This is a genomic window from Paenibacillus taichungensis (genome assembly GCF_013359905.1).
GTDB classification, from domain to species: Bacteria; Bacillota; Bacilli; order Paenibacillales; family Paenibacillaceae; genus Paenibacillus; species Paenibacillus taichungensis.
In genome coordinates this window covers 346,029-400,372 of sequence record NZ_JABMCC010000111.1, presented here as the reverse complement: position 1 = coordinate 400,372, position 54,344 = coordinate 346,029, and the positions used below count along the sequence as shown (strand labels likewise).

The following is a 54,344-nucleotide window of genomic DNA, read 5'->3' as shown; positions in this document are numbered from 1 at the left end:
CCTCAGCAACTTTTATATCTTATCACATCCGAACCAACTTTGCAAGCTCTTTTTTTAAGTTTCTTTCGAAGCTTATTTGTTTCGCTTGCCGCACCGTGTTTCTCGTGTTTTCTTGGCCGGAATTAGAATATACCATGTACAGATTTCGATTGCAAGCTTTATTTTTAAATTATTAATGATTGCTTTACTTCTTCCTCACTACTCCCATTATACTTTACAAGATACTCATTCCGCAGCAGCAACTACCTTCCCAAACTCGGGAGAATAGCAACTCTCTCACATTACAATAGTTTCTATTATATATAGTAGAATATCTTTCAAACCGGTTATATCCAGCTTGCTGTTAACTCACCTCAATCCGCTCAGATATGCCTATTTGTCCAATTCATAATCATTTATAGAACTAAAAAACAGGATCGGTTATTTCCGCTCCCGTTTTCATAAAATGTAGATGTTGCTACGTAATCCTCATAGTGCATCTTTTCAAGTTTGCTATTTAAGTATACACATCAGGGTCTGATGATCTCACCATCCGAGCCGCTTACATCAAAGAAACCAACGTTATGCTTCCTTGCCAACTCACGCATCATTATATAGGCGTCCTCCGCAACAGACCACGCGAATGCAGCATAAATCACTTCTTTTCCTGGCGAGTATTCTGTTAATCGATTATCTGTTCCCGCTTCTTCCATCGCTTCAAACACATCGTCGTCTACATTCATAGAAGGAAATGTCAGAATAAGCTCTTCGTAAAAGCGTTGCAACTGCTCTGAGCTCACCTTAATGTCTGAATAGGAATGATCCTCCGACCATTTTGTCTGCTCACCATACCATCTCATAAACGACGTTTTATCAACTGGAGCTTTGGCTGGATCAAAAACCATTAAATCGTAACTCATGTATGTTCCTCCTTGTTATATAGAAGAAAGTCAATTTCGATCTCCCATAGATCAAGAATATCCCCTACGTAGAACATTTCAAAGAGACTCCTGTCCCTTCTTTTAATTTTCATGCTACATATATAAGAAACAAAAAAGCGAAAGCCCCGTTAAAGTACCAAGGCTTCCGCTTCTTTCATTTGTATAAATAAGAAATACATTATAAGTCTCTGACCCAATTCATTCAGTCAAACTTTTATTCTCCACCGATAAATACATACCGGCATATAACAATGATAGCTAATATCCACATAAGCCAGTGGACCTTTACTTTGCGCTCCGTAACCAGATTACCGAACACGGCCAAGATTACATAGGATACAATCCCTGCGGAAATCCCGTTTGCAATTCCTCCAGTGAAAGGCATCAATACAATTGTAAGGAACGCCGGGAAAGCTTGCAGGAAGTCATCCCATTCAATGCTGCGAACCTGACTCATCATCAAGACACCCACGATAATCAATGCCGGAGCTGTTGCAGCTGACGGAACAACCAGTGCCAGCGGAGCAATAAACAAGGCCAGAATGAACAGGATACCTGTCGTTACAGAGGTCAGACCTGTACGTCCACCAGCTTCAACGCCAGAGGCACTTTCAACAAAAGCGGTAATTGTACTTGTACCCAGTGCAGCCCCTGCACTTACACCCACTGCATCGACGAGCATTGCTTTACCAACTGTTTTTTCGCCTTTTTTCTTATCCTTCATAATCCCCATTCGTGTTGCTGTGCCCACCATTGTTCCGAATGTGTCAAACAGCTCTACAAAGGTGAAGATGAAGATGATCTCAAACAGTCCAAGGCTAATTGCACCCTTCAAGTCCAGTTGTCCGACCGCCAGATCGCTGAAGTTAGGCAACCAGCTTGCACCGGACAAACCGCTGAGATTCGTAACTCCCATCGGGATACCAATCAACGTTGTGGCAATGATACCGATTAGCAGTGCACCTTTGACGCGCATAACCATCAGTATAGCGATAATGAACAGTCCAATCAGAGCCAGTAATGCATCATGATGCGAGATGAAATTACCCAAAGACAGATTAAAACTGCTGCCCGGAATCGGTTGGCTCAGATCTGCATCAGGTGCAACATTAACTGTTACAGCGACCAGATTAGCCAGTTTGAAACCTACAATGGTAATAAAGAGACCAATACCAACTGTGATTGCCATTTTTAATGAGTCCGGAACTGCAACGAGCAGCATTTGACGAATTTTGGTCACTGTCAAAATAATGAACACGATACCTGAGAGGAACACAGCTCCCAGAGCTGCCTGCCAAGAAATCGCACCGTTGGAGCTCAGAACTACAGTCATGAAGTAAGCATTCAAACCCATACCTGGTGCAAGGGCGATCGGAATGTTAACGAACAATCCCATAATGATGGTCATCAAACCAGCACCTACGGCTGTTGCAAAAAATACTGCATTGTCCGACATTCCGGCTCCGGCCGATCCCAAGAACAACGTGTTTACGAAAAGAATGTACGCCATTGTCATAAAGGTAGTAAGACCCGCAACAATCTCCGTTCTAACGTTCGTTCCATTTTCTTTTAGTTTAAAGAAACGATCCATAATTCACTAACTCCCCCTTAGAGATGTTGAAGCCACATGAAAACCGACAAAACGACAAATACCCCTGAAGATGAAATATATCACCCAGGGTTTTAGCTAACGAGGAGTGGCACTGTGCCAATTACGGAGAACAAAAAAAATTCTAATGTGCGAGATGTCATGCCCGACGCAATCATGTAGAATTCATGTGCTCAGCCTTATCCTCTTCGTAGCCAGATCATTAGGGTGATCTCGTAGAGACTCCCAGGCCAATCCCCGGGATTATACGAAGTAGTATGCGTTTTTTGTGTGTTTCCCATCACTATTTTAGGAGGGATGCCTCTAGTTTGTCAATGATAAAAACGAATATTATCCTCGTTCAACTTATAAATCGTTCGTATTATTTAACAAAATGAACCAGTTCAGCGGTTTATAACCCAAATTAAAATTGGTTTTACACTACGTTTTCATGTGTATATGTCGATCTTGCCACAAGTTTTCTCTTCATCTACAACATTAAAAAAGCTACCATAATCAAAGCACATGCCCTTTGATTATGGTAGCTTGATCGGTCTTCTAGAAGACCGGTTATGTGGTGAGAATAACGTTGCTTAATATCCATTAGCTTAGGTATACGGAGCAAGCTGCGACGATCACCAGATCATTTTTTACACAATAAGTCCTACGTCCTTACATTTCTGTCTGAAGTCCATCCCTTACCTGCTGTTGTTCCTGATCGGTATTAGCCGTTGACCCTTCAGACAAATCCTGATTCTGGGCTTGATCGGAAGACGAATCTGCTGCCTCTAAATTCACAAATGAAGAATCCCCCGCACCAAGAGCCAAGTCCTGCATACCCGAGCCGCATCCTGCCAGCATCACCATCAGAAACGCACTTCCAATGCCCATCTTCCATTTGCTCATATTGTCGGTTTTACGCATACATTCAATTCTCCTTTCAGTTGCCATATAGCCGTATTCTGTACTCAGTGTACAAGCCCCACATGAAAACAATCTGAAATGAACCTAAAAAAGGAATTAAATATTCAGAGATTTATCGTTATACCACCATCCACTCTCATCCCACATGCCTGCTGCCATTATCGCCTGCTTCGCCACTTTTTGCTGTTTGGCACTTTTCAAATGAACGATCATTCTTTCCACGGATTTATGATGAATCAGGGATTCGATATCCTCGGCGGTAATATGTTTCATTTGCAGAAGAGCGAGCTCTTTCAGGCTTTTGGAAGTCTTTGCCCAATCGATACTCTCTACATTCACATTGTTCAGGAAAACACGCTGTAATTCAGTCAGATTTTCAAGAGAAGGCAGACTCGTTAGATGCGGCTGGTCCTCTATCCCTAATAAGCGCAATCCCTTCAGTTCAGGCAATACGGATAGATCTGATAATCCTTTCACCCTTAGGAGCTTCAACAATTGCAAGGATTTCACTTCCGCAAGGCTATCCAGATTCTCTGCTCCACCAAAACTGAGATGAAGTTCACTCAAATCCGTGACATCTTTTAAGTATCCCAATTCCTTTAATGGCATTCCCGAAATATAGAGGGACCGGAGTGATGACAACGTTCCGATCGTTTCGATGTTAGTTGTATGACCATTCACACTCAGCGTTTCAAGCTCAGTAAAGCGGTTAAGTACGGACAAATCCGTTTTCTTCGTTTTGGTTTTACCGATGCGGAGCTGCTGTAAAGTGGTAGGTACAAGCGCCAATACATCAAGAGACTCCGCTTCAAACACGTCAAAAGCATACTCTTTCAGCCCTGGTAATGCACCTAAGGCCTCAATCCCGTGAACTCGTCTATTGCAGTCAATTACAAGCTTTTCTACATGGTTCATATATTTTAAAACAGACAAGTCGCCAGATTGCGAATGAAAGCCATATATACGAAAAGTAACATCTGGTCTGTTTGCAAACAGCTCCTCATTCAATGTCTGCATCAGGTTTACATCCGGGATATTGTGCTCGCTGTATTGAACAATCTTTAGTTCAGGATGAGCCGTAAGTGCAGCAACCTCTCCATGAGTCCATCCTGGGTTGAGTTCGATTCTTTCCTTCATCCGCTATAGTTCCTCCTTACAGAGTGTTCTTCCTCGTTAATCTATTGGATGGTCCATCATTATCATAAATCAAAGTATAAATAACGTCTGGTGCAAACACAAAATTAAAAAAAAGAGACCGAAGCTCCTTGACGGAAACTCCGATCTCTTGTTAATAAATCTGTATAGATAACTTCTATTCCCACTCAATCGTTGCTGGTGGTTTGGAAGTTACGTCATACACGATACGGTTTACGTTATCCACTTCGTTAACGATCCGCACGGAGATTTTCTCCAATACGTCCCAAGGGATACGCGCCCAGTCAGCTGTCATACCGTCAATGGACGTTACGGCACGAATACCTACAGTGTAGGAATACGTACGCGCGTCACCCATAACCCCAACACTCTTCATGTTAGGCAGGGCTGTAAAGTATTGCCAAATTTCGCGATCAAGACCGGCTTTGGCAATCTCCTCGCGCAGGATGTAGTCCGAATCACGAACGATTTTGAGCTTGTCCTCCGTTACTTCGCCAAGTACACGGATAGCAAGACCCGGACCTGGGAACGGCTGACGCCATACGATTGCTTCTGGCAGACCGCACTCTTCGCCGACTTTACGCACTTCGTCTTTGAACAAGGCACTCAGTGGTTCGATCAGCTTGAAGTTCATGTCCTCAGGCAATCCGCCCACATTGTGGTGGGATTTGATGGTTTGAGCTGTCGCTGTGCCACTTTCCACGATATCCGTGTACAGTGTACCTTGCGCTAGGAATTCAAAATCATCAAACTGCTTGGACTCTTCGTCAAAAACGTAAATAAACTCGTTACCGATGATTTTACGTTTTTGTTCCGGATCATCCACGCCTGCCAGTTTGGACAGGAAACGCTCTTGTGCATCAATTTTGACAACTTTCATATCGAATTTGCCGACGAACGTCTCCATTACGCTCTCCGCTTCGCCTTTGCGCAGCAGACCATGGTCGATAAACATACATGTCAGTTGGTCACCGATGGCTTTGTGAAGCAATGCAGCCACAACGGAAGAATCTACACCGCCGCTAAGTGCGCACAATACTTTACCGTCGCCCACTTTTTCACGAATATCTTTGATCGTATCTTCGATGAACGTCTCCATGCTCCAGTTGCCTTCACAACCACAGATTTCGTACAGGAAGTTTTTGATCATTTCATTACCGCGAACAGAGTGGCGTACTTCTGGATGGAACTGAACAGCATACAATTTGCGCTCATCGTTACTCATTGCTGCGATTGGCGCACTTTCCGTGCCTGCATCCAGTTTGAATCCAGCAGGAAGAGCAACCACGTGGTCACCATGACTCATCCATACCGTATGTTCACCTTCGATACCTTGTGCAAGAGCAGCACCTGGTGCAAACTCAATATCCGCTTTACCGTACTCACGCTTCTCAGAACGCTCCACTTTACCATCAAGCTGTTGCGCCATAAGCTGCATTCCATAACAAATTCCGAAGATTGGCAATCCCAGATCATAAACGGCCGGATCTACGTGTGGTGCATTTTCTGCGTAAACACTAGATGGTCCACCCGAGAACACGATTCCCTTTGGTGATAATTCTGCGATCTTCTCAGCCGGTGTGTTATACGGCAAAAGCTCGCTGTATACGCCCAGATCCCGGATTCTTCTGGCGATTAACTGGTTGTATTGGCCCCCAAAGTCAAGGACAACCACTATTTCATTTTGCTTATTCATTACCGAGCCTCCCTCAATTAATGAAACTAATTATACGCAACGACAAAACATACCGTCAAGGAAAGGCGAAACTCCTTTTTTCGACATCTCAAAACATGGCATTTTCAACGCCTGAGATTACGGTATTCGGTCGAATGTTCTCGCCTCTATTCTATATATTTTCCGATCGGAAATATAAGAAAAGGGTTAATACATTATTTTCAGCATAAAAGAGATCTTCTGCATGGAAGCTCATAGTATATGATCGTGGAAAGACGCCTCGTTCGCTTTAGGGGCGAGAAAGGCGTCCTATGTTTAGCGCTGCGCTGTACTTCGTGTTACAGCGCCTGCATGCGCCGGGCCAGATGAAGTGCCCGGCGCAGGAAGTCCAGACTGTCCGCGCGCAGCGGACGGTCCGGCCCGTACAGCAGCCGTTCCCAGTCGGCTGCGAACCGCGCGATGTCCGCGCCGTCCGTGCCTGCGGCCACGGCGGGAGACGCTGCATATTCACGCAGCGTCATTCCCGGCGGCCGCGGGCCGTAGCGGCGCGCGAGCGCGGCCCAGACCGGAGCGGCGGCGCTGAGCAGCCGCTCTCGGTCCGGAAAGCTGCTGCGCGGCCACGCCAGCAGCAGCCTTAGCCGCAGCGCGGGGCGAAGCCGCCGCATGCGGATGGCCCCGGCGGCGCACAGCAGCGCCGCTGCCGCAAGGGCTGCCGCGAGCCATGGGTGCGCGGCAATGGCCCGAGCGCGGGCGAGCAGCCATGCGCCCGCGTGAGCCACCCCGCCGTCCGTCTGCGGCGGGGTTACGGCAACGGGCTGCTGCCCGCTGAGCGCAGCGGCGTCTTGGCCTTCACCCTGCGTCATGGTGAAGCCTGGCGTAGCCTCGAACGGCATCCAGCCCGCGCCTGGAAAATACACTTCTACCCAGGAGTGTGCATCTCCCTGGGTCACAATGTATTGCCCCGAGACGTCCGCATCGGCTTCCCCGGGTCCGAATCCCTTAACCCAACGTGCCGGAATGCCCTCTGCACGTAGCAGCACAATCATAGCTGTCGAGAAATGATTGCAGTATCCCTGCCGTGTAACGAATAGAAAATCATCTACAAAATCAGTTCCGCGTGGCGGCATACGGGTATCCAGCGTATATTCGGCGTGGTCGGCAAGGTATGTTTTTACAGCCTGCACGGCATCATAACGGGTCTCACTCCCCTGAATGATATCCTTGGCAAGAGCCTGCACGCGTCCTGGAAGCGTAGTTGGTAGCTGCAGATACGTTCTGCGAATTGCCGCCGGATCTTTCATGTTGGACATCTTTCCCAGAAGGCGAAGTTGTTCAGGTGTTGCCACGGGAATCATGACATCTGCCGTATAACTTTTGACAGTTTGATTGTCATAATTAGCCGCGAGCCATAACGTTGCGGAGTCTTCATTTGATAGCAGTAAACGTCTATTCTTCTGATTATCACTATTCTTATCCTGGAACGACAGATTGAGTGGCATTCCACCTGTGAAGAGGGGATTGGGTCCTCTCCACTCTCGCTTCATCGTTACCGTTTGACGAATACGTTGCCAATAGGCTGGGTACTCCCAACCGTCGGTACGCACCAATCCGGATGGACTTGTCGTCTCAAAGCTCTGCACAGGATCACTCCAGGTGCTTCCGTTATAATATGAACGGGTCTCGCCCCGCCAATACGTAGCTTCCGGACTTTTTGCCGTGAAAAAAATCGTGTCTCCCTGCACCAAAGGTGCGCCCATTGGTGCATCCGCTGTACTGTATCCTGTGACGGCAGTTGTTGCAGGAATACTTCCGTGCTGTGTATAGCCTGCCCAGCGGGCCAAACGCTCACCCATCTGCTCAAGTGAAATACGTTCCGGTGGAGGAATAGTGGCAAGCTGACCAGGGATTGCTGAGAAAAGTACCATGCCTGTCGACACCGCAAGCGTTACCGCAGACCAACGGCCATAGGGACTCTGCTTAAAGATCGGTGTGGTGACCCCGCCATTAAGGCGAAGCAACTGTAACATGGCCTGAATGAGTAGAATCCACAACACAGAACGTATCACGGAAGCATATACATCCAGCCCGGCAAAGGATTCAAGCAGCAGTAGATAGACCAATGTTGCACTGCCAAAAAGCATCACACTTCGTCGCAGCAGTACCAGTGACTGCACGGAAGCCATCAGCATGCTCCAACCGCACATCATGAGCAGACCTCTTGTCTCCACACTAATCGAGTGAAAACGCCACGTACTCATGAAACTGCCCATATCGGCAGAAAGAGTGGTCGGATAGGTAACTGCCCATCCAGCAAGGTCATTACCTCCATACATGCAACATAATGCGGCTAGAGCAATGAAGAGTCTAATCAGTATTCCCGTAATCCAACCCGTACGAAGCAACCCCGCGAGCAGCAAGGCCCCCGTTAATCCTGCCATCACGGATAAGAATCGTTCACTGCCCTGCTGACCCGTTGACGTAACCGGATAAATCCACTCCATGGACAATATAAGCAAAATGGCAGAAAGACCGATTCTGTAAAGGAGAGGCTCCGAACTGTAGCCGGGACTCTTCAAATCTACTCCAGATGTCCTGGTTTCCGCTTTATATATGGAATGCACAGACTCTAACCCCAAACTTGCGGTGTGCCTCCGGTCAGCCACAGTGGAATTCGCTTGAGAGTTTCCATTATGCTCCCACATCCGTTACCTCCGCCTTTCTCATTGAAGGTAAAGAGCCATCTGTAATCCAATGGATCTGTACTCCACTTTGACGAAGCTGTTCCACACTTTCATTGTCCATGTCACGAATAGTTTGATCTGTTGCAATGGACTGTGCTGTTGCTACAGCTACAGAGGTATCTGCCGCATCAACATGATGTCCTCGCTTCTGAGCCATATGGCTGCTGAGTGATTCCGCTCGCGATATAGGTGATGAACCTTCTCCGGCCATGAACTCCGTTAACTGAACCTCTACCCTGTATCCCAACCCGATTGCACACATTACCCACTCCACCAAAGTGTCATCCATTTTGCCAGTGAGGATCACAATTCGTGAGCCGATCGCCATTCTATCCAACATCTCTGTACGAAGCGATGGAGATACAGCTTGAGGCGCGGAAATTCGCGCCTGAGCCAGCTTGTCCAGCGCATGATTTTCAGGCGAGTGCAGGAGTTCTTGCTGCCATTTCTCCTGATGAGCAGATCCTGACCCACCACCTTCGGTCCACAGTTGATAAGGAATGTTGTCACGTTCAGCGGTATGAATCCAACGGGCAGCTGCACGGACTACACGTTCAAAAGCGGGCGTATCCCTCTTCTCTGACTGCCGCACTTCATAACCTGATGCGCCTTCATACACCAGTATACCCAGCGAGACAGAATCAGAGGTTTCAGGCAAAAAAGTCTGAAGTCGACCCGTTTTGGCTGTGCTTTTCCAATGAACACGCCCCAGCGGGTCTCCTTGCTGATATTCCCGGAACTCAGGACTGCGATTCCCTTGACTGCTTCTTCGCTCAGACAGTGCATCTTCTCCCACTGCCGAGTATTCTCCGGGATTATTCTCACCCCATTCCGCTGCTTGGGGAACAACAATGAGCGAGGTATGATTCACAGTCTCTGCGGAGACCGTATTCCATCCGAAAACATCACCCCAGTACAATCTGCTTGATTCCCATCTGTATACACCTCTGCGCAAACCCGATAATTCATATTGATACGTAAACTGGCGACGATTTCCCGGAAATAGTAACTTACGGTGTACACCGGCAGGTGTATTCTCACACAGAATGATCCATAACAGTGGAATCGGGCAGTCGAATTTCAGTTCCACGGCCACTCGCGTTCTTTCGCCTGCCACAACCCGATTCGCATGCATTTGCCGCCGAATGTTAATATTGCGCGGACCGAGAAAATGGATAATCAGTGCGCTTGCGAGCATCAAGGCTGCCATAATGGATAGAAAAAGCGCGGCCTTGCCGCCATGCCATACATACAAAGAGGCAAAAACTATGACCAGGATAGCACCCAACATCCGTTGACCCAGCGCAGTCATTGACGCCGTCCCCTTCCCTGTGCCGCCATCTGTACAGGTACAGGAACCGATGACAGAGCTTCCTGAATCACCTGCGCCTGTGCCCAGATTTCCGCTCTGTTCTGGGATTTCAATTGAACGCGATGGGATAGGACAGGCACAGCCATCTCTTTCACATCATCGGGAATGACATAACTGCGCCCTTGCAGGTAAGCAAACGATTGTGCAGCGGCCATCCAGGCCAATGTTCCGCGCGGGCTGATACCCAGTCTTACCGCAGGGTGACTTCTGGAGGCAACGGCAACAGCAACCAGATACTGTTTGACAACTGAGTCCACATGTACATGTTTTACTTCACGCTGCATGGCTACGACTTCTTCAGCAAGCATGACAGGGCGAAGTTCATCAAGCAGTTCTCTGCTTTGCATCCGGGTTAACAGTTCGACTTCCTGCTCCGGATCAGGATACCCCAGTCCAATCTTCATGATAAAACGATCCAGCTGCGCTTCAGGCAAACGATAAGTGCCCTCAAACTGCAACGGATTCTGCGTCGCCAGCAAAAAGAATGGGCGCGGCAAAGCATAGGTTGTGCCATCCACCGTAACGCGCCGTTCCTCCATCGCTTCCAGAAGTGCTGACTGAGTGCGGGGGGAAGCGCGATTGATTTCATCGGCCAGCACAATATTGGACATGACGGGTCCTGGTCGAAACTTAAATTCTCCCGTATGCGGATGATACATCGACGTGCCCGTCACATCTGCCGGCATCACATCCGACGTGAACTGAATTCGTCCCATGGAGCAATCCAGTGCAGAAGCGACGGCGCGAACCAGCATCGTTTTGCCGGTACCCGGTACATCTTCCAGAAGTACATGACCTCCACTCAGCATTGCAGTTAACACATAACGAATCTCTTGTTTTTTGCCTATGATCACACTTTCAACTCGCTTCATAACTCTATTCAGCAATTCTACAGCATGTTCATGTTCCATTCGGATATAAGACATATCTTCTAATCTCCTTCCATCCATCGGCATTCCTGAACCATACTAATCTATGATTCAGTGTTGCCCGGAAGTAGAGAGAATAGTCCTGTACGAACGACTTTATTCAGATCAATTTATCCAAATACATGCTGTTAGCTGCTGCTAGAGGAACGCTGGCTTTAACCATCCATTCCTTTTCATTCGCCTTTAGTGAATCAACGGTTACTCCCATATGCTCCATCAATTCACGCAGCGGAACCCAGATCGTTCCCCCCTGACTCTGCACGACTCCCTCTGTTGTTCTGTCATTCAACTGGTCTGAACGTTTCGTTGTCAGATCTCCGCTGACACTGTCTGCATGGATGGTTCGGTCTTTCCATACGGCTGTGGCTGTTCGGGTCTCTGCATTCCAACGTGCGCTACCACCGAACTTTTTCATAAAGGTCCGCAGAGGCACCATGATCCGCTGATCTTCCACGCGAAATTCTCCTTGCTTCAATGTGGCTGCTGCCAATCCAATTTCCACCTTCAGTTCCTTGCCGGCCAACCACAGGTTGCTGTTCTCTTGTACATTTTCTGCGATCCATTCCTTACTCGGGGCTTTGCGAGACTTGTATTTACCATTGGAATCGGTTCGGAATTGAACAGGCTCATCCGAGGCCTTCATCGTTTCAAAACGAAATCCCTGATCGCTGTAATACTTGATAATGCCAGGTAGTGCTTTTACCGTCTCGGCATGAGCTCCTCCATCATGCATCAATACAATGACCGAACGTGCTCCGGCAGGCACCTTGGTCGCATTGCGTAAGATTTCTTTGGCTGGAACACCCTTCCGTTTGGAATCACCACTGTCTACGTTCCAGTCTATAACGGTGTACCCGCCCAATTTCAGCAGATCAAAATAACTCTTATCAAAATGTCCGTAGGTACCGCCCGGTGCCCGGACCAGATTCGGTCTAAATCCGGTAATTCGCTCTACGACTGACTCTGTCTGTTTGATCTGCTTCCAGAACACTTTGAAATCACTATATAGCTGTTCATAATTATGATTAAACGTATGATTGCCCAAAGCATGTCCATCTTCCACAACCGCACGGATCATCTCAGGATAACGTTCTGCCTGCTCTCCAAGCACAAAAAATGTAGCCAAAACCTGTTCCTTGCGCAAAATATCCAATACTTCACGGGTATGGTTACCCGGTCCATCGTCAAAACTCAAATAGACTACCTTATCTTGAGGATTCTCTTCTTTAGGGGCAGGTGCATCAGACCCCGATACAGAGGAAGCGTAAGTTGTGCCTGCAGATGCAGCGAATACACACAGCAGTACAACTATGCGAAGTATTAGTACAGACCATTTTCCAGATAATAATGTATGTATTGGCGTTAACATGTACGAATCGACCTCCAACGTCTCTAGTGAATTTGCTGATAGACTTCAGCAGATTTGTTAGAATTATATGGAGGACGCACTGAAAAAAGACGCGATTTTGTTTTATAATTTTTCACAATTTGGGATGGCTCGCGATTGATTCTTGGCTTCGGATTAGGTAGCATAATGGACAGGTAGGATCGTGAACAAAACTCCTTGGAGAGTAAGCATCTCCTCCCACCCTGTCTGCAGGAGAGTGAAGTCTATTGGAATTGCTTGAGAAGGTCCAGCATCTGTTTGGATCCTACGGATACAGCGTTTTGTTTTTTGGTTTATTGCTGGAATTCATCGCCCTTCCCTTCCCGGGAGAAACGACTATGGCTTATGCAGGATTTCTGTCCTACAAGGGTCATCTGGACTTTGGAATACTTGCCATCCTTGCTTTTCTGGGAACGACGATTGGCATGACGATCACTTATTTTATTGGGGCCAAAGCAGGTCTACCGTTCATTACACGATATGGCAAATGGTTTCTGATGAAACAGGACAAGCTGGATAAAACGCAAAAGTGGTTTGCTAAGTACGGTAATGCCCTGATCTTCATCGGTTATTTCATTCCGGGAGTGAGACATTTCACCGGATATTTTGCGGGTATAGCCGCTGTTCCCTTTCGTAAATTCGCTCTCTATGCCTATTCAGGCGCACTGTTCTGGGTCATGCTGTTCCTAGGCATCGGCAAAATATTTGGACCGCAATGGAACGCTGTGTTTCAGCTTGTTCATCAATATGCACCTTACATCGTGGCGGGGATCGGACTGCTGCTGATTGTAGCCGTACTGTACCGTTATCGAAAAGCGTGGGCAGCTCGATCGTTGCGCAAACCTGCCGCTATTCGGCAAAGACAAAAATAAACGACAGCACTCACATATTAATCGATGATATCAATGGTTGTATTCAGACACATTTAGCTCAGAGATTTTTGTGCCGTGTGGAACCTCAGGTTATATTTTCTGTTTCTGATAATAGCAAGGAGCTGCATATCGCGGCTCCTTTTTTATGTTCTTCTTTTGCTTATACGTTTAATGTTAAAAACCTCACGGGCCCTTAACCATCCATAGGTTGTAAGCAAAACAGCAATGGCCGCAAAACCCAATCCGCCTGCAAAACCAAGCTTCCGTGGCTCCACCACTTCTAATAACAAAACTCGCACCAAACATGGATAACCCCAGCATGGTACTACTGCAAGCCGTCACCAAGCCATAGATGAGCCCTCGGTATTTCTCAGGTGTTTCATTCATCAGCAATGTATCCAGACAAGCATTGCCTATTCCTGACATAAGGGCCAGCAGAATATAAATCAGCACTGCGATCACTGGCAGAGTCACCACACTAAGCAGCATAAGTAATCCCCCTTCCACAAGTAGACACAGGACTACTCCCGGAAGCAGCCAATGCTGAAAATAACGAGAGTACCAGTTACTTAATACCAGCCCTGTCCCAAGCGCCGCATAGAACAGACCTACACCCCAATCCCCAAGGGAAAATACTTCAATTGCATAAACACTGATCAATACATTATCAATCCCGTTGATGACAGGGACCCATAACTCGAATAGGATGATGATCTGTAATGCTACAGAGGATCGAACCAGCCTCCATATCACCGAAGGAACATGATCTGCACCTTTGGTACGAGTAATCACTGAAGATTTACCAGAAGCTGCTGTGGCTGATCTCTCCATACTTTCAAGTGATATCTCATTTGATTCCGTACCCATTCTGGATGGAAACGAGACTTTTCGGATCAAAACAGCAGCCAACAAAAAGCACACCGCATTAGTTATAAACGCAGCCTGCGGCCCCATGACTGATGAGGTGATTCCCCCAAGAAAGGCACCTACGATCAGCACCGTACCATTCATTACCTGTTCAAGTCCGTTAATTTTGAGCAAATGTTCCGGCTGTACAAGCAGTGGTATGCCTGATTTGCGGACCGGCGCATAGAGAGCCTCAGCACAGGCTAGTAAAGTACTCGCTGTGTATAGAATCCACAAATCATCCGCACTGTTTACGAGTAAATAGCTCAGAGCAAGAGGCACCCTTATCAAATTGGTAAACAGCATAATCTTCCGCCGTGAGAAACGCATGGTTAACAAGCCGCCTGCAGGAGCAAGCAACAGAAATGGAAGCACACGCAGACCAAGGGCCAGTCCTACAGCAAGTCCAGATCCTGTTGTGCTGAGAATTAACGAAAGCATGGCTACCTGACAGAAACGGTCACCTATGCCGTTCACTAATCCCGCGATAAAGAACTTGCGGTATTCCGATTCTTTTTGTAACAAAATCAGAATGGACGATCTAAACAACATGACAAATCCTCTTCTCTTTATATTAGATATTAATCTAATTAGATAATATTCTAATATAAAAGAATTAACAATATGCTTTTTTTATTTTTTGGGATATTCAATAACGCTTTTGTGATAATCCTGATTCATCCAGGTCATACTAATTTGCAAATATAGGGTGTATAAGGGGTGAAGGAATGAGTACTGCAACGCAGAGCAGCCAGGGTCAGAGAATATCTCCGAATCTTACGGAGAATACGGATTATTGCAAGAAAGTAATGGGGAACAGCAAAGACTTGATGATTCGTCCTCTGCAGTGTTTGCACAAATGGCCTTCTGTCATGTTGTACATCGATGGGATGGTAGACGTGCAGATTGTGAATCATTCCATCCTCGAACCCTTGTTACAGACCCGTGAACTGCCTGACTTTTCGGCGGATAACGAGCATTTGAGCTATCTCCAGAATGATGTCTTGGTCGCCAGCAATGTAGTACTAATCAATGAGATAAAAGATGTTCTTGACGCCCTTCTGGCGGGCTTTGCCGTTGTACTCCTAGAAGGTTCCGATCAGGGACTGAAAATTGCAGCTGCAGGATGGGAAGATCGTGCCGTCGGTGAACCGATTTCCCAGACGGTTGTACGAGGACCCATGGAAGGCTTCAATGAAAATTTGCGTACGAATACAGGCTTGATACGCAAACGAATTCGAGACCCCCATCTTTGGATTGAAGAAAGGGAGATTGGCCGAGTTTCCAACACTAGGGTTGCCGTAGTATATCTGGAGCATATCGTCGATCAAGAGGTTGTAAACGAACTGCGGCGCAGACTTGATGAGATTGATATTGACGCTATTCTGGAAAGCGGATATATCGAAGAACTGGTGCAAGACAAAACAGGTACGATCTTCCCTACGGTCTATAACAGCGAGCGACCGGACACCGTATGTGCTGCACTGCTTGAAGGTCGGGTAGCAATCATTATAGACGGTACTCCATTCGTACTGCTTGTCCCAGCCTTGTTTGTTCATTTCTTTCAGTCTCCAGAAGACTACTACCAGCGGGCCGATATTAGCTCATTAATTCGAATGATTCGTTACTTAGCCTTCTTTATCGCGCTGCTCGCTCCATCCTTTTATATTGCCATTACAACCTTTCATCAAGAGATGCTGCCTACCAACCTACTTATCAGTTTGGCAGCGCAGCGTGAAGGCGTTCCATTCCCGGCATTTATTGAAGCCATCTTAATGGAGTTGACCTATGAAATTTTGCGGGAAGCTGGCATACGGATTCCGAAAACGGTCGGTCAGGCTGTTTCCATTGTGGGTACCCTTGTTATTGGTCAAGCTGCGGTAGATGCAGGCGTTGTATCGGCTGCCATGGTTATTATCGTATCCATTACAGCGATATCCAGTTATGTTATTCCAGAAAATGGATTATCCATTTCTGTACGGATTCTGCGATTTGTACTGATGATTCTGGCTGCCGCCTTTGGTTTCTACGGAATTCTGATGGTTCTGCTGATTACGGTAACCCATTTATGCAGTTTAAGATCTTTCGGTGTGTCTTATATGTCCCCATTCGCACCTTACATTGGGAAAGATCTCAAAGATACCATCTTCCGCGTGCCTTGGGCCCGGATGAAGACACGTCCGCTTTCTACCGGGACTGCGAATGAAACCAGACAAGCTGACAAAAAAACGAAGCGATAATCGGTAAGGAGAACGTGTATGAACAAATGCCTACAATTAATTCTGTCCTTTGCCGTTCTGCTCCCTCTCCTTACCGGATGCTGGGATCGCCAGGAACTTAATGAACTCGGTATTATGCTGGGACTGGGTGTGGACAAGGATGGTGACATGATTAAAGTAAGTGCTCAAGTGGTTGTCCCTAATGAAGTTTCCTCCAAATCAGGGGGAGGCAAAGGGACCCCTGTGACTCAGTATCAGGCTTCTGCCCCAACGCTGTTTGAAGCTATTCAGAAACTGACAGAGTCAAGCCCACGCCGTATCTTTATGGCGCACATACGTATTTTGGTATATGGCGAAGAATACGCCCGCAAGGTCGGGATTTATGATGTGACCGAAGCTCTAATGCGGGAGCCTACAGTTCGACCTGACTATTACGTCATGGTGGCCAGAAATACAACGGCTTCCAAAGTGCTTGACGTGATGACACCTCTTGAAAACTTACCTGCGGAGAAAATGTTCAATTCATTGGATGTCTCCACCAAGACATGGTCACCGACAACAACTGTAACCGGCGATCAGTTAATGGAATATATTTTGTCTCCCGGAATACAGCCTGTGATTACCGGTGTAGAGGTCGTTGGCAATCCGGAGAAAAGCGGACATCAGGAAAATATTGCAACTATTAAGGCTCCTGCCCGACTGAATTCAACCGGGCTGTCCGTATTCAGAGAAGATAAGCTGATTGGCTGGCTAACGGAGGATGAATCCAAGGGGTATAACTACATTCGAAACAATGTAGTATCCACCATCAGTCATCTACCTTGTCGCAAAGACGGATATGTCACCTTCAAAGCACTCCGCACAACGACGAAACGGAGTGCAAAAGTCGTTGCCGGACATCCTGTAATCAATATCAAAATGAAAAATGTATCGTCTATAGGTGCCGTGGAATGTGGAATCAAAATAGGATCAATGGAAGTACTCAAGCAATTGGAACGAGACAGTGAGGAACGGCTCGTAGAGCTGATGCAAAAATCCGTCAAGTCGGTACAGCGTAAATTTCACGTCGATATTTTCGGATTCGGGCAGGAGGTTTATCACGCTGATCCCAAGTTCTTCAAAAAGGTGGAGAAGGATTGGGATCACTATCTAGAAGATCTGGATGTCGATTACAAAGTTAATGTGCAAATCAAACGTGTAGGCACGTTGGATGATTCATTCAAAGATCAAATTAGGGAGTGAGACAGGTGTTGCTTACACTTAGTGTAGTTGTGACTGCAGGGATCATTGGATGGTACGATCTGCCTGGGCTCATACGTCGTAAGGAATGGAAAGAAACGGCTGTTTACAGTGTCTTACTGCTCTTGGCTACCATTCTCAGTGTCTTTGCGGCCAACCTGTGGGAAATCCCAAGCCCACTTTATCTCATCATATGGATCTATGAACCTGTAAATCAATTTCTGGCACATTTGACTGGAACTTAGGAAAAAGGAGGGGACATTATGCTTGAGAAGGGTCGCATCGGAACAAGACAATTGTCCACCCTCATTTTCATGATGGTGGTCGGGGATATGATGCTCATCTATCCCTCGGTCATCACATCCTATGCCAAACAAAATGCCTGGATATGTGCTCTTATCGGGGTTCCATTGGGAATGGCCCTCATCCTTATGTTTTTAAAGCTGTGCAACCTGTATCCCGAGAAAAATCTGATACAGATTGCACGGAGCATTCTGGGATTTTGGCCAGGCACTCTGGTATCCGGATTTTATCTTTTCTTTTTTGTTATAGGTGCCTCAACACACACCCGAGAGGTTGGAGATTTCCTTACCTCCCAAATCTTTCAGTACACCCCAATTCGCGTCATCATTCTAATGTTTGTCATTACGGTTGGTTGGGGGTTATATCATGGTCTGGAAACGATGGGGAGAAGCAGTGAATTGCTGATGCCTATCCTGATTGTGTTTATTCTCGTGCTTGCATTCTGTTTACTGCCCCAAGTTGATCCCAGCAACTTGAAACCTATAACGGATACCGGTGTCGTGCCCATCCTGCAGGGCATTCTCGTAAGTATCATATATCCGGTAGGTGAACTGGTCCCCATTATGATGATTATTCCCTACACGCTTAAACAGGCTCATCGAACTCGGGATGTTCTTATGGCGGCAGGACTTGGCAACTTGTTGCTGGCTATATTGGTTACCATCTCTCTGCTTGTTCTAGGTGCTTTCCTTACACAGCACAACATCTATGCTTCCTTTATTTTATCTCAGAAGATTAACATCGGTGGTTTCTTTGAGCGTATTGAAGCCATCATGGCCTCTTCCTGGCTGATCTCCACGTATGTTAAAGCGATGGTGTATATGTACGCATTTATCGTCGGATGCGCCGAACTATTTAAGCTCAAGCAGTATCGGATACTCATCCTTCCTGCATCATTGCTTATATTCGGCCTTGCCAATCTGGTTTCGCCCAATTTGACCTTCATTGTCATTACGGTCGTCCCATATTGGGTAGATTGGGACACCACATTGAGCATTATTTTGCCGGGACTATTACTGTTGGTGCATATGTTCAAAAAGGGCTGGAAAAACAAACCTTCGGGATAAGGTAATGCTGGAGTTCTACTATGTCAGTAAGGAGGCTGGAGACCATGATAATTAAAGATAAAATTACCATTAGGCAATTCACCTTGCTTACCTTTCTTGTCATGGTTGGGGATATGATTTTGATCTATCCATCGTTGGTCACTACCTTGGGTAAACAGGATGCATGGATATGCTCATTCCTCAGTCAGCCCATCGGTCTATTTATCATTTGGATTTTGTACAAACTACAACAAACCTCCCCTGAACTATCTTTAATAGAAATTTGCAAGAAATTGCTTGGTACATGGATTGGATCGGTCTTGTCTATTGGTTACCTATTCTATTTTGCAATAGGCGCTGCCATTTGTATCCGCGAAGTTGGAGACTTTATGACGACTCAAATCTACCTCGAGACCCCCATCCGTGTCATTTTGATTATGCTTATGTGTTCACTGATCTGGGGCCTAATGAAAGGATTGCAAACCATGGGAGCAACCAGTGAACTATTGACCCCTATTGTTGTTGTCTTCATGGCACTCCTGTTCGTGGGGTTGCTGCCCAACATAAAAGTTTCACATCTGCAGCCTATCTTTAACATCAGCCGGGTTCATTTGATTGAAACCGTTGTACGTGGAGCATTTACATCCTTCGGGGAGTTGCTCGTGCTTACGATGATTCTTCCTTATGTAGTGTCAGGGCCGCACCTTAAACGAGACCTGTTGCTTGCCACTTTCTGCGGAGGTCTGCTCCTGTGTATACTGTTATTGTTTTCCCTTATGGTTGTGGGCCCTTTCCTAACCCAACATAACATTTTTATTTCGTATACCCTGTCTCAAAAAATTAATATCGGTAACTTCTTTGAGCGTATTGAAGCCTTCATGGCTACTGCCTGGTTAATTGCGACCTATTTCAAAAGTCTGCTGTACATGTTCGCTTTTGTTATCGGATTAGCTCAGCTGTTTCAGTTGAAAACCTACAAACCACTCATTCTCCCTTCATCCTTGCTCATGTTTGCATTGGCCATCCTGATCTCCCCCAATGTCATTTTTTATATCGAAACCATTATGCCTGCATGGGTGGATTGGGACATTACTTGCAGTTTTATTATTCCTCTGCTGCTTTTACTTGTTCATCGCATTCGCTTTGGCAAGAACCGGAAAAATCAGCCCCCTCCAGAACGCTTGCCCACATAAAAAGGCTGTGCTTCACGGTATAAACCGCGAACACAGCCTTTATTTATGAAGTAAACATTTTTTCGATGTGTAGAGAACAGACGAGTTAACTTCCTAAAGTTGCTGTACAGCCTCAAGTGCTGCTTCAATATGGCCTTTAACCCGCACTTTCAACCACGACTTCAGAAGTACACCCTCTTCATCAATGAGAAATGTGGAGCGTACCATACCCATGTATTCCTTGCCATACATCTTTTTGAGCTGCCATACGCCGTATTGCTCGGCAACCTTATGTTCTTCGTCGGATAACAGGATGAATGGCAAGCCGTATTTGGCTATGAATTTGTCGTGCTGCTTCATCGGATCAATACTAATCCCCAGAATAACTGTATTTAACTCCTTAAACTCCTCATGACGATCACGGAAATCGCATGCCTGCTGTGTGCAGGAAGAGGTCATATCCTTCGGGTAAAAATATATCAACACCCGCTGTCCACGATAATCCGAGAGCTTCACCGTCTCTCCCGTACTGGACGGAAGTTCAAAGTCTGGTGCCAGCTTGCCTTCGGTTAATGTCATCTCATTTCCTCCTTTATCTCGTCTATCCCTTCACAACGGACTTCTGTTATGATCCTGCTCCGCGATATTTCTTCACGCCATAATTCCATAGCAGAAGGCCGATAGAGCCAAACACCAATCCCATCACAGGTGTTAGCATCGCCATACGATGCATCTCGGATCGTTCCAGGAACAGGGCTGCCGGATAAATGCCAACGAAGGCAAATGGAATGACCCACGTTAACAGGACCTGAATCGCACGGTTATAGATAGTTACCGGATAACGTCCATATCCCTGAATGTTGTACATTAATGGCAGGATACCTGTAGGCGCGTCCGAATAGAAAGACAACGACGTCAAAGTGATATAGATTCCTGCATAGATTAACACGGAGCTAAGTGTAAGAATAATGAGGGCCGGAATATGCCACCACTCCAGCACAAGTCCCATCTCTGCACCACTGATGACCATAATGATCAGACCGATAAACGAACCAACGAGTGCAGGCGGGTCCACATTTTCGAGTAAAATTTGGAACAGGTTATGCGCAGGTCGTGTTAATATGCGATCCATCTCGCCTTTGACAATATACCGTTCACTGAACCCCCACAGATTGATAAAACAACTGAAAATGCCGTAAGGCACCATAAAATATCCATAAACAAAAAGGACTTCACTCTCACTCCAGCCGCCCAAATTATCCGTATGTCGGAATACCACAAAGATAAAAATCAAATTGGTTGCCTGGAACAGCAAATCCGAAAGGATTTCGACCCAAAAGTCGGCGCGGTACGTGAGACGTGTTTTCATATAATTTTTTAAATATTCCCAGATCAGACCCATATAGTACACTCTGTTATCCTCCTTGCACGAACAGACGCTTGCGCGCCTGACGCCAGATCAGCATCATCGGAATGAGCAGTATGACAAACCAGAACACCTGAATACCGAGTACGCTCCAGATGCCTGTGCCTTCCACTCTTCCGGTGAAAACGGAACCGGGCAGATACGTAATGGCCTGAAAAGGCAATACTTTCATTACTGAAGACATCCAGCCCGGATAGAGGCTGATTGGAATGATCAGACCTGAAAACAGATCAACCACAACGCGTTTCATGCGCATCATACCTTCATTGTTTTCCACAAAAAATGCGGCCAGTCCCGTAATGACATTAATCTGGGAGTTAATGAGGAAACTGAAGAACAGCATAACCAGAAAGCCAATCCACGCGGACGGCGCCGTAGGCAGTTCAACCGGAAACAACAGAATGGCAATGAGCATTCCAGGAATCATGAGCAGCAGGAAACGGAAGATACCTTCGCCCAGCCCCTGCATCATTTTGACCATGACATAGTTGATCGGTCTTATGAATTGAATGGCAATGGAGCCATCCCGAATGTCTGCGGCTATTTCCCGGTCCAGGTTGTTAAAATAAAACGCACGCGCCATCCACGATACAGCCACATATGTCGTCATCTGAGCTGCCGTAAAACCACCCAATTCACCACTACTGCCGTAAATGGCTTGCCACGTAAAGTAATACACGCCGATATTCAGCGTATATATCAAAATGCCGGAATAATAATTCACCCGGTATGCAAGCATCGTCAGGAACCGGATGCGCATAAAATCAAAAAATGCACTATTCATGTTAGGATACACCCACCGCTTCATTCTTTGCTCCCACAATCTCGGGACGCTCGGCTGAACCGGATTGGTAAATACTGCGCACGATCTCATCCGTGTTAATCTCAATAATCTGAATATCGGTAATATCTGCCTGTCCAACGACACGTCCCAGCACATCCGATACGTTGAGTTCAAGTGGAATCCAGACCGAAGCGGACAGTTCGTTCTCCACCGTCCAGCGAACAGGAAGAGCAGCTGTCCATTCCAGCATTTGTTCCATGGGGTGAGCCGTACCAAACTTGAACCGGATTTCCCGTTCTTTACCCCACTGGGATTTTAGATGATCCAACCCGCCATCATAGATGATATTGCCCGCATCGAGCATAATAACTCTTGAACATAAAGCTTCGATGTCCTGCAGATCGTGGGTTGTCAGCAAAATGGTTGTCCCGTGTTCCTTATTCATGTCTTTCAGGAATTCGCGGATTTCCGACTTCACAACAATATCCAGACCTATGGTTGGCTCATCCAGAAACACAATATCCGGATTATGGAGCAGCGCAGCAACCAGCTCACAGCGCATACGCTGTCCAAGACTGAGCTTGCGTACCGGGCGGTTCAGCAGATCCTGAAGCTGTAACCGCTCAACCAATTCATCTAGACGTTTGCGGAAATCGACCTCACCTACTCGATACACCTTGCGCAACAGATGGAAGGACTCAATGACACCGATATCCCACCAGAGTTGGCTGCGTTGACCAAAAACGACACCAATATTCTGTACAAACTTCTCACGTTCCTGATACGGAACATAGCCACCAACCGATATTTGCCCTGATGTAGGCACCAAAATGCCGGTCAACATCTTAATCGTTGTTGATTTACCGGCACCGTTCTCCCCAATATATCCGCATATTTCGCCTTGCGGAATTTGAAATGAAATATCATTTACAGCCAAGACCTCCTGGTATTGACGTGCAAACAGATCCTGGAATGCGCCCTTAAGTCCTCCTCGACTTTTCTGGACGCTAAACGACTTGCGTAAATCTTTGACATCAATCGCCAGCATGATTATACCTCACTTGGATTTTGTTGAAATTGCTTGTAGCCCAAAAAGAAATTATAATAGTATCAGTCAAAATTCAGCAAGCTTTAAAAAATAGTCTGAGGCCGCGTCCTCTGTTGCATCTCACAGATATGTCGTGTACGGAAAGCCTAGGCTAGATCAAATTGGACTCATCTTCATTTATTTTGAATACAAAGGAGAGCTAGCATGACCAGAAAGACGAAGAGAACCATATGGATTTCTCTTGCCGCCTTCGTGCTGATTGTTGGAGGCGCTGCGGCATTTTATTTCGGTTCTATTCTCAATCAGTTGAATGGCTTGCAAAAGGAAGGCGATGAATCGCCGTTTGCCGGTATCGAAAATGTTGAAAAAGTAAGTACACCGGATCCTCCGAAATGGGAAGGCACCGAAACGGTAAATATTCTCGTTATGGGTGTTGATGCCCGCGGGCTGGAGAAGGGGGAAGTTCCTCGTTCTGACAGCATGATGGTCGTTTCGCTAGACCCACTCACCAAAAAAATCAATCTATTCTCCATTCTGCGCGACACATACGTCAACATTGACGGGTATGGCAAGGAACGCATCAATACTGCTATCACCCATGGTCCCAACGTGGCAATGAAAGCTGCCGGAGACCTCTTGGGTATCCCTGTACAGTATTATGTGTATACCGATTTCCAAGGATTCATCAAATTGGTGGATGCCGTTGGCGGTGTGGATTTTGACGTAGAGAAGGACATGCACTATACAAGTAAAGCAGACAATAATGAATACGATATTGATTTGAAAAAAGGCTACCAGCATTTGGATGGAAATACAGCTCTCATGTACGTTCGTTTCCGTCATGATGCCATGTCGGATTATGCCCGTTCCGAACGGCAGCGCGAATTCCTGAAAGCAGTAGCAGCGAAAATGCAGTCAACAACAACGATTGCCAAACTACCTTCCATTCTGGAAGAAGTAAATCCTTATGTAGATACCAATCTGACCCTCTCCGACATGTGGAAGCTGGGCGGACTTGGATATCAGAGTAGCATGAACGGCAGCGAGCAGATTCCGCCAATGAAAATGCTCAAGGAAGAACGTACCCCAGGCGGAGCTGAGGTGCTGTCGGTAACCAATGAGGAAAAACTCAAGCAATATATTCAAGATATCATTCACCCTCCTGTTCAAGAAGAAGACAGTACTACCGGAGCCGAAGACAAAACGGCAAGTGGTGACGAACAAGATTCCAAGCAACCTGCACAGTAATGAAGTGCACACGAAGAGGGCAGCCCATATGCTGCCCTCTCGCTGTGTTTTGTTTATCTAATATGAAAGGAAGTTATCTTATGAATTCATCACGTTCCCGTTCCGAGCTTCTATACGAAGAAGCACTTCAACATATTGTCGGAGGTGTCAACAGCCCCTCCCGTTCATTCAAAGCAGTGGGTGGCGGTGCACCTGTCTTTATGAAAAAGGCGCAAGGAGCGCACTTCTGGGATGTCGACGACAACCGATATATCGATTATCTCGCGGCCTACGGCCCGATTGTTACAGGACATGCTCACCCTCATATTACCCAGGCGATTACCGAGGCAGCAGCAAACGGTGTGCTGTACGGTACGCCTACGGAACTTGAGATCAAGCTCGCTAAAATGCTGAAAGAAGCCATTCCTTCAATGGACAAGGTTCGTTTTGTAAACTCCGGTACAGAAGCAGTCATGACTACCATCCGGGTTGCCCGCGCCTACACCAAACGTAATAAAATTGTGAAATTTGCTGGATGTTACCACGGTCACTCTGACTTGGTCCTTGTGGCAGCAGGTTCGGGGCCTTCCACGCTGGGTATTCCCGACAGTGCAGGCATTCCAACGAGCATTGCGCACGAAGTCATCACGGTACCTTTCAACGATCTGGACAGCCTGAAAGCAGCTCTGGAGCGTTGGGGCGATGATGTCGCCGCAGTCATGGTTGAACCGATTGTCGGCAACTTCGGTATGGTTATGCCAGAACCTGGCTTCCTGGAAGGACTCTGTGCCATGACTCGGGACAACGGCTCGCTCGTCATTTACGATGAGGTCATTACAGCCTTCCGTTTCCACTATGGCTCTACACAGACTTACGCTGGACTGGACAATCATTCGGAGATCGAACCGGATCTGACTGCACTTGGTAAAATTATCGGCGGCGGTCTGCCAATCGGTGCTTACGGCGGTCGTAAACAGGTTATGGAGCAGGTTGCTCCACTCGGCCCTGCCTATCAAGCCGGAACAATGGCTGGTAACCCTGCGTCTATCTCTGCGGGTATCGCTTGTCTGGAAGTCCTGCAAGGCGAAGGTGTATATGCGGAAATGGAACGTCTTGCGATTGATCTGACAACAGGCCTTCAGGCTTCTGCGGATCGTCATGGCATTGCATTAACCATTAACCGAATTCGTGGTGCATTTTCCACCCACTTCTGTGACCACCCGATTACGAACTATGATCAAGCCCAGGATACCGACGGTGAACAGTTCGCTTCCTTCTTCCGTCATATGCTGAATCGTGGCATTAATCTGGCTCCTTCCAAATATGAAGCCTGGTTCCTGACTACTGCACATACGGACAAGGATGTTGCGGAAACACTCGAAGCCGCAGAAGCTTCCTTCAAAGCTATGGCTCAGGCGTAGATCGTTATCTAACAATTCACACGTCGCAGCATAGAATGTTACTGAAATTAATCACATTCACATGAAATAAGGCGTCCCACAAGCGATTAATCCGCTTGTGTGGACGCCTTTTGCAGTTTCACTATTTCCTCACGGATAATCCGCAGCCCTTCCTTGATCCGCTGCTTTGGAACATTGGATATATTTAACCGCAGCATTTTGTCCTGATATATTTCCTGTGCGCCTTCCGGATAATATCGTTCTGTTGTATCGGCAATGACTCCCCGTTGGTCCAACCGGGACAGCAAGACCCTGAGCGGCATATCCTTAGGCAGCGGCAGAACCGTATGCTCCCCTCCAGTACGCGGTGCATTCGCAAATGGGCCGAAGTCTGGGAAGGCATTAAGTTGTTGATACAATTTGTTCATCCGGGCAGCATAGCGGCTGCGGATGACTTTGCCATGGTGGGCAAACATCCCGTTACGGATATAGACCTCAAGTGCTGCCTGGGATAGTACCGCGGTGTCAATGTCGAGCATTTTTTTGTATTTACTAAACGATGCAGTAAGACTTGCAGGCAAAATAGCCACGCCAATCCGCAGGCCGGGAAACAGGATTTTGGAGTAACTTTTCAGATAAATGACTCGCCCTTCCGTATCATATGACCATAACGGGTCCTGCTTCGTGTTCTCTCCCAGATCAGCCAAGAAATCATCCTCTACCAGATAGACATCATAACGCTGCGCCAACCTGATCAATTTTTTCTTCTCAGCTGACGTCAGGGAAGTCCCAATCGGGTTGTGAAAACGCGGCATAACATAAAAAAATTTGATGTCTTCTTCGCGAAACTGTCGTTCGAGCGTGTCCCAATCTAGGCCACCAAGAGAGCGTCTGACCCCAGCAATCGGTACATTCAGACCTTGTAGAAGCGAAGGCATATTATGATAACCCGGCAGTTCCAGCATCACCTGCTTTTTCCCATTCGGAAAAGGCATTAGCGCCAGCACAGCAAGGGCCTGCTGCACCCCTGACGTAATAAAGAACTGCTCATTCCGGGCAAACACCTGATAATCGGCGAATTGCTTCTGCAGCAGATCAATTAATGAAGGTAAGCCTCTCTCAGTTCCATACAAAAACAAATCCGCCTGTTTCTTCTCCATAGCCTGATCCACACAATGGCGAAAATCGGAATAAGGGAATACTCGCGGATCAGGAGCTGCGGAGGCAAAATCCATTGGACCCTGCCATTCCCCATCCTCCACTTCGGCTCCATTCTGTACCGCATAATATCCGGACTGAGGCACCGCGTAGACCAGATGGCGTTCTTCCAGCCACTCGTACGCGCGTATGGCTGTACTTACGCTACATTGATATTGCTCAGCCAGAACACGCACAGCCGGCAGTTTGATGCCTTTATCCTGCCATTGTCCACTGTTCTGCTGGCGCAATTGGTCCTGAATCCATTGCTTAAGTGATTCAGCAATAATTTCGTATTTTCTCATTGGATTCTGCCTCTCCTCCGACTTCAGCATTACTTTAAGTGTACCGGTACAGTATACGTTTTTGTCTATTGTACCACTATTGGTCTGGCAGTATATTGAATAAGGTCAGACAGCGTACGCAGCAACATATGCGCCGTTGAAGTAATAAAGAAAAACCGTATTATTGGAGGAAACCCTATGAACAATAGCCAGACTAGAACATATGCATATGTAGCAGCTGTTTTATATGCAGCCATTATTGGTTTATCCTTTTTATTCGTTAAAATGACGGTAAGTGTCGCACATCCAATTGATGTATTGGCACACCGTTTTGCCTTGTCGTTACTTGTAGTCAGCATTCCTGTTATTTTTGGATGGATCAAGATCAAGCTAACCCTTCGTGATCTGTGGCGTATCATTCCGCTCGGGCTGCTCTCTCCTGTTTTGTTTTTTGCCTTTCAGGCATTCGGGTTAGTCTCGTCCAACTCATCGGAAGCAGGGATTATCCAGGCGATGGCCCCCGTTTTCACACTTGTGTTGGCCTCTATCTTTCTAAAAGAACGTACATCCCTTTTGCAAAAACTGTTTCTACTGTTGTCCGTGGCGGGTGTGATCTTTATTTTCTTGATGAAAGGAAGCGGGATGTCGGCAGGCAATTTTAAAGGTATTGCTTTATTGCTGCTCTCCACAGTGTGTTTTGCAGGTTATGGTGTATTGGCAAGACCCTTGGCGCAGAAATATAAACCGATGGAATTGACCTGGGTGACCCTGATGGTTGGATTTATCGTCTTCAACGCAGCTTCCCTGATTCGTCACGCGTCGAGCGGAACCATGGTGGATTATGTGAAGCCGCTCGGAGATGCATCTTACCTAGGAGCACTGGCCTATCTGGCCGTCCTCTCCACCATGTTCTCCACGCTGCTGGCGAGTTATGCCCTGACTCATCTGGAAGCTTCCAAAATGAGTGTATTCAGTAATTTGTCCACGCTCATTTCGATTGCTGGCGGAGCCTGGATATTGCATGAACCAGTGTATGGATACCACTTTGTTGGAGCCCTGCTGATCATCGCTGGTGTACTTGGCACCAATATGAGCGGAAGAAAACGTGGGCTGGTCAATCCAGATAAAGCATGATACAATGTGAAAAATTGTAAACGGACGTTATCAACAATGATGAAGAGAAGTACACAGGACAGGATACCTCAGAGAGCCGGCGGATGGTGTGAGCAGGTGTATCGGTCATGTGGAAATGGGCTTCGGAGTTCCGAGTTGAACCCGTTCTGCCACCTGTACTCAGGAGCGCGGATCGTCAGTAGGCAAGGCGGCATGTTCAGCCGTTATCCATGGACAGGATATCGATAAGGCATATGTGAGCTTTCCGCATATATTTATCCGTATCCCTCAAGTGGGCCGCAACCAGCGGCCAATTAAGGTGGCACCGCGAAGCATAAGCTTCGTCCTTCTATTCTGTTCCCGTCTGGGAAACAGGATGAAGGACGAGGCTTTTTTTGATTTAATTTCTTTATTAGTACAACTCAACATTTACACAAGAACGGAGAGGACAGAAATAACCTGAAGAAGCGGAGTGTTCGCCTTTATCCCCAGATTTCACCTTTGTAAAAGTGTATCAAAAAATCAGGGGATAACAGCGATCGGAAGGTTGTTCTGTCATCGAAGTGACAAGTGTAAATAATCTTTAGTTCGACTTGAGAAAGATGCAGGCTGAAAGGAGGTGATGGTCGTGGAAGACGGCTGGTGGCGTCAGCAATTATGGATCGCAAAATCACAACATCAAAGGAGAATAAACCATGAACAAGAACAAAGACATTATTTTAACCGGAGACCGGACAACCGGACAGCTTCATCTCGGCCATTACGTGGGCAGCCTGCGCAGTCGGGTGCAATTGCAGGATGAGTACAAAACGTATATTTTACTGGCTGATGTACAGGCGCTCACGACCCACTATGACCAACCGGGGCTGATTGCAGACAGCGTGCATCAAGTGACACTTGATTATCTTGCCGTAGGTATCGATCCCAATAAAGCCACTCTGTTCATCCAGTCGATGATTCCGGAAATTGCCGAGCTAACTGTCATTTTCTCCATGTTTGTCACGGTGAACAGTCTTCGGCATAATCCTACGATAAAAAACGAGGCGCGTGATCGTGGTTATAAGGATCTCTATTACGGATTTCTTGGATATCCCGTCAGCCAAGCTGCGGATATTGCGTTCTGCAAAGCAACCCTTGTTCCAGCGGGAGAAGACCAGATCCCACATATCGAAACAGCGCGGAAACTGGTACGGAGGTTCAATGAATTATATTCCCCAGTTCTGCCTGAACCACGTATTCTGACCGGAGAACGGCTGGGCGGACTGGATGGCGTGGGCAAAATGAGCAAAAGTATGGGCAACGCCATCTCGTTGAATGCTCATCCTGATGATGTGTATGCCAAGCTGTCCAAGGCGAAAACCGACCCTGCACGCATTCATCGTTCTGATCCGGGACATCCGGATATTTGTCCGGTGTTTGCCTATCACCAGCTGTTTCGAAAGGATGAGGCTGCTGAGATTCATGCGAACTGTAGTAATGGCACCATTGGTTGCAAGGATTGCAAAAAGATTGCAGGTACTGCGATTAACGAACTGCTCTCCCCTTTCCGTGAACGGCGAAATTACTATGAACACCGTGGGCATGAAGTGAAAGAAATCCTCGTGGAAGGCACACGTCAGGCCCGTCAAGCTGCACGTGAGACAATGCTAGAGGTTCGTGAAGCAATGGGAATACGTTATTTCGACTGACAGTATGAGAAGGCTTGTTCACGTTAACACTGCTGAGAACAGTATATTGGGAAAAGAGGTCCCCTCAGCATGAAACCAACACAGCCTTCTTTTTTGCAAGCCATGATGTTAATGATGTTATCTGTCGGCCTGATCAGCCACGTCCTGATTATCCCTGCCCTTTTGTCTTCAGCCAAAAGGGATGCATGGATATCCGTTCTGTTGTCCGCAGGACCTTATCTTATATTCACTCTGATGCTTTCGTATGTCTCTCGTTTTCTCCAGCACCAAACCCTGCATGAATGGCTGACTTCCCATCTTGGCAAGCCTCTTGGCATGCTGTTTCGGGTGGGAAACAGCCTCTTTTTTCTGTCCGTGATCTACTTCACTCTTCATGATACCACCACTTGGGCCAAAACCAATTATCTGACGGAGACGCCAATATTGGTTACAAGCATTGCCCTGATGTCTCTCTGTGCCTATGCGGCCTACAAAGGGGTACGCTCTCTGGCTTTTACAGCAGGATTGATCCTGCCCTTGGTTGTGTTGCTTGGCTTCTATGTCGCTATCGTTAACACACAATACAAGGATTACAGCCGTCTGTTGCCTGTGCTTGAACATGGCTGGCATCCCGTACTTCATGGCACAGTCTACAGCCTTTCAGGCTTGTTTGAGTTGCTGTTCATCTGGTACTTGCAGCCCCACCTCTCCAAGCGGATACGTGTATGGCAATACCTGATGCTCGCATCAATTATTCTTGGTCTAACCCTTGGCCCACTTATTGGGGCAATCGTGGAATTCGACCCTTTCGAAGCTGCCAAAATGCGTTATCCGGCCTTTGAAGAATGGCGAATTGCCTCCTTGGGCAAATATATTGCCCAGACTGATTTCTTTTCCATTTACCAATGGCTCGCCGGTTCTTTCACCCGGATTAGTCTGGCCATGTATATTGTAGTAGAAATTTGGAATATTAAGAGCGCCTCCAGAAGGATCATATGTTGTGCCACTCTTGGCGTCTTATTTATTCTTTCCATGCTGTATCCTCTGGATGATATGACATTCGAAAATCTGCTTGTCCAGTACATATTCCCGTTCAATCTCATGTATCTGAGCGGACTAGCGGTAGTTGCAACAGCAGTTGCATACATCAGTTCACGCCATCAGAGGAGGAAACATCATGGAGCACCAAACGATTGACACCACGTCCCATGAAACACTGCTTGCCTCTTTCGAAGAGCAGTTTGATCCCTGCGCAGATGTTGTTATTCAGACCTTTCCAGCCAAAGATGAAGCCGATATGTCGGTAATTATGCTTTATTGCGATGGTTTGGTGGACGGTAAACAAATCAACCAGTTTATTATCCCACGGCTGGAACAGCATTCTCTGTTCATAGAAGAAGCACACCCCAAAGAATTGGGATTAACCTTGAATCCAATAGAAGATCTTACAGATACAGAGAATTTAAATCTGCTGATTTTTAGTGGACAATTACTGCTTATTTTCGGAAATGGTGATCAGTCCTGCAGTCTAGATATCGCGAGTATACCAGGAAGAAACCCTGAGGAGTCAGCAATCGAGTCATCGATTAAAGGACCTCGGGACGGATTTACTGAAGAGCTGTCCGTAAATATCGGCCTCATTCGCAAACGAATGAAAACCTCTTCCATGTGTTATGAGAAATATGTTAAAGGTGGTCGTACCCAGACCTCTATTGGTCTGTTGTATGTCAAAGACATCATTAACCCGGATATTCTGAAAGAAGCACGCAAGAATCTCGACCAAATTGAAATCGATGGCATTCTCGGTACCTCTATTATGGAACGTGCAATTATGGGGGGAATTCGCAGTATCTTCCCACTCACGGATAATACGGAGCGACCCGATTATGTCGTGGACTCTCTTTTAAATGGGCGATTTGTGGTTCTCATTGAAGGTTCACCGGTAGCCATTATCGCTCCAACCACTCTGTTTAATCAGCTAAAATCGCCGGAAGACGAGAGTACCCCCTTTTTCATCGTTACTTTTGAGCGAATTTTGCGCATTTCCGGATTATTGATTGCTTGTTTCTTTCCTGCCTTTTATATTGGCCTGACCAGTTTCAATGTGGAGCAGATCCCCTTGCCCCTGCTGGCAACCATTTCAGGTACGCGGATGGGTCTACCCATGCCAGTAACGCTGGAAGCATTTTTGATGATATTTATGTTCGAGCTATTTAATGAAGCTGGACGCCGACTCCCACGTGCCTTGGGACAAACCGTCAGCGTCGTAGGTGGACTTATTATTGGAGATGCAGCTATTCGAGCAGGAATTACTTCTCCCACAATCATAGTCACGGTCGCTATCTCGGTGATCTCCAGTTATATTCTGGTGAATACCGTGCTCAGTGGGGCTACTGCTCAAGTCCGGATTGGGATGCTAGTCATTTCTTCCATTCTTGGGTTATTCGGTTTCATGATTGGACTGCTTGGTCTGCTGGTGCACCTCGTATCCTTGGAGTGTTATGGTGTCTCATACCTGTCACCCGTCTCTCCTTATATACCCGGCGACTTCACCCAAGCCGTATCCATGCCCCCTTCCATGAAACGAACCAAGCGCCCAGCCGTACTCCATACCCAGGATTCCACTCGCCGGAGGAAACGCTCGTGACAAGATGGATGGCTAAGGTTAGCTTGCTTATAAGCTGCTTTATCCTGTTGACCGGGTGCTGGGATTCCAAAGAGGTTCAGAGCATTAACTTTATCACGGCTGTAGGAATAGATTATGTAGACAACCAATACGTTGCTTACGCTCAGCTCATTGATTTCTCCAGTATTGCCAAACAGGAAGGGCCAACTTCAAGGCAAGCAAGTGATATCTGGATCGGACGGGGTGAGGGTTCTACGCTGAGTATGGCTATTGATGACCTATATCAAACTTCTCAGCAACAAACGCTGTGGACCCATGTAAAAGCGATTGTTTTATCCAAAAATGTGTTGAATGGACGACTGGAGGATGTCTTCAATACACTGTTGCATTCAGGCCAACTGAGATATACCCCTTGGCTCTACGGTACAGAGCATAACATTACAGATGTACTCTCTCCCTCTGCCCTGCTGAACCAATCCGCCCAGACGATCGAGCTGTTTGAACCTATGAAGCTGTACAAGCAACATTCCGGTTATGAACCCATCCGGCTACATCAGCTCCTTGACGGATTTCGGGAGCCTGCTTCCGTTATTCTTTTGCCGTCCATTACCAATCAGAACCAGACCTGGTATAACGGGGATGAAACACCCCCGCTGATTAGAATGGATGGGTTTTACGTCATTTCAAACGGTAAAAATCAAGGCAGGGTTACGGGTAAGGACGCTGATGGCACACGATTCGTGAATTATGACCGCGTCTATCAATATCCATTGTACGTATACAGCAACGGGAGCAAAATGCCGGAGCTGACGCTTAGGCTTAATAACCCAAAGACCAAGATTAAGGCGAGGAAAGAAGGAAACGGTGTTACATTTGACTTGATTACTTCGGTTAAAGGCGCCATCATCGAGGATCATGACTCTCATCGTTCTCCCCATGTCATGGAAAAGGCAGCGGAGAAACAGATTGAGTCCGAAATCCGCAATACGTTTGAAAAAACCAAATCACGCAAAGTTGATTCCTACGGTTTTGTGGAACATCTATATCGTCATGATCTCCCTTTATGGAGACAAGCGGTATATAAAAGGACTAATCCACTGGAGGGGTTTAAACTCGGTAATGTGGAGGTTCATGTGAAAATCCTCAATGCCAGTACGTATAAATACGATGAGTAACGCAAAAAGACGATAAGTAGCCTGCAGTCCATGCAAGGTTACTTATCGTCTTTTCATTTTATGATTCACATGTTATCCCAGTGGAAACGCCATAACACTCATGAGTGCCAGTTCAGGCTGAGTGGTATCCAAACGACTGTACTGTACGATAACAGGAACATTGCTGGCGACGGTAATGGCATAGGGTACTCCCGGAGGAACAAGTTGTTCACCCGATCTCAACGAAGCCGTCCGAATATGCTTTGTTCTCCGCGCAGGTACTTCAGCCACGATGTCTTCGAGCGGTTCCCTATCTTCAAAATAGATCGTTATTTGTAGCTGTGCATCCACTGTGCCTGTATTTAATACACAGATGCTCTCGTGACTCTCCAGTGAGCCCGAGCTGTCCGGTGGAATGTAACCATCGGGAATCACCCAATAGGTGTGACCTGTCGCAGTGGAAGATATTTTATGTGCTGAAGTGTTTGTCTGATCCTGTGCCATTAATAATCCTCCTTTGCTAATGCAATAATTAGTTAAACGCACGGGAGGCTCGCGAGGCAGACGCTTCGGCGGGCGAATCGGGCTGTGGGCCGCTGTTGGCTCGGGATTTCTTCTCATTTCCACTTCAGCAGGGGAAATCCCGCTCCAAAGGCGGACGCTTCGCTCCCTCTGCTCCGATTCCGCCCTCCTTCGCTGCAACGCTCGCCTTGGCTAATTTAAAGGCTTATTTCCTTCGCTATGCTCGCGGGGCAACTTAAAAGCAACTTTGCTCGTTACTTCGTTAACTCGCTATTATGGTATAGTGAAAATTGTTTGTCATTCATTTAGCAATGAGGTTTACACATTCACAGACGCACAGGACTTAAAATCCTGCGGTTATTAGCCCTCTTTAGAGTGAAATTGGGTCCTCTACTATTGCTCCCTCACCTCAAATACATTTGCAGCGGCTGTAGTCGCAGCTCGCGGATGGTTTCCGCTACCTGCATGGCGAGGCGGCGGGCACCGCGCTCCTGAAAATGCGTGTTATCCTCCACGCCTGCTGGGAAGTTCACGTACTCACCCGGCATCACCCACATGAAGTCCTCCTTGCTGCCTTCAATGCCCGCTTGCTCGAACAGAATGCGGCTTCGCTCAGCCAGATCGATCAGCGGTACCCCTTCCTCTTTTGCCAGCTCACGCACGGCGACGATATAATCGCCATGGGTGTCGGTCAATGTTCCGTCATCAGCGAAATAGCGCCGATGCACGGGTGTCACGAGCACCGGATGAGCCTTAGCTTCGCGGGCGGCATCGATATACTTTTTCAGATATTCCTTATATGTTGTGAAAGGCTCCGTTCCCCGGTCAGGGTCCGGCTTCTCATCGTTATGTCCAAATTGAATAAACAGAAAATCTTCCGGTTTCATCTTCTCCAGAATGGCATCCAATCTGCCTTCATTGATAAAGCTTCGGGAACTGCGTCCAGACTGGGCATGATTATCCACAGCAACATCATGTTTGAACTGTGCGGGTAACAGCTGCCCCCAGCCACAGTATGGATATCCACTTTCCGGCTGATCTGTCACTGTAGAATCACCAGCGAGAAATACTGTCATCGTTTGATTGGCAAGCGTGATCTCCAATGCATTAATCCGTGGTGCAGGACCGGAGAAGGATAGTCGGAGCTTCCCGCCACGAACCACAACCGAGAATCGAACCTCTGCACATTGCCCAGGAAGTGTACGTATGGTTGGCAGCATCAATCTTCCCTCTCCGGCTTTGACTCGGGTGATCGTCTCCGCAAAGTCATCCCCTGCAGTTAACAAAACCTGATAGGTTCCATCGGGAACTTCAATGATGAAAGATGCCTTGAGTGGAATACAAAAGCTTGAACGCAATCGGGCAGACACATTGGCCTGCCCTTGTTTGCCGTTGTTTGTCCGACTGGTATCCGATACTCCGTCTTCACTTATCCGTTGCTTCTCATACACAAGGGAGCCGGATTCAAAACCGTATTCCCCCTGTTTTTCATATGTGGTGCTGGCAGATACTTTCAAATAACCATCAATCTCACCTGCACTGCCAGAGTCCGGTCCAAAATTGAACTTCCAATGGGTAACGGCCTCTTTACCGCCCTCTACCGTTACCTCCTTGGCAACGGCCTGACTACCCTGGGCCTTATTCAATAAGAACAACCTCCTTGTTCAACATGCTAATCCAGGTTTGGATCCAGAATGAATACCGTTTATCCTTTCAGTCCACTGGTGCTCATGCCCTGTACAATTTGTTTCTGGAAAATAAAGAACACGGCTACAACAGGTACGAGACTCACAATGGACATCGCGAACATCGCTCCCCAATTGGAGGCAGACTCACTGTCCAGGAACATTTTCAGCGCCATGGAGACCGTATATTTATCTGGCGAGTTCAGATACAGTACTGGACCGAGCAGATCCTCCCATCTCCAGTAGAAGGAGAAGATCGCAGCCGTTGCGAGTGATGACTTGATGAGCGGCATAATAATCTGTACATACAGTCTGAACTTGTTACATCCATCAATGGTAGCCGCCTCATCCAACTCTTTCGGAATTGTACGAATGAACTGAACCATCAGGAAGATAAAGAATGGCATCCCGAAGAACGTAGGTACAACGATCGGCAGAATGGTATTCAACCAGCCAAGCTTCGTGAAGATAATATATTGGGGTACAAGTACAACGTCATGCGGCAACATCAGAGTCAACATCATCAGAGAGAACCAAAAGTTACGTCCTTTGAAGTTGAGTCTGGCAAAACCAAAGGCGATCAGCGATGAGGATAACACGGCACCAATCGTAGAGATGACCACAATAACAAGTGAGTTGGTGATGTAATCCATAAACGGTCTTCCGCCTGCGCCTTTCCAGCCATCCGCATAGTTACTCCAGATCCATTCCGTAGGGAACAAGGACTCGGCAGTTACGAAGATGGTACGACTTTCTTTGAATGAGCTGAAAAGCATCCATAGAACGGGATAAAGCATCAGGAGGGCCAAAGCTGCAACGAACAGGTGATAGATGGGCCATTTCACATTTCTCCAAACCATCGTTACTTCCCTCCTTCGGATTCATAAAACACCCAGAACTTGGATGTCAGAAACACCGCGACTGTGAGTATACCGATCATAATAAGCATGATCCAGGCCATGGCCGAAGCATAACCCATGTTGTTAAACATAAACGCCTGACGGAACAGATACAGCGAGTAAAGCATCGTACCGTCCATTGGACCACCCTCGCCTTTAGAGATGATATATGCAGGTACGAAGGTCATAAATGCACCGATCGTTTGCATAATCAGGTTGAACAGAATGATTGGACTGAGCAATGGTAAGGTGATACCAAAAAATTTGCGTACCGGGTTGGCACCATCCACACCTGCTGCTTCGTACATCTCGGGAGAGATATTTTTCAGACCGGCGAGAAAAATAAGCATGGAAGATCCAAACTGCCAAACAGACAGCGAAATCAGCATAACGAGAGACGCATTCGGGTCACCAAACCAGCTGATTGGCCCGACTCCGATTGCTGTTAATGCACTGTTGATGACACCCTCATTACTGAAAAGGTTACGCCACATAATCGACACGGCCACACTACCACCGATAATGGACGGTAGGTAGTACAAGGTACGATACGTTCCGACCATACGGGATCCCGTATTCAGGATCATGGCTACGAAAAGCGCGAAGACCAGCCTTAGAGGGACACCAATAAACACATAAAGGAACGTTACTTTAACCGAATTCCAGTACTTCGGATCATCAAAGAACATTTTGGTGTAGTTGTCCAGCCCGATCCACCGCGGAGAGGTGAACAGGTTATAACTCGTAAACGACATGTATAGGGATACAAACATCGGAATCAGCGTAAAGCCCAGAAAACCGATGATGAAAGGACTAATAAAAGCATACCCGGTTAAGTTTCTGCGCAACGACGAATATTGCCTCAACGGAACGAACCTCCTTTATTGATCTGCTTGCTTACCACAGCCTTACTTCGGGCTACTGGACGGGGAAAGGCCCTCGCGTTATGCGAGTAGCCCTGTTCCCGTCCATCCCGGTATTGGGATGAGCAAGCGATCATTCAACTGTTATTTATTGTTGGCAAGAACCGCCTCGGCATTTTTGCGGAATGTCGCTGCTGCTTGTTCCGGTGTAACCTTACCAAAGTTCAGTTCCTCTACGACATCCGCAAGAGATGCGATTACTTCAGGTGAACCTACTGGTGGAGGTGGGCTCATTGGTGAAGCCTTAGGCTCCATGGCCGCTACGAATTCAAATACCTGCTTCGTTGCATCACTCAGCTCAGGAGCGATAGCCTCCTTGATTTTGCCCGAGATCGGCACACCGCGCTCGCCTTTGATCAGTTTGTTAGCTTCCACATCGTTCACCCAGAAATCGATGAATTTGGCCGCCTCTTCCTTCACTTTTGAATTCGAAGTAACAGCCCAGTACATACTTGGTTGCATGTAAAGTCCTTTTTCCATATCAGGTCCAGGCATAGGAGCGAATTCCAGTGGACGATTGGCAACCTGTTGTACGGCTACGAATTGGTTGGACCATTGCCAAATACCAACTCCTTTTTCCTTGACCAAATCGGATTCCTCGATGATACCTTTCGTCTGGTTAGCCAGATCCGGGGAAGGCGCTGCACCCTGCTCGATCATCCGGCGCATGAGTCCGAAGAACTCAACGAATAGTTTGTCGTCATCATATCCAAGCCCCGTTCCTTCAGCATTGTAGAGGGACAATCCTTTGGTACGCAAGAAATAGTGGAAGAAGATATCCGGCGCTACGCCCCCGTCCAAAAAGAGTCCTTTGGCAGCCGTTTGTTTGCCAAGCTCTTCATACGATTCCCAAGTCATATTTTCGGGAATGGCATCCACACCCGCTTTTTTGAGCAGAGCCGGATCATACTGGAAACCCAGTACGTTAACACCGGCAGGTACTCCATATTGTTTGCTGTTGATAACGCCTGTGCTGATAACGTTCTCGGATACATCGTCCACTTTAATCTGGTTTCCGAGGTACGGGGACAGATCTTCGAGCTGTCCATTCTGTGCATATTGGCTGATGTAGGAAATATCCATCTGAACAATGTCCGGCAGTTGGTTCGCTGCAGCTTGTGGAGCGAGCTTTTTCCAGTAGTCATCGAATGAAGCATATTCCACATCAATTTTGACGTTCGGGTTTTTCTCTTTGTACAAGTCAATGACCTTCTGTGTATATTCGTGACGTGCATCCGATCCCCACCATGCGATACGAAGTGTTACCGAACCATCCCCAGATGATTCGCCCGATCCTCCGCTGCTGCTGCATGCCGTTGTTAATACCAGCAATGCCGCCATCATCAGGAATATCGCCTTTTTCACCATGCCAATCTCCCCTTTTATGTTGAAATGGTTGTGTGAACGAGTTATCTTCCACTTTCTGATAACGCTTTCACGAACTTTATATTGTCATTTTCGCAAATGTCGGACCAGAGTTGAATACACAAAACCGTCTTGTTGGTTCAAAAAACAGAGGAGGACAACTGCACCTCTATCGGCACCGTTAGTCCCCCTCATATATCGAATAGATGATCGTCAGTCAATTGTTATAAGCCAGTTCTGCGGAATTCGGTAGGTGTCATGCCGGTCCACTTCTTGAACACCTGACTAAAATATTGTGAGTTCCCCCCAAAGCCAAACAATTCGGCAAGCTCAAAAACCTTCACATCTCCACCTCTACGAATATGGTCGCAGGCACGCTCAATGCGTAAACGATTCACATAATTGGAGAAGTTTTCTCCCGTCACTTTTTTGAATATCTTGCCGAGATAATCCGGATTCATATATAACATCTGATGGGCAACCCCATTAAGAGAGAGATCAGCTTCGCCATAGTGGCGATCCACAATATCCATCATCTTCTCTACGGCAGAAGACTGACGGCTAATATGATTTTTGTAGTAACCGGAGGTTAACCGGGCTGCGCTGCTGGCGACAAAGGATTTTAAGCCAGACAATGTGTCGATATGGGGCAGTTCTGCCATACGCTGGGTAAATTCCGTCGCCTCCTCGGGAGGACAGACATGAATCATTGCGGAGTACAATTGCACCACATACGAACGAGTAATCCCAATCTCAAGCTGCTGACCGGACAAAAGCTCGAACAGGCGATCCACTTCAGCTGCAGCTTCTTCCGTATTGCCTGACTTAATCAACTGACAGAGCTGCTCTGCGTCTTGTTCAACATGTACCCCATCACATTCCCCGGCCAGCTCCAGATCACTTTTGGTAATCAGCTTGCCTTCGCCGATAAAGAAGCGGTGGTTCAGGCATTGCAGTGCCTCACGGAACAAACGCCGGGACTGAATCATTCGATCTGCTTCGCTTAGGGCAGCCGTAACTTCCAATTTATATAATCTGGTGAAAGCAGCCCGCACTTCCTCAATGCTCTCCTTCAGACCAACCGGATCGGCAGAATCCCCCAGCAAAATTAACAGTTTGCCTTCAATGGTAGTGCTTAACAGAACATGTGGCAGCAGATCACTGGCAATGTTTTTGATTGCAAATAGATGACTATAATCATGTTCATCCGCAATCCGGAACAGCAGCAGCCGAACTTCGTTATCCTCCAGCTCCAGATCAAACAGCTCCTGATAATACTCCAAATCAACCGGACCATAGGTTTGGTTCGTCATAAACTCCAGCAGGAACTGCTCCTTGACATGTGGTAGCACTCGCTGCAGCCGCTGTTTCATCTCTCCGGCGACATGTTCCTTTACCTGGGCATCCTGGTGTTCTTGAAGCAACTCGGACAAGGCATCGTGAATCTGGTTCTCGTTACACGGTTTGAGCAGATAATGTTTCACTCCATATTGCATGGCCCGGCGAGCGTATTCGAACTCTTTGTAGCCAGACAACATGATAAAGCGAAGTCCAGGATAAGCTTCGGAAGCTTTTTCAATGAGTCCAAGACCATCCAGGCCAGGCATTGAAATATCTGTAATGATAATATCCGGTCTGGAATGACCGATTTTATCCAGTGCTTCAATTCCGTTTCTCGCGGTATCCACCAGTTCCGTTCCCGCTGCAGCCCAATCCACGACTTGCGAAATCCCCTCCAGAATGACACGTTCATCATCTACGAGCATCACTTTGTACATCGTCATCGTCCTCTCTAATCCAAGGTATTCTGATCGATACTACGGTCCCTGATCCGGGATTGCTGCTCATGATCATTTCGCCTTCTTCGCCGAAGGTCAATCTGATCCGTTCTTTGATGTTCGACAGTCCGATCCCCTGTCCCCTCGTCTGTACGCGTCCCTCTTGCAATTGCTCCAGAAATTCGGGAGTCATACCCGGACCATCGTCCTCCACCTCAATTACAACGTTGTCTCCGTCTGCTCTCGCCCGAATCCGAATACGGCAAGGTTCTATGCTTGGCTCCAATGCATAATGAATGGCGTTCTCTACCAATGGCTGCAGGGTTAACTTCGGAATGCGTGCAGTGCCCACTTCAGGCGCAATATCCATGTCAAAATCAAGTCTTTCCTCGAATCGCGTGTGCTGGATCGTCACATAACTGCGGACAATATCCAGTTCCCTTTCCAAAGTAATCCACTTCTCGGACATGTTCACTGAGCTTCGCAGCAGAAATCCGAGAGCCTCAACCATTTCGGAGATTTGATGCTGCTTCTGCACTTTGGCAAGCCAGTTGATTGATTCCAGTGTGTTATATAGAAAATGTGGATTAATCTGAGCCTGAAGCGCTTTCAATTCGGTCTCTCGGATCACGAGTTGCTTCGCATAATTCTCGTCAATGAGTTCGCGTATACGCTGTACCATCATCTTGAACGTGCGATGCAGCAACCCCACCTCGTTTTGAGAAGATGCTGGGACATTGCCCAGCGCTGCTTCCTCCAGCTTATCCAGATCGCCTTTTTCAATATTGCGCATCTTCTTGATCAACTGGGCGATGGGCTGTGTAATGCTGCGAGAAAACTTGGCTCCAAATATAAGCGCCGCCAGGAATATCATGATAAAAATAACAGTCACCAGCTGTTTGACAAACTGGATCTGCTTAAACATTTGGTCAAAGGGCGTCATGTACAGATACACCCAATTGGTATACGGAGAATTCGCACGGGCGACGAAATTTCTTCCCTGCTCAAACATGGCTATCCCATAAGGCTGAGTGCGCTTTAGCTCAGACTCAATTTCAGATTTACTGACCGTCGACTCTGTTGGGTAGATTACTTCCCGGCCATCTGTAATTAATAGCTGTGAATCCTCCGCCGGGTGCTGCATCTGATCCTGAACAATTCGATCCAGTCGTACACGAATAACCAGAGTACCCAGCTTTTCCAGCGTGAATGCTCCACCGGTAAAAGACTTTACCTGTCTAACCGACAGTAATCTGGCTTGTTGGTCCCCGCCTGTGTACCAGGCATTGGAGCCTGAATATTGCTGTCCCAAAGCAACCAATTCTTTTTGCTTCTTCTCGGAGATCCCTTCACGGTTTCCAGCTGCCATAATATTATTATCATTATCGATAAAGATCATGGAATAGACGTATTTCTCTGAACCTGCATATGCCACCAGTCTGTTGGTAATTTTTTTGCGCAAGCCATTTTTCTCATATCCTGATTCAGCCTTATCCAACTGAAGTAGATATTGCTGAAGAGGCTCGTCAGACATAACCTTGAAGGATAGATTAGAGATCTCACGCAGTTGGTTCTCGATGCCCACCGAAGACATATTAAGCACCTGTGAAGATTTCTCATAGATTTGTCGGTCATAAATACCGAACACATACCCCAAGACAGATACATAGAATGTGAAGCTGATCATCATCAGTAATCCAATGAGGAGAATGGTTTTATGATGAATTGGTAATTTCGTGAAAGCGTTTTTAATTCTACTCATCCAAAGCGCTCCTTTGGCTCGCGAAGGGTGCTGTCATTCGAAACTGTTTTCGATCTACTGTAAGTTATTTTCATATTTACACATCCATGGTCAGATGACAAGTCATATTTATGCAACATTTTAGGTCATTTTCGAAGGTGTGTCTCTTTGTACTTGCATGAAAACAGACGCAAAAACAGCCAGTTTCCCTGAAAAGATCAAGGAATCTGGCTGTTCGATATCATGCTAAATAGTGTATAAAAGTACTACTTATTGTTATGGATTTACAAATACCGTTTTTAACTTGGCTACATACTGGACATCAAAGCCAAGACCCTCGGCTACCATGGCGAGAGGTACATACGTTTTGGATTCTGTACCCACCTTGCTCAGGAATGCGGGTGTATCCACGGCTACGGATGCACCATTCACCTGAACAGCCGTTGCACCAATCTTAACAGCAACCTTCCGATCTCCGTATGTAATCGTTGCGGTTGAGGTTTTGTTATCCCATACCGTGGTTGCGCCAACGGCATTCACGATATCCTGGATCGCCACAAAGTTCTTACCATTGCGGTTAATTGGTTTGTACGGTGTATCCAGCGTTTTACCACTGACGATGATATTCATCGGTTGGCCTGCAGCAGGAGCCGTCAGTTTGGTGTAATCGCCCCAGATTGTTTCTGCGAATACTTGGGCAATCGCTTCATATCCGAACTGATTCGGGTGGAAATCGCGGTCCTTAATCATATGAGTCATCGTGCCTTCACCGCCAACAAACTCCTTGGCGACATGAGCTACTTTTACATCAATCCCTTTAGCGGAAAATTCAGTCGCAATTCCATCAATGGTCGCAGTAAACCCTTGGGAAGCTTCCATCAGTTTCGCATAGAGCGCTTTGCCAGCTACTTCAGGCATAGGTTGGTACTGGTCTGCGATTACGATTTTGGCATTAGGATTAATCTCATGAATATCATTGATAACTGCGCTAACATTGGCTGTATAAGAAGATAGCAATTCCTTCACTTTGGCTTCCAGTTCTGCATCACTCAACTTATCTGCTGAACCGAGCAACTCGGATACATCGTTACCTCCGATCGTGATGGCAACGAGATTAGCTCCAGCAACACTCTCCCGGATGGCCGCAATATTGGCTCCAACTTGTGCCGCTCTTGGATCAGGAAGGCTCGGCTGAATAGCTTCGGAAGTGAGCGCTTTCCCTTCTTTAATCGCATCTGCAAAGTTTTTCAAACCACTGCTCTTCAATCCGGCAATACCATAGTTGTCCACCTGAGTACGTCCGTGAAGCAGACCTTGTTCCTGCAACCGTTCTACATAACCGTATGGCAGTTCTTTCAGGTTCGGCTCATACCCTACAGTGATGGAATCCCCCAATGTGACGAGGCGGAAATCCTTGGTTACCGCTACCGCATCTTTCTGTAAAGGCAACGATGATGTTACGCTTCCCGCTGGTAACGTATTGCTATCTGCAGCATGAGCAGACTGTGCGGATGATGCCAAAATCAGCATCCCTGCCAGCATACTTGCCGTTAATCCCGCGGCGGTACTTCTCCATATGCGTCTACGCTTCATTCTTAGAACACTCCTTTTTTCTCGTATCTATATAATAAAATATAATTACATATTACACTCTTCACTTCGATGACAGAAGTTCGTGTAACTCTATTCTAACATTATTAAAGGGGTGTTGTCGTCTGCACCCCTACCCGCACGAAAAACAGACTCCCCTAATTAGGTAAGTCTGTTATCCGTTGAGTATAAGCAAGATGTCCACTCGTTAAGACTTTGATTTATTCGCGTCTCCAGAATCAGAACCATTCGGGTCGGTATCCGGTTTGTTCCCGGCAGAACGTTCTAGGTATCGATCGTAGCGATCGTCCACCTCACGTGCCATGTCCCGGTACTTCAACGTTTCTTCAACAATCGGGTCCCGTTCTGTCTGGATGCGCACCTCGTACTTGGGAGGAATCAGCTGACGTTCACGTTTGTCAGCATCGCCGGACTCCTCCATGTCCCCTTCAGTCAGCATATCACTCAAACGTCGTTCCAGTTCTTTGGATTCATCCATTGTTGTTCGCTCCTTCAGTAAATTTTTACTCCAAACCTGTTGCGTTTGCTTCCTTCAGCACATCTGTTAGTGCATCATGAATCTTGCCATTGCTGGCAACCACATGACTCACGGACAGTTGGTAAGGCGTTCCCACGGTATCGGTAACCTTGCCGCCGGATTCCTCAACCAGCAGTGCACCTGCGGCGATATCCCATGGCTTCAAACCAACTTCGGTATAAGCGCTGAGGCGCCCCGCTGCAACATATGCCAAATGCAGGGCAGCAGAACCACCCGCACGCAGACTGCGTACTTGCGGTGCAAGCGCCTGAACAGCGGCCATATTGATCGGCAACGCGTAGGTTGTATCCGCTGGGAAACCAACCGCGATCAGGCTCTGTGCCAGTTCCTGTTCACCCGATACAAGCATCCGGTTTCCGTGCACGTAAGCGCCTTTTCCTTTTTCCGCAACAAACATCTCGTCACGGGAAGGATCGTAGATTACCCCCACAATCACCTCACCGTTATGGGCCAAGGCAATGGATACGGAGTAGAACGGAAAACCATGTACAAAGTTCGTCGTTCCGTCCACCGGGTCCACAATCCAGAGAAACTCTTCTTCCTCAGCTTCTTTCAGTGCCTTCGCTGATGCTTCCGGTCCCGGTTCCACGCCTTCTTCACCCAGAATGGCATGATGGGGAAAATGCGTCAGAATCAGGCGGCGGATCATCTGTTCCGCACCTTTATCGACTTCAGTAACGAGATCCTGCGGCGAATACTTGGTTCCGGGCTCCCCCACAGTACCGAGACGACTCTTGATCCACTCTCCAGCTTTGGAAGCTGCATTAATGGCGACGGCAGTATAGCTTTTGCTTGTCACGACATAAGGTGTTTTTTCCTTCTCATTCAAAGCGTTCACTCTACTTTCTATATCAATCTACGAAAAATTAAAATACTTGTTAAAAGTATACGCCCCGAGGGTCGTAAAGTTTCTCGTTGCCCAGGCCCCTTTTGGCGCTACGGATGAATGATAACCGTTGACTCGTCCACCCACTCCACACCCTCTTCGTGATAGAATGCTAGTTTCTGCATCAACTGCACCAGAGCTTCATCCTTGCGTTTGGCCTCAATCATCACATCAAGGGCAGGCGTATCTGCTGCAATATGACGTAAAAAAGCGAGCAATGGTTCCACCTCAACCCCATCCGCATGTCCTCGCAGGTCCTTCTCACTCTTTGGACTGGAGACGTGAATTTTGGGCGGTAACGGCTTGTCTGCCGGTGAATCCGCTTGAGCAAGCGGGGACTCCCATGTCTTCAATATATCCGGCCAAAGATCCCATGGCTGTTCGCCTTCATTGTTCACCCATTGATGGTGGATATCCAGCACCATGGGCAGCCCCATACGTTGACATACCGCAAGGGTCTCGGGAGCATTGAACGTTTTGTCATCATTTTCGAGCGTCAGCCGTTCCTGAATATCCCGATCCAGCTTTAGAAAATTTTCTTCAAAACGTAGCGCTGCACTAGGCTTGTCCCCGTATGCACCACCAATATGTATATTGTTCTTGGCAGTAGCATTCAGCCCCATGGCATCCAGCATACGTACATGATGACGAAGGTCGCGCATGGAGTTCCGCAGCACTTCCTCCCGAGGCGTACTGAGGACCGTAAAATGATCCGGGTGGAAAGACACACGCATCTCGTTCTCCTTCACAAAATCGCCAATCGCGGCAAAATCCTGCTTAAGTGCGGGAAACGGGTCCCAATCACTGAGATCCTCATGCGTTGCCAGCGGAATTAATTTGGAAGAGAAACGATATACATGAATATGGCTTCCTTTGTTGTGTCTGAGCAAACGTAATGTATTATGCAAATTCTCGGCCGCAATCCGTTCAAGCTTGCGAATTGCCGCTTCCCTATCATCAATTTTCTTAAAGCTGGACATAGTCATCGTCCGGGAAGGTGAAGCATTCTCCACAAGCACAGACATTGCCACATAGCCAAAACGTACGAGCATGAATTTCTTCCTCTCTATTAGGGCGGGATTCCTTCCCGGCATATGAAGCCGGCAGTCTTCCCTTCACTTTATATAACCAAGTTTTACCCTAAAAGAGTGACCATAATCGTGTTTGGACAAATCTGTCCATTCGTTCGGGTACACATGTAACAAACTACCCCTGAGCCTGTTCACCAAAGAACATCTCGTCCGCGAGAGCAGTCTGAATGCGTGATTCTTCCTCGTTCAGTTTACGGATCAATTGCATCTCCACTTCGGTCACTTCTTGACCCTGGAAGTTAATCTCAGCAATGGAGACTACGATTTTTACGATGGCTACGGCCACGTTATCCGGTGTGTAAGCAATGACTTTCTGTCCGGTAGGAAATACGCGAAAACCTTGTTTGACCATTTTGCCACGGCCGTACTCAAGCAATTCGAACAGCTCTTGTTCATTCTTGAACTTGCACACGGAATTGAATTCGGTCTGAAATCCCATTCATACCCCTCCTTATAATGTCGTCCTTAGGCTACGCGTGTACGCCGTTCTCGTAGTTCAGCGCCTGCTTGCGGTTGTAGCGTTCCAAAGCCAGCTCAATCATACGATCCAGCAGTTCGGCATACGATACGCCCGTCTCACGCCACAAGAGCGGGTACATGCTGTATGGTGTGAAACCAGGCATGGTGTTTACTTCATTAATAAGCAATGCCCCATCCGATTTGCGAATGAAGAAGTCTGCACGGGAAATACCATTGCCTTCAATCGCACGGAATGCCTGCAATGCGGCCTCGCGGATGCGATCTGCGGCTTCCGGGTCTAGCGGAGCAGGGATCAGCATCTGAGACTGACCATCGATGTATTTGGCTGCATAGTCATAATATTCACCGGAAGATACGATTTCTCCTGGTACGGAAGCCATCGGTTCGTCATTACCGAGCACACTGACTTCAACTTCTCGTGCCTCTACAAACTCCTCAATGACTACCTTTGTATCGTATCGGAGAGCGAACTCAACGGCTTTCTTCAGTTCATCCCGGTTACGCGCCTTCGAGATCCCTACGCTGGAACCGAGATTGGCCGGTTTAATGAAACACGGATAGCCCAGTTGATCTTCCACCTGCAAGATCATTTCATGTTCGGTCTGCTTCCATTGAGTTGCGTTAAAATACGTAAAGGCACATTGGTCGATTCCGGCCTGCGCGAACAGTTTCTTCATGACCACTTTGTCCATGCCGCCTGCCGAAGCGAGTACACCTGCGCCAACATAAGGCATATCCGCCATCTCGAACATCCCTTGAATCGTGCCATCCTCACCAAACGTACCGTGCAGCAGTGGGAACATGACGTCCATCGCCTCTTCTCCGCCATATAAACGGCCGAACAGCGCGTTCAGCGCTTCCTGAGTTCCGCCCGCTGCCTGCTCCAGCTTCAAATCTTCAATCTGCGCGAATGGCGCGTGCATGACGGATCCTTTTTTCCACGTACCCTGCTTGGAGATATAAAACGGAACCAGTTCATACTTCTCATAATCAAATGCGTTCGTTACAGCAAACGCCGTTTGCAGCGACACCTCATGCTCGCCTGACTTTCCGCCGTAAACGACGCCTACTGTTAATTTATCCATACTCATGCGTAACCTCCGATTATCTGTGCAATGATACTGCCATGTCTGTCATGTTCAGCACCACTTTTTATTCTGTTATCTAGACTTATTTTACACGGAACCGGATGTCCACGTCACCGAATCCCGTAAAATCTTTGACCATCAAAACTCATCTGCAATGTGAAAAAGCCGGTACACCGTCCGCTCGTTCCAAGCGTAAGAATCCCGGTAATCCCAAAAACGGTGGCGACTGCTGACTGTATGTGCGTTCACAAGCGGCATACCTCCCGCATCAAAAGCGGTCACAACGGTACTGTGCTGAAACCTGCCGTCCCCGTCCCAGTCGTAAAGGATTACATCTCCCAGCATTAACTGCTCTGGACGATCCACTTCGGTTGCTGACAATCCCCAGCTGCTGCCGGATAAATAACGTTCCAAACTATTGGACACGGCCCAACTGTAACTCCACATTTCAGAGCCATTTACATAGCCTTTGTACCACCATCCTGCTTCTCTTTTACCAGTATAGTGGATGGGTGCTTCCCCTGCAAAGAGACATTGGGACACATAATTGGTGCAATCTACTTCGAATTCCTCAAATGCCGGGTTTCCCGAATTCCACCACCGGTCCGCGTAGGCGACAGCCAGATCTCTGCGGTACAGCTGCTGCCTCGATCTCCTCCCCTGTCCCAATACTTCTCGGTTAAGCAGCGGCCGATTCATCGCCTGTACAAAATCGGCTTGTTGAAAAGGACGGCCCTCTCCTACCGGACGACGCTCCGGCACTTCACGTTCTACACGTGCAATGGTCCAAACTCCACCTTGCCTAAGAAAGGTCAGGCGTTCCCGTTCAATCCGGTCTTCCCGATGGGTCAAACCATTCTTCTCATAGAACAGCCTGCTGTACAATTGTACATCGACAATCGATTCATCTGCCCCATCCATAAGTGTCCGCACAAGCTTGGCGCTGGTCTCACTGCGAAGAGGCACGGCCCGCCGCTTGCGGTACCATTGGTCCAGTCTGGCCATCCGCTCTCCCCGTTCCATCACAAATTCCGGATCGGTGACAATCCGTTCGCTTGTCTGTGGGCGGTAGTCGATCTCACAGCGATTATACTGGTTCACGTAGGTATATAAGGCGCTCTTCCATTCGCGTTCCAAGCCTGTGTCCCCCTTTGGCATGAGTTCTGTCCGGAATGATCCATTGCATGAAAACTCTTTTTTATTTATATGAGAGAATTTCGGTTGTATGTGTCTGGTTCTGTTTTGAAGCCTTATTATGGGGGATAATGCGTACGGAAGAGATCGCGTCCGTTCCCATTAATTGAGAACGCATTCAATCTCTCAATAGCTTGGCTGGACAGGCAAAAAGCCCTTTACGTACGGAGCTGAAAACGTTATACTTAAAACTAAAGTTACGATTATGAAATTACGTTTCACCTAATGAAACCATCGAACAAGGACACGGAACGATGAAGGCCTGTTCTTCACCTAAATGAACGTTTTCTTCATCTCACCGACACATTTTAAGGAGGTACATGTATGTCAGCCAAGAATCATTTCTCCGCGGCCCGCAGTCTTGAGGTCGGAGGCAAGTCTTATCGCTACTACAGTTTAGATGCTCTTCAGGAAGGCGGCTACGGCGACCTTTCCAAGCTTCCTTTCTCCATTAAAGTGCTGCTCGAAGCAGCTATTCGTCAATTCGACGGACGTGCTATTACTGAAGAACATGTAAAACAACTGACCGGCTGGGCAGAAGGCCGTGACAATAACAAAGAAATTCCATTTATTCCTGCACGTATCGTTCTGCAGGATTTCACCGGTGTACCCGTGGTCGTTGACCTTGCTGCAATGCGCGATACCGTGAAAAAAGCAGGCGGCGATCCAAAACAGATCAACCCACTCGTACCTGTCGATCTCGTTATCGACCACTCCGTTATGGTTGATGCATTCGGAACGAACGATGCACTCGACTACAACATCAAGGTTGAGTTCGAGCGTAACGAAGAGCGTTACCGTTTCTTGCGCTGGGCACAAACGGCATTCAATAACTTCCGTGCAGTTCCACCATCCACAGGGATTGTTCACCAAGTTAACCTGGAGTACCTGGCTTCCGTGGCTGCAACCAAAACCATTGATGGCGAAACTGTTGTATTCCCGGATTCCCTCGTAGGAACGGACTCCCACACCACCATGATCAACGGACTCGGCGTTGTTGGTTGGGGTGTTGGCGGGATCGAGGCTGAAGCAGGTATGCTGGGCCAACCGCTTTATTTTGTTACACCGGACGTTATCGGTTTCAAATTGACAGGCAGCCTGAGCGAAGGCGCAACGGCAACGGATCTGGCACTCACAGTTACCCAAATGCTGCGTAAAAAAGGCGTTGTCGGTAAATTTGTCGAGTTCTACGGACCGGGTCTTGGCAACATCAGCCTGGCTGACCGCGCAACGGTAGCCAACATGGCTCCAGAGTACGGCGCAACAATTGGTTTCTTCCCTGTTGATAGTGAAACACTGAACTATATGCGTAATACCGGCCGTACCGACGAACAGGTGGATCTGGTTGAAGCTTATTACAAAGCTCAAAACATGTTCCGTACTGCGGATACGGTTGATCCTGAGTTTACAGACGTGATCGAACTGGATCTGGCATCCGTTGTTCCAAGTCTTGCCGGACCAAAACGTCCACAGGATCGCATCGAGCTGACTCAAATGAAAGAAGGATTCAATAGCATTATCCGCACGCCGATCGACAAAGGTGGATATGGTCTGAGCGACGAGAAAATCGCTGAGAAAGTGCCTGTGAAACACCCTAACGGTTCAACTAGCGAACTGAGTGCTGGTGCTGTCGTTATCGCGGCAATCACTAGCTGCACTAACACATCCAACCCTAGCGTTATGGTCGGAGCGGGTCTGCTTGCGAAAAAAGCTGTTGAACGTGGTCTGACTAAACCTGGCTACGTGAAAAGCAGCTTGACTCCAGGTTCCCTCGTTGTTACCGAGTATCTGGAAAAAGCAGGTCTGATTGAATATCTCGACAAACTCGGATTCAACGTTGCCGGGTATGGTTGCGCAACTTGCATCGGTAACTCTGGCCCACTGCCAGACGAGGTAAGCGAAGCAATCGCCGAGAATGATATGACCGTAGCGGCTGTATTGTCCGGTAACCGTAACTTTGAAGGTCGTGTGCACGCGCAGGTCAAAGCCAACTATCTGGCTTCTCCGCCACTCGTTGTGGCGTATGCTCTGGCGGGTACCGTTAATATTGATTTTGCAACCGATCCAATCGGTTATGATACCAACAACGAACCTGTATTCCTGAAAGACCTCTGGCCTAGCTCCGAGGAAATCAAGGATACCATCGCTAGCTCGCTGAATGCACAGATGTTCCGCAACAAATACGAGAACGTATTTACAGCTAACGAACGTTGGAATACGATTCCTGTACCGGAAGGCGAATTGTATGAGTGGGATCCAAACTCCACGTACATTCAGAATCCACCATTCTTCCAGGAGCTTGGCGACAAGTTGACTGATATCGCAGATATTCGTTCCGCACGTGTTATGGCATTGCTTGCTGACTCCGTAACAACGGATCACATCTCGCCAGCGGGTAATATCGCACCATCCAGTCCAGCTGGACTGTACCTGAAAGAACATGGCGTAGAACGCAAAGACTTCAACTCTTACGGCTCCCGTCGTGGTAACCATGAAGTTATGATGCGTGGTACGTTTGCAAACATTCGTATTCGTAACCAAGTGGCTCCAGGTACTGAGGGTGGTATTACGAAATACCTGCCAACAGACGAAGAAATGTCCATCTACGATGCTTCCATGAAGTATCAGGATGAAGGACAGAACCTGATCGTTATCGCTGGTAAAGAGTATGGTACAGGAAGCTCGCGTGACTGGGCGGCAAAAGGAACATTCCTGCTTGGCGTCAAAGCCGTTATCGCAGAAAGCTTCGAGCGTATTCACCGCAGTAACCTGGTCGGCATGGGCGTAATGCCATTGCAATTCCAGGAAGGTCATGGCTGGTCCAGCCTCGGTCTGAACGGTCGTGAAACGTATGACATCACAGGTCTGAGCAATGATGTAAAACCAGGACAAGAACTGACGGTTACCGTAACTCGTGAGGACGGCACCAAGTTCGACTTCCCTGTTATCGCTCGTCTGGACAGCATGGTTGATGTGGACTACTACCATAACGGTGGTATCCTGCAAACCGTATTGCGTCAAATGATGAAAAAATCTTAATCGCATTGATATTTAATGCAATTAAGTTATACAGAAAGCTCCCCGCCACGTGCGCTCTGCACGGTGACGGGGAGCTTTTTTTTTATTAATATACCAAAGGCTATGTAACGCCGCTACACTTTCTTTTAATGTCCAATGTAATGAGATGCTTGATCCAGGGATTGCAGTATGGCCATGACCACAAACAGACAGGACATTATGATCAGTGTGTACCCAATCCATCTGAAGGTAATTTGATTGTTGTTGGTTCCATCCTCTGACGAAGAATGAGTAACATAACGTGGACGAACGATAAACACCATTCCTGTGCCAATCATTAGAACAACCAAGAAAATCATCAAATACTTTCCCTCCTTACACCCGACTCTGATTGGAATTATACTCTTTTTTCGCAGTGCTTGCTGTTCCTCCCACAATCATACGTTTCAGACCGATAAGCATGGTATATAGGACATAACCAACCATTCCACCAACAGTGTTCAACATAAGATCATCCACGTCGAATATGCCCATGCCCGTCAATAGCTGTGTCGCTTCAAAAACAAAACTTAAGAGCAAGGAAAGTACGAGTACTTTGGCCCCTGACAACAGCTTGTTCCCCATCAGCACTGGAATGAAAATACCCAGTGGGATAAAGGCCATGACATTGCCTAACAAATGAATTGCGGTACCTGGACGATGTAACGACAGGCTATGCCAGTCTCTCGAGATTTCCTGAAATGGCGTCAGATTAACAGTTCGCGTATGAATCAGATCCGGCTGCTGCGCGATCGCCATAAGTTGAACCCTCACAATGTTCCAATCCACCGTGTGTCCCTTGAATAATATCAGCTTGGTTAGCAGATACAGATAGACGATCAATGCCGCGACCCAGATCACCTTCATGTTGAACTCTTTTGGTTTCATATATGAACCTCCACGTATTTCTTGTTGTTTATTCCTCCACCGTCACGACAACTCCCTTCATGTTGTCTCCCGATATCTCATATTGACCATGCTCAGGTATATTAATGGTCTCATCTTTGGATGCATCGTAATAACGTATAAAATAATGCTCGCCCCCGACTTCAGCGGAAATGCTCTTTTTCTGCTGCAGCAGCTCCAAATATTGCTCCAATACCAGATGATTA

General features: G+C 47.3%; 45 protein-coding genes, 1 riboswitch and 1 other annotated feature. Of the genes, 14 read left to right on the top strand and 31 right to left on the bottom strand.

The features are described 5' to 3' along the window. Positions 1-509 precede the first annotated feature (509 nt). The 9 genes from HP548_RS16080 to HP548_RS16040 form a co-directional block, all read right to left on the bottom strand. Positions 510-899: a hypothetical protein gene (locus tag HP548_RS16080; protein ID WP_175382208.1), complete on the bottom strand. Its 390-nt coding sequence runs from the start codon at positions 897-899 to the stop codon at positions 510-512. Between the two features lie 235 nt (positions 900-1,134). Further along, positions 1,135-2,511, bottom strand: a complete 1,377-nt coding sequence (locus tag HP548_RS16075) for an NCS2 family permease (RefSeq protein ID WP_099858717.1) — start codon at positions 2,509-2,511, stop codon at positions 1,135-1,137. 189 nt (positions 2,512-2,700) lie between these two features. After that, positions 2,701-2,800, bottom strand: a riboswitch (purine riboswitch). A gap of 380 nt (positions 2,801-3,180) precedes the next feature. Continuing rightward, positions 3,181-3,432, bottom strand: a complete 252-nt coding sequence (locus HP548_RS16070; protein ID WP_076292236.1) for a hypothetical protein — start codon at positions 3,430-3,432, stop codon at positions 3,181-3,183. A gap of 96 nt (positions 3,433-3,528) precedes the next feature. Continuing rightward, complete coding sequence (locus HP548_RS16065; RefSeq protein WP_175382207.1) at positions 3,529-4,569, bottom strand: leucine-rich repeat domain-containing protein; 1,041 nt, start codon at positions 4,567-4,569, stop codon at positions 3,529-3,531. Positions 4,570-4,744: 175 nt separating this feature from the next. Further along, positions 4,745-6,283: a glutamine-hydrolyzing GMP synthase gene (gene guaA / locus HP548_RS16060; RefSeq protein ID WP_099858720.1), complete on the bottom strand. Its 1,539-nt coding sequence runs from the start codon at positions 6,281-6,283 to the stop codon at positions 4,745-4,747. A 317-nt stretch (positions 6,284-6,600) separates the two neighbouring features. Then, the gene (locus HP548_RS16055; RefSeq protein ID WP_175382206.1) at positions 6,601-8,964 is read right to left on the bottom strand and encodes a transglutaminase TgpA family protein; all 2,364 of its coding nucleotides are present in this window, start codon (positions 8,962-8,964) and stop codon (positions 6,601-6,603) included. Then, positions 8,951-10,315, bottom strand: coding sequence for a DUF58 domain-containing protein (locus HP548_RS16050; RefSeq protein WP_175382205.1), 1,365 nt, complete (start codon positions 10,313-10,315; stop codon positions 8,951-8,953). Before HP548_RS16050 ends, HP548_RS16055 begins: the two co-directional genes overlap by 14 nt. After that, positions 10,312-11,301: an AAA family ATPase gene (locus HP548_RS16045; RefSeq protein WP_175382204.1), complete on the bottom strand. Its 990-nt coding sequence runs from the start codon at positions 11,299-11,301 to the stop codon at positions 10,312-10,314. Before HP548_RS16045 ends, HP548_RS16050 begins: the two co-directional genes overlap by 4 nt. Before the next feature lie 103 nt (positions 11,302-11,404). Then, the gene (locus tag HP548_RS16040) at positions 11,405-12,673 is read right to left on the bottom strand and encodes a polysaccharide deacetylase (RefSeq protein WP_175382203.1); all 1,269 of its coding nucleotides are present in this window, start codon (positions 12,671-12,673) and stop codon (positions 11,405-11,407) included. Between the two features lie 245 nt (positions 12,674-12,918). Between HP548_RS16040 and HP548_RS16035 the strand changes: the two genes are divergently transcribed. After that, positions 12,919-13,563, top strand: coding sequence for a DedA family protein (locus HP548_RS16035; RefSeq protein ID WP_175382202.1), 645 nt, complete (start codon positions 12,919-12,921; stop codon positions 13,561-13,563). A 183-nt stretch (positions 13,564-13,746) separates the two neighbouring features. On the opposite strand, the gene HP548_RS16030 is transcribed toward HP548_RS16035, so the two are convergent. Next, positions 13,747-15,021, bottom strand: coding sequence for an MFS transporter (locus HP548_RS16030; RefSeq protein WP_175382201.1), 1,275 nt, complete (start codon positions 15,019-15,021; stop codon positions 13,747-13,749). Positions 15,022-15,197: 176 nt separating this feature from the next. On the opposite strand from HP548_RS16030, the gene HP548_RS16025 reads away from it, so the two are divergent. The 5 genes from HP548_RS16025 to HP548_RS16005 are packed head-to-tail and all read left to right on the top strand — an operon-like array spanning position 15,198 to position 20,469. Beyond that, entirely contained in the window at positions 15,198-16,709 is a 1,512-nt protein-coding gene (locus HP548_RS16025) for a spore germination protein (RefSeq protein WP_175382200.1), read from the top strand. Positions 16,710-16,727: 18 nt separating this feature from the next. Further along, complete coding sequence (locus HP548_RS16020; protein WP_076292226.1) at positions 16,728-17,930, top strand: Ger(x)C family spore germination protein; 1,203 nt, start codon at positions 16,728-16,730, stop codon at positions 17,928-17,930. 5 nt (positions 17,931-17,935) lie between these two features. After that, complete coding sequence (locus HP548_RS16015) at positions 17,936-18,172, top strand: hypothetical protein (RefSeq protein ID WP_083679151.1); 237 nt, start codon at positions 17,936-17,938, stop codon at positions 18,170-18,172. Positions 18,173-18,190: 18 nt separating this feature from the next. Next, positions 18,191-19,297 carry a GerAB/ArcD/ProY family transporter gene (locus HP548_RS16010; protein WP_175382199.1) on the top strand — a complete coding sequence of 369 codons (1,107 nt, stop codon included), beginning with the start codon at positions 18,191-18,193 and terminating at the stop codon, positions 19,295-19,297. A 44-nt stretch (positions 19,298-19,341) separates the two neighbouring features. Beyond that, the gene (locus HP548_RS16005) at positions 19,342-20,469 is read left to right on the top strand and encodes a GerAB/ArcD/ProY family transporter (RefSeq protein WP_175382198.1); all 1,128 of its coding nucleotides are present in this window, start codon (positions 19,342-19,344) and stop codon (positions 20,467-20,469) included. A 93-nt stretch (positions 20,470-20,562) separates the two neighbouring features. On the opposite strand, the gene bcp is transcribed toward HP548_RS16005, so the two are convergent. From bcp to HP548_RS15985, 4 genes are read right to left on the bottom strand one after another with little or no spacing between them, the layout of a single operon-like run. Continuing rightward, positions 20,563-21,027: a thioredoxin-dependent thiol peroxidase gene (gene bcp, locus HP548_RS16000; RefSeq protein WP_175382197.1), complete on the bottom strand. Its 465-nt coding sequence runs from the start codon at positions 21,025-21,027 to the stop codon at positions 20,563-20,565. A 46-nt stretch (positions 21,028-21,073) separates the two neighbouring features. Next, positions 21,074-21,850, bottom strand: coding sequence for an ABC transporter permease (locus tag HP548_RS15995; protein ID WP_175382219.1), 777 nt, complete (start codon positions 21,848-21,850; stop codon positions 21,074-21,076). 13 nt (positions 21,851-21,863) lie between these two features. Further along, the gene (locus tag HP548_RS15990; protein ID WP_163761541.1) at positions 21,864-22,658 is read right to left on the bottom strand and encodes an ABC transporter permease; all 795 of its coding nucleotides are present in this window, start codon (positions 22,656-22,658) and stop codon (positions 21,864-21,866) included. Between the two features lies 1 nt (position 22,659). Next, complete coding sequence (locus HP548_RS15985; protein ID WP_063568167.1) at positions 22,660-23,706, bottom strand: ABC transporter ATP-binding protein; 1,047 nt, start codon at positions 23,704-23,706, stop codon at positions 22,660-22,662. A gap of 204 nt (positions 23,707-23,910) precedes the next feature. On the opposite strand from HP548_RS15985, the gene HP548_RS15980 reads away from it, so the two are divergent. Beyond that, positions 23,911-24,954, top strand: coding sequence for an LCP family protein (locus HP548_RS15980; protein WP_076292221.1), 1,044 nt, complete (start codon positions 23,911-23,913; stop codon positions 24,952-24,954). A gap of 80 nt (positions 24,955-25,034) precedes the next feature. Continuing rightward, a complete protein-coding gene (locus HP548_RS15975; RefSeq protein ID WP_175382196.1) occupies positions 25,035-26,354 on the top strand; it encodes a glutamate-1-semialdehyde 2,1-aminomutase in 1,320 nt (439 codons plus the stop codon). An 86-nt stretch (positions 26,355-26,440) separates the two neighbouring features. Here the strand turns inward: HP548_RS15975 and HP548_RS15970 are convergent, their stop codons facing one another. Beyond that, positions 26,441-27,835, bottom strand: a complete 1,395-nt coding sequence (locus tag HP548_RS15970; protein ID WP_175382195.1) for an aminotransferase-like domain-containing protein — start codon at positions 27,833-27,835, stop codon at positions 26,441-26,443. 177 nt (positions 27,836-28,012) lie between these two features. On the opposite strand from HP548_RS15970, the gene HP548_RS15965 reads away from it, so the two are divergent. The 5 genes from HP548_RS15965 to HP548_RS15945 all read left to right on the top strand — a co-directional run bounded on the left by HP548_RS15965 (position 28,013) and on the right by HP548_RS15945 (position 34,395). Beyond that, positions 28,013-28,948 (top strand): DMT family transporter, encoded by a 936-nt coding sequence (locus HP548_RS15965; RefSeq protein WP_076292218.1) that lies wholly within the window; start codon positions 28,013-28,015, stop codon positions 28,946-28,948. Positions 28,949-28,975: 27 nt separating this feature from the next. Then, positions 28,976-29,279 (top strand) — a binding site (T-box leader). A gap of 343 nt (positions 29,280-29,622) precedes the next feature. After that, the gene (trpS, locus tag HP548_RS15960; RefSeq protein ID WP_076292217.1) at positions 29,623-30,615 is read left to right on the top strand and encodes a tryptophan--tRNA ligase; all 993 of its coding nucleotides are present in this window, start codon (positions 29,623-29,625) and stop codon (positions 30,613-30,615) included. A gap of 69 nt (positions 30,616-30,684) precedes the next feature. Next, on the top strand, positions 30,685-31,791 hold the full coding sequence (locus tag HP548_RS15955) for a GerAB/ArcD/ProY family transporter (RefSeq protein WP_175382194.1): 1,107 nt from the start codon (positions 30,685-30,687) through the stop codon (positions 31,789-31,791). Continuing rightward, positions 31,772-33,241, top strand: a complete 1,470-nt coding sequence (locus HP548_RS15950; protein ID WP_175382193.1) for a spore germination protein — start codon at positions 31,772-31,774, stop codon at positions 33,239-33,241. The genes HP548_RS15955 and HP548_RS15950 overlap by 20 nt, the downstream gene beginning before the upstream one ends. Further along, positions 33,238-34,395, top strand: coding sequence for a Ger(x)C family spore germination protein (locus tag HP548_RS15945; RefSeq protein ID WP_175382192.1), 1,158 nt, complete (start codon positions 33,238-33,240; stop codon positions 34,393-34,395). Before HP548_RS15950 ends, HP548_RS15945 begins: the two co-directional genes overlap by 4 nt. Before the next feature lie 72 nt (positions 34,396-34,467). Here the strand turns inward: HP548_RS15945 and HP548_RS15940 are convergent, their stop codons facing one another. The 14 genes from HP548_RS15940 to HP548_RS15875 form a co-directional block, all read right to left on the bottom strand. After that, on the bottom strand, positions 34,468-34,878 hold the full coding sequence (locus HP548_RS15940; RefSeq protein ID WP_076292213.1) for a sensory rhodopsin transducer: 411 nt from the start codon (positions 34,876-34,878) through the stop codon (positions 34,468-34,470). 422 nt (positions 34,879-35,300) lie between these two features. Beyond that, positions 35,301-36,425: a rhamnogalacturonan acetylesterase gene (locus HP548_RS15935; protein ID WP_409347660.1), complete on the bottom strand. Its 1,125-nt coding sequence runs from the start codon at positions 36,423-36,425 to the stop codon at positions 35,301-35,303. Between the two features lie 176 nt (positions 36,426-36,601). Continuing rightward, complete coding sequence (locus tag HP548_RS15930; protein WP_024633028.1) at positions 36,602-37,441, bottom strand: carbohydrate ABC transporter permease; 840 nt, start codon at positions 37,439-37,441, stop codon at positions 36,602-36,604. 2 nt (positions 37,442-37,443) lie between these two features. Further along, on the bottom strand, positions 37,444-38,346 hold the full coding sequence (locus tag HP548_RS15925; RefSeq protein ID WP_099858738.1) for a carbohydrate ABC transporter permease: 903 nt from the start codon (positions 38,344-38,346) through the stop codon (positions 37,444-37,446). Positions 38,347-38,487: 141 nt separating this feature from the next. Next, the gene (locus tag HP548_RS15920) at positions 38,488-39,771 is read right to left on the bottom strand and encodes an ABC transporter substrate-binding protein (RefSeq protein WP_099858739.1); all 1,284 of its coding nucleotides are present in this window, start codon (positions 39,769-39,771) and stop codon (positions 38,488-38,490) included. Between the two features lie 221 nt (positions 39,772-39,992). Next, positions 39,993-41,546 carry a response regulator transcription factor gene (locus HP548_RS15915; RefSeq protein ID WP_175382191.1) on the bottom strand — a complete coding sequence of 518 codons (1,554 nt, stop codon included), beginning with the start codon at positions 41,544-41,546 and terminating at the stop codon, positions 39,993-39,995. Then, positions 41,521-43,308, bottom strand: coding sequence for a cache domain-containing sensor histidine kinase (locus HP548_RS15910; RefSeq protein ID WP_076292269.1), 1,788 nt, complete (start codon positions 43,306-43,308; stop codon positions 41,521-41,523). Before HP548_RS15910 ends, HP548_RS15915 begins: the two co-directional genes overlap by 26 nt. Before the next feature lie 255 nt (positions 43,309-43,563). Beyond that, on the bottom strand, positions 43,564-44,880 hold the full coding sequence (locus HP548_RS15905) for a stalk domain-containing protein (RefSeq protein WP_175382190.1): 1,317 nt from the start codon (positions 44,878-44,880) through the stop codon (positions 43,564-43,566). Positions 44,881-45,085: 205 nt separating this feature from the next. Continuing rightward, positions 45,086-45,376 carry a hypothetical protein gene (locus HP548_RS15900; protein WP_113052211.1) on the bottom strand — a complete coding sequence of 97 codons (291 nt, stop codon included), beginning with the start codon at positions 45,374-45,376 and terminating at the stop codon, positions 45,086-45,088. Between the two features lie 25 nt (positions 45,377-45,401). Continuing rightward, a complete protein-coding gene (locus HP548_RS15895) occupies positions 45,402-46,265 on the bottom strand; it encodes an inositol monophosphatase family protein (protein WP_217504726.1) in 864 nt (287 codons plus the stop codon). Positions 46,266-46,372: 107 nt separating this feature from the next. Beyond that, positions 46,373-47,374 (bottom strand): UV DNA damage repair endonuclease UvsE, encoded by a 1,002-nt coding sequence (gene uvsE / locus HP548_RS15890; RefSeq protein ID WP_099858743.1) that lies wholly within the window; start codon positions 47,372-47,374, stop codon positions 46,373-46,375. Positions 47,375-47,528: 154 nt separating this feature from the next. Further along, positions 47,529-47,852, bottom strand: a complete 324-nt coding sequence (locus HP548_RS15885; RefSeq protein ID WP_053779624.1) for a hypothetical protein — start codon at positions 47,850-47,852, stop codon at positions 47,529-47,531. A gap of 31 nt (positions 47,853-47,883) precedes the next feature. After that, positions 47,884-48,984: a D-alanine--D-alanine ligase gene (locus tag HP548_RS15880; protein ID WP_076290475.1), complete on the bottom strand. Its 1,101-nt coding sequence runs from the start codon at positions 48,982-48,984 to the stop codon at positions 47,884-47,886. A gap of 135 nt (positions 48,985-49,119) precedes the next feature. Then, a complete protein-coding gene (locus HP548_RS15875; RefSeq protein ID WP_175382188.1) occupies positions 49,120-50,139 on the bottom strand; it encodes an amidase domain-containing protein in 1,020 nt (339 codons plus the stop codon). A gap of 360 nt (positions 50,140-50,499) precedes the next feature. Here HP548_RS15875 and acnA point away from each other — a divergent pair, with 360 nt between their 5' ends. Next, positions 50,500-53,214: an aconitate hydratase AcnA gene (gene acnA / locus HP548_RS15870; protein ID WP_076290477.1), complete on the top strand. Its 2,715-nt coding sequence runs from the start codon at positions 50,500-50,502 to the stop codon at positions 53,212-53,214. A gap of 125 nt (positions 53,215-53,339) precedes the next feature. Here acnA and HP548_RS15865 read toward each other — a convergent pair whose 3' ends face one another. After that, a complete protein-coding gene (locus tag HP548_RS15865) occupies positions 53,340-53,555 on the bottom strand; it encodes a hypothetical protein (RefSeq protein WP_175382187.1) in 216 nt (71 codons plus the stop codon). 13 nt (positions 53,556-53,568) lie between these two features. After that, the gene (locus HP548_RS15860) at positions 53,569-54,120 is read right to left on the bottom strand and encodes a VanZ family protein (RefSeq protein ID WP_175382186.1); all 552 of its coding nucleotides are present in this window, start codon (positions 54,118-54,120) and stop codon (positions 53,569-53,571) included. Positions 54,121-54,344 lie beyond the last annotated feature (224 nt).

Bases quoted from the DNA above. Each gene is read 5' to 3' on its own strand.
- guaA (WP_099858720.1), bottom strand. From the start codon at position 6,283: ATGAATAAGCAAAATGAAATAGTGGTTGTCCTTGACTTTGGGGGCCAA.
- HP548_RS15880 (WP_076290475.1), bottom strand. From the start codon at position 48,984: ATGAGTATGGATAAATTAACAGTAGGCGTCGTTTACGGCGGAAAGTCA.
- HP548_RS15940 (WP_076292213.1), bottom strand. From the start codon at position 34,878: ATGGCACAGGATCAGACAAACACTTCAGCACATAAAATATCTTCCACT.
- HP548_RS16080 (WP_175382208.1), bottom strand. From the start codon at position 899: ATGAGTTACGATTTAATGGTTTTTGATCCAGCCAAAGCTCCAGTTGAT.
- HP548_RS15950 (WP_175382193.1), top strand. From the start codon at position 31,772: ATGGAGCACCAAACGATTGACACCACGTCCCATGAAACACTGCTTGCC.
- HP548_RS15985 (WP_063568167.1), bottom strand. From the start codon at position 23,706: ATGCTGGCGATTGATGTCAAAGATTTACGCAAGTCGTTTAGCGTCCAG.
- HP548_RS16030 (WP_175382201.1), bottom strand. From the start codon at position 15,021: ATGTTGTTTAGATCGTCCATTCTGATTTTGTTACAAAAAGAATCGGAA.
- HP548_RS15905 (WP_175382190.1), bottom strand. From the start codon at position 44,880: ATGAAGCGTAGACGCATATGGAGAAGTACCGCCGCGGGATTAACGGCA.
- HP548_RS15920 (WP_099858739.1), bottom strand. From the start codon at position 39,771: ATGGTGAAAAAGGCGATATTCCTGATGATGGCGGCATTGCTGGTATTA.
- HP548_RS15930 (WP_024633028.1), bottom strand. From the start codon at position 37,441: ATGGTTTGGAGAAATGTGAAATGGCCCATCTATCACCTGTTCGTTGCA.
- acnA (WP_076290477.1), top strand. From the start codon at position 50,500: ATGTCAGCCAAGAATCATTTCTCCGCGGCCCGCAGTCTTGAGGTCGGA.
- HP548_RS16025 (WP_175382200.1), top strand. From the start codon at position 15,198: ATGAGTACTGCAACGCAGAGCAGCCAGGGTCAGAGAATATCTCCGAAT.
- uvsE (WP_099858743.1), bottom strand. From the start codon at position 47,374: ATGCTCGTACGTTTTGGCTATGTGGCAATGTCTGTGCTTGTGGAGAAT.
- HP548_RS16075 (WP_099858717.1), bottom strand. From the start codon at position 2,511: ATGGATCGTTTCTTTAAACTAAAAGAAAATGGAACGAACGTTAGAACG.
- HP548_RS16010 (WP_175382199.1), top strand. From the start codon at position 18,191: ATGCTTGAGAAGGGTCGCATCGGAACAAGACAATTGTCCACCCTCATT.
- HP548_RS15975 (WP_175382196.1), top strand. From the start codon at position 25,035: ATGAATTCATCACGTTCCCGTTCCGAGCTTCTATACGAAGAAGCACTT.
- HP548_RS15915 (WP_175382191.1), bottom strand. From the start codon at position 41,546: ATGTACAAAGTGATGCTCGTAGATGATGAACGTGTCATTCTGGAGGGG.
- HP548_RS16005 (WP_175382198.1), top strand. From the start codon at position 19,342: ATGATAATTAAAGATAAAATTACCATTAGGCAATTCACCTTGCTTACC.
- HP548_RS16065 (WP_175382207.1), bottom strand. From the start codon at position 4,569: ATGAAGGAAAGAATCGAACTCAACCCAGGATGGACTCATGGAGAGGTT.
- HP548_RS15990 (WP_163761541.1), bottom strand. From the start codon at position 22,658: ATGAATAGTGCATTTTTTGATTTTATGCGCATCCGGTTCCTGACGATG.
- HP548_RS15910 (WP_076292269.1), bottom strand. From the start codon at position 43,308: ATGAGTAGAATTAAAAACGCTTTCACGAAATTACCAATTCATCATAAA.
- HP548_RS15995 (WP_175382219.1), bottom strand. From the start codon at position 21,850: ATGGGTCTGATCTGGGAATATTTAAAAAATTATATGAAAACACGTCTC.
- HP548_RS16020 (WP_076292226.1), top strand. From the start codon at position 16,728: ATGAACAAATGCCTACAATTAATTCTGTCCTTTGCCGTTCTGCTCCCT.
- HP548_RS15965 (WP_076292218.1), top strand. From the start codon at position 28,013: ATGAACAATAGCCAGACTAGAACATATGCATATGTAGCAGCTGTTTTA.
- HP548_RS15980 (WP_076292221.1), top strand. From the start codon at position 23,911: ATGACCAGAAAGACGAAGAGAACCATATGGATTTCTCTTGCCGCCTTC.
- HP548_RS16070 (WP_076292236.1), bottom strand. From the start codon at position 3,432: ATGCGTAAAACCGACAATATGAGCAAATGGAAGATGGGCATTGGAAGT.
- HP548_RS16055 (WP_175382206.1), bottom strand. From the start codon at position 8,964: ATGTGGGAGCATAATGGAAACTCTCAAGCGAATTCCACTGTGGCTGAC.
- HP548_RS15875 (WP_175382188.1), bottom strand. From the start codon at position 50,139: ATGCCAAAGGGGGACACAGGCTTGGAACGCGAATGGAAGAGCGCCTTA.
- HP548_RS15900 (WP_113052211.1), bottom strand. From the start codon at position 45,376: ATGGATGAATCCAAAGAACTGGAACGACGTTTGAGTGATATGCTGACT.
- HP548_RS15885 (WP_053779624.1), bottom strand. From the start codon at position 47,852: ATGGGATTTCAGACCGAATTCAATTCCGTGTGCAAGTTCAAGAATGAA.
- bcp (WP_175382197.1), bottom strand. From the start codon at position 21,027: ATGACATTAACCGAAGGCAAGCTGGCACCAGACTTTGAACTTCCGTCC.
- HP548_RS16040 (WP_175382203.1), bottom strand. From the start codon at position 12,673: ATGTTAACGCCAATACATACATTATTATCTGGAAAATGGTCTGTACTA.
- HP548_RS15955 (WP_175382194.1), top strand. From the start codon at position 30,685: ATGAAACCAACACAGCCTTCTTTTTTGCAAGCCATGATGTTAATGATG.
- HP548_RS16050 (WP_175382205.1), bottom strand. From the start codon at position 10,315: ATGACTGCGCTGGGTCAACGGATGTTGGGTGCTATCCTGGTCATAGTT.
- HP548_RS16045 (WP_175382204.1), bottom strand. From the start codon at position 11,301: ATGTCTTATATCCGAATGGAACATGAACATGCTGTAGAATTGCTGAAT.
- trpS (WP_076292217.1), top strand. From the start codon at position 29,623: ATGAACAAGAACAAAGACATTATTTTAACCGGAGACCGGACAACCGGA.
- HP548_RS15970 (WP_175382195.1), bottom strand. From the start codon at position 27,835: ATGAGAAAATACGAAATTATTGCTGAATCACTTAAGCAATGGATTCAG.
- HP548_RS15860 (WP_175382186.1), bottom strand. From the start codon at position 54,120: ATGAAACCAAAAGAGTTCAACATGAAGGTGATCTGGGTCGCGGCATTG.